Source organism: Chitinophaga qingshengii, from assembly GCF_014529935.1.
Lineage (GTDB): Bacteria > Bacteroidota > Bacteroidia > Chitinophagales > Chitinophagaceae > Chitinophaga > Chitinophaga qingshengii.
Window position 1 is genome coordinate 173,015 of record NZ_JACVFC010000001.1, and the last position, 57,671, is coordinate 230,685.

Consider the following 57,671-nt stretch of genomic DNA (forward strand, 5'->3'; position numbering starts at 1 on the left):
GGCAGGATCTTCACTTCCGCCAGGCCGGTAGCCAGGAAGCGGGAAGATTTGGTTTGGTCTTTATTGTTGACGATCAGTGCCACGGGGTTGTTACTGCCCCTGATGTTGCCGGCATAGTCTTCCGTGAAACTGCCATCGGGGCGTGTAACCGATACCGTTGGCAGGTAGTTCAGCATGTTATACAATACCGCATCCGGCACATTGTTTTGTGTGGTGGATGTATTGAATACGGAGAAATCCAGGCGGAGGCGATCATTAAACGCTCGTTGCCCTACGTTGGCGCGTATACTTAAACGGTCGAGCGAAGAGCCTTTGATGATACCGGGATTGTTGAGGTAATTGACGCTGAAGCCGTAGTTGGTGGCTTTGGAGCCACCCATCACAGACAAGTTGTGGTTCTGTGATACGCCGGTGCGTTGTACTTCTTTTTGCCAGTCGGTATTGACCAGTTGTTGTGTACCGGGAATCGTATCGTTGTTAGCCGGGGCCAGTACCTGTCCGTTGTCGGACAGGTATTTCCGGAGTTCGTCGCCGGTCAGTACTTCCAGGCGTTTGGCTACTGTTTCCACGCCTACATACGCGTTGTAGGCTATACGAAGCTGATCTGTTTTAGGGCGGCGGGTGGTAATCATGATCACCCCGTTGGCCGCCCTGGCGCCGTATATAGCGGTAGATGCACCATCCTTCAGTACGTCGATGGTCGCGATATCATCCGGGGCAACCAGGTCTATCGGAGCGCCGGGTACGCCGTCAATTACATAAAACGGTTCCTGCGCGCCGGAACGTAAGGTAGAGGGGCCTCTCAGTATCACCGTTGGATTTTGGTTAGGATTCCCGCTTTTAGTGACAGTCAGGCCGGGTACTTTACCCTGCAGCAGCATAGAAGGGCTGCTGATAACGCCCTGGGTAAACTCTCCTGCGCTCACCGAGGAGATAGCGCCCACCACATTTTTTTTGCTGGTTTTACCATAACCGGTGATGACTACATCGTTGAGTTGGCGCAGCTGGGGAGAGAGAGATACATGCAATGTGTGTTGTCCGCCGACGGCGACATCTTTGCTGTCGTATCCCAGGAACGCGATGTGCAGCGTAGCATTGGGACTACTTACCTCCAGTTTGTACAGACCGTCAACGTCCGTTACAATACCTGTTTTGGTACCTGCTTCAGACACGCTTACACCGGGAAGCGGTTGTTTTTTTTCGTCGGTGATTTTACCCTGAATGCTGAATTTTGCCTGGGCGTGTGCATCGTGTGACAGGAGGCCGATGCAGATGGCCATGCACGTAAAAGCAAAGAAAACCTTTACGTAAAAATTCAGCAGTTGGCTACTGAAATAAAATTTGTTCATAAACGAGCACTTTAAATTTAGCTATTGGTAAAAATGATGATTGAATAGCGGCATGTGTATGCCTCATGAAAGAAAAATTCAAATGACGTGCGTTTCAGTGATTGTTCGTGGAATCCTACATCCGTATGGCTTTTCAGTTGATAAAGATGTTTTAAAAACTATAATTATTTGCGATTGCCGGAAGGTTGATGCACATAAAGGTCCACTATGCGAGTGCGAACTGACCGCAGTGATTTTCATCATTGATAAGCAGGTTTGTGCTGTAAAACTAGAAAGCGGAAACAGGATTTAATAATGAAACATGTTACCAGATTATTAATAATTATGCGGAGAGAACATGGTCAACCTGGATGATCATCTATCTAAAAAAAATAAAACAAAAAAGGTGTACCCGATGGATACACCTTTTCTATTCAGCTAATTGATTTCGTGCTTAAGCCTTCTGCATCTGCATTCTGGCCTTAATCATTTCACTTACCCGGAATATCATCCAGACGCTGATCATGGTGAGTCCGGTCATCAGGTATCCTACCATGTCATAATGTTCCAGCGGGCTGTATTTATCTTTCTGCACGACAATCAACCCTGCAACCATTGCTGCAACACCACCTGCAATTTGTTGCAAGGAAGAATTGATGCTCATAAAGGCGCCTCTGTCTTCCATTTGCGGCACCGCGCTGACGAGCGCGTTGGCCGGAATAGAGCGGCCGAGGATACCTATCATCAGCAGTACGTTCCAGGCAACCACAACCCAGAGTGGTGTGATGCTCAGTCTCGTATAGATGAGCGCAATGGTGATCATCCACAGGCTGCCCATCGCAAACAGTCTGGCTTTATCGATGCGGTCTGCCAGTTTACCTACGAAGGGCAAGATAATCAGCGCCGTAATACCGGACACCATAAACAGCAAGGGCAGTTGTTCATTGGTGAGGCCCAGGTTATTGACAGCAAAGGCGCTACCGAAAGGCATCATCAGGAAGCCACCGATAGATACTAATGCCGTACAGGTATATCCCATTCTGTATTCCTTGTTAATAAAGGTTTTCAGCAGGTGAGCGAACGGCGATCTATCCTTTTGCATTTGCAGGTGTTTGTTAACAGGTTTCAATTTTACCTGTATCAATATCATTACCAGCATGGCAAAGCCGGCTACCAGCAGGAATGGCATCCACCATCCCCAGCGGTTCGCAAAGAAAAGACTGATAGGCACTCCCAGTACCTGGCTGGCGCCAAAGCCCATCATCAGGAAACCCATTACGCGGCCGCGGTGATGAATATCAAACAGGTCGGTGACGATAGCCATAGAAATAGAAGCGATCACGCCACCAAAAAGACCGGTAAAGATACGGGCCATCACCAGTAATGGATATGTATGTGCAAGGCCGCAGAAAATAGTACCGAGAATGAAACCGCTGTAAAAAAAAGTGAGCAGTTTTTTACGATCGAAACGATCGGCGAAGCCGGCAGTTAACAGTCCGGAAGCACCGGCACTGAAGGCATACGCAGAAACAGCCACCCCAAATTGTGCAGGGTGCAGGTTCATGGATTTCATGAGCAGGTCACCTAAAGGCGACATCACCATGAAATCGAGTATCACCGTAAACTGGGTGAGTGCCAATATGAGCACGACGATTTTTTGATACCCTGTAAAGGGCACCTTAGTGGTATCTTTTTGCATGTTAAAATAAGGACTGAGAGATTAAGGTTTTAAAGCTTTTACAACGATCTCAAATGTTTGCCGGAGTATCTCATCCGTTAGTACAAATGATTTCATACTGACGCTGCGGCCTTCCCGATTAAATCGTATCAGGCTGTACAAAGGGGCAAACGCCACCGACCACCAGGCCTCCACCGAAAGCGGGATAAGTTCCCCCCTTTTTATCGCGCCTTCCACAAACCGGGTCATGACGCTGTGAAACAGATCACCGATAACACTGCGTACCTTTCCGCCATAACTGGACATTTGTATTCTTTCCATGAAAGACAAAGACAACGGATTAGCCATCAGGTAGTGGGACCGGCACTGCCATTGCTGCCATAAACCGGTTTCAAAAGACTGGTCCGGATCAAAGTCTTTTAAAATAGCATTGCTCAACCGGGTACCTTCTTCAATGGCCACCTGGGTAATAAGGTCGTCTTTGTCTTTGAAGTAAATGTACAAAGTAGCCACTGATATACCACAGGCTTTCGCCAGACTGTTGACCGACAGGTTTTCGATACCATTGGCCACTATCATCTGCATCGTCATTTGTTTGACGAGTTCTATTTTTTCCGTGTTACGGGTCCGCATGATTTTTTCTACAAACGTTTGAGGACTCAAAAATAAGTGAATATTCGCTTACTTATGTTTCTTTGCAGATATTTTTTTTTATGGCTGGATAAAAAAGTGGTTGTCCATCAGGGCATTTTTAGCCACTGCAGGAGGTTTGAGATCATCCGGGACTTATAATTGGCCGTATCCCGGGGGTTAGCGGTGTTTTGAAAGAAGTGATTGACGGGGTATACTTTGTAGGTAAGGTTTTTCTTTCCGAGGCGCAGGAATTCCAGCGGCAGGTAGTCGAGGCTATAAACGGGGGAATTGGCATCATGCATACCAGCCACTACGAACAGGGGGATATTAAGCTGGGAGAACTGCTGCAGGGGTGGTTCTGCTCCATAACCGGCCCAACGCTGATACGTATTATTCTCCCACTCCTGCCGTGTATCCTGGGGATGCTGATAGATGTCTTCAAACAGGCGCAGCAGGGAATCGATCCGTTGCTGGGCAGCGGCATAGGAAATATGCCCTTTTACCGCTTCCAGGCGGGCGTCGTGGATAAAGTCGTACAGTTGATTCAGGCCGCTGCCGAAGATACTGGCGCAGTGGGTCACTTTCTTATTGAGCTGGGCTACTTTGGGCGCTACCTGTGCCCCTTCTGAATAGCCATATACCACTACCCGGGACTGGTCGACCGGAAACCGGGCACAAACCGCATCAATCACTTTTGAAGCCGCCTGCGCCCGCCATTGCAGGCCGTTTTTATGCCGGTAGATATAAGGCATAGGCAATAGCCTGTCCACATCATCCATCGTAACCGTATCCTTGTTCACTTGTATGGTATCGCAAAAGGGAACGCCGGGTTTGCTGATCAGTACCAGATGAAAGCGATCGGCCAGCGCCATCATATCCCGGTCAAACGTATTCATGACCTCCAGCCGGCGGGGTTCCTTCACCAGTAATGCCAATGGCCAATGCCCTGAACCGTCCAATAATACCAGCAATGGTTTTTTAGTTTGCAGACCTTCTGAGGAAACGTAATAACGGACATCCCCCAACGCTGCGTCGTGTAACGTGTAGGCGTTCAGGTGGTAATCCGCAGGGGTAACGGGTTGGGCATTTAAGCCGGTTGTTAGCCACAACAACAGCCAACAACCGATGCACCGTGATAAATGATACATCATACCCTTAAGATACGAAAAGTATCAACGCAACGCCACTACCGGATTAGCCCTTGCAGCCTTTATGGCCTGCAGGCAAACCGTCACAATGGTAATGAGAATAGCCAGTGAAGCGGTGGCGGCAAACATCCACCAGGCGATATTGATACGGTAGGCAAAATCCTGCAGCCAGCGGTCCATGATCCACCAGGCCAACGGCGACGCCACTACGATAGCGATGACCACCAGCTTCAGAAAATCACGGGATAGCAAGGTAACGATACCGGATACACTGGCGCCCATTACTTTACGGATACTGATCTCTTTGGTGCGCTGTTCAGCGGCGTAGGTTACCAGGCCAAATAATCCCAGGCAGGAAATCAGGATAGCAAAGCAGGTAAAGGAAATGAATATCTTACCCGTACGCTGGTCGGCAGCATACAGGCGGCTGAAATCATCGTCCAGGAAGGTATACAGGAAGGGTTGTCCTTCCATACCCGCCACACTATGGAATTGCCGTTCTATTTTATCCATCAGCGCAGGGATGTTGTCGGTATGAATACGGAAAGCCATCATATCACTACGTCTGGCCAGGCGCATCACAATAGGCGGTATTTTGGTACGGAGAGAACCGCTGTTGAAATCTTTTACGATACCGATTATCCGCAGTGGTCTGTTTCCTTCATAGTTGGCGTAGAGGAAACGGTTATCCAGGTCGGAGTAGCCGAGCAGCTTAGCCGCCGTTTCATTGATCAGCAGCGCAGCGCTGTCGGACGGCATGTCCGGCGAAAAGTTCCGGCCTTTGGCAATCTGCATACCCAGGGTATTTACATAATCAGCATCCACCTTGTATTCAAACAATCCCGTTACCTTCCCCGCACTGGCAGCCGCATCTTTGGAGAAGATACTGGTACTGAGGACAGTGGACACCGGCAATGCATCGGCCATCGTACCGGCCTGTACGCCCGGTAACTTCAGCACGCTTTCTTTAAAGGCATCGGCATGCACCCACAACGATGAGGTATTCTTCAACACCACTACCTGCTCCCGGCTATAGCCCAGTTTTTTGTTGCGGATATAATTCAACTGCGTATATATCACCAGCGTACCTACGATGAGTATTACTGCGGTGGAAAACTGAAACACCACCAGGCTGTTACGCAACCAACCTCCCCGGAAACCTGTAGCCAGTTTACCTTTTAGCACCTGCACCGGTTCAAACGAAGAAAGGAAAAACGCCGGGTAACTACCCGCCAGCAAGCCCACCACGAAGATGGTCAGCAGCACGCCGCCTATCAGCCATTTATTGAACAGCATCGCTCCGGTAATGGCTTTACCAGCTACCTGGTTCAGGTAGGGTAATAACAGCAACGCCAATACGATAGCGATAACAGACGCAATGAAGGTAGTGAGCATAGACTCCGTCAGGAACTGTGTAATCAGGTTGATACGCTGGGAGCCCATCACTTTTCGTACGCCTACTTCCCGCGAGCGGCCGGCAGAACGGGCTGTAGAGAGGTTCATAAAATTCACGCAGGCAATCAGCAAAATAAATACCGCCACTACCGCGAATATATATACGTACTGGATATTACCAGCCGGTTCCACTTCATTGGTGAAAGGCGAATACAGGTGTATTTTGGTGAGGGGTAATACATCATACCGGAAATGGCTGCCGCTGCGTTCCAGTTCCTCGATACTGCTTCCCACCATTGCTTTCAGCGGACCATCCATATAGTTTTTGGTCAGTGTTTTCAGATAACTGAGCAAGGTGGCCTCACTGATGCCGGGCCGTACCAGCAAATACGTATCGAAGTTATCGGCCATCCAGTGGTTATCACGGCTCTGTTCCATACCGGCCATGGATTTGATAAAATCAAAATGCATATGCGCCGCCGCCGGCATGTCTTTAATAACGCCGGTCACCATGTAATCCTCTGTATTGTCGATATGCAGTATCTGACCGATGGCATTATTGTTTCCAAAATATTTTTTAGCCATCTTTTCGGAGATGACCATCGTGTTGGGTTTGGTCAGTGCCGTTTTAGGATCACCGGCTATCATCGGCAGTGTAAAAACATCAAACAGGGTGGAGTCGGCAAAACCGGCATTACGTTCCAATAGTGTTTCGCTACCTTTTTTAACGAGAACGGAGCGGTCTCCGAAACCGCGCAACCGCACATAGTTTTCGATGCCCGGGAAGTCCTTCAGCATGGTGGCGCCCATTTGTGCAGGGGTGTACCTTTCGCGGAAGGCGTTGCCATTCACCTGGAAGTCGGCGTTCACGCGGTAGATACGATCGGCCTTTTCATTGAAACGGTCGTAGCTCAGCTCATCGATGACAAAAAGCGCTATCAGCAGGCAGGTAGCCAGGGCTATCGCCAGCCCGAAGATATTGATAGCCGAATACCCCTTACTTCTGATGAGGTTCCTCACTGCGATTTTGAAATAGTTCCTGAACATGGACTGGTTGGATGTTTGTCAGTTGCAGCAAAAAGACAATGCCATATTTTAATTAATTGAAAATCAGTTATTTATTTTACACACTTTAAGATAAATGTTCGTTTTCAAAACACCGCTTGTCCGTTTCCGGACAGGATATTATTAATGTTCCATAATACGGTTCTCACGGATATCTTTCAGATGTGTCATGATATGTTTGGGCAGCAGCGGGCTATCAAATGGCAGATCGATAGATACCTTTTCAAAGTCCCGGCGATGCGGTACCCGGTCGAATATTTCGTAGAGTGCGATGGGTTCTTCGGTGAAGCTTACGCAGGTGCTGATAAAGGACAGCTCATTGACCTGGAAACCGGGGCGTTTCATTTTATCTTCCACATCTTTCAGCCGGCCCACAAAATGGCGCTGACGGATAAAGGTGGTGCTGTTCATGATAATGAAGAGGTAGTTGGCATAAGAGGTGATTTTACCATAGTACATATGGTTGTCTCTCCCCGTGCGCTCTACCAGGTATTCATCGCCGGAGCGGTATATTTCCAGGGAAGAGCGCCAGATGCGGTCCACATCGTCCTGTTCCTGCATGGGGAGGTTTCGGTTATAACAATACCAGTTTCCCACGAGGTGTTCCAGCAGCTTGTGATTGACCGGCGCCATCGGGATATTGATCTTCAGTTCATGAAAAGGAAACCCTTCTGTGGCGGTATTGATAAAATCAATATAATTCGTGTATCCCAGTGCGTTAGCGATGGTATTTAAACGGGAGAAGTTAGGACTGCTGATGGCAGCCGCGGCAGTTCTGTTTTTCCAGGGTTTCAGTTTTTTGATTACCAGGTGCTCATAAAAATAATTATCCCCAAAGGCAGCCGCGACGACGGATTTTTTCTTTTTGCGTTGTTTGTCCAACAGGGTATTAAATTCAGTGGCAACGTGCGTCCATTCTATCTTGGAAACATCTTTCCATTCTTTCTTGCGGAGGAAATGCCAGGATATGTAATTCATCAGGCGTTCCAGGTTAACCAACTCTTCCTTAGTCATAATAATACGATTTTAAGACGATAAAAAGACGCTGTAAGATAAACAGAAGATTCGGGTATTATGAGAAAAAACGAATTTAACAGCAAATAAAAAACGAACATATGACAACCATGATGAAAAACACCACCCACATCCGCGAAGGCACCACCTTCAGACAGGACCCGCTCTGGTTACGGATAGTAGCCTTCCAGTTGGATGATCCTACCGCAGCGCTTCCCTTCTCCCGCAAACTGGCCCGGGAAAATAAATGGGATGCAACCTTTACCCAGCGGGCCATTGCAGAATACCGACGGTTTATTTACCTCTGCTGTATCTCACCCACCGGCGCTTCCCCCTCCACCGTGATAGATGAAGTATGGCATCTGCACCTGCTTTACACACAGAACTACTGGGAGGAATTTTGTGAAAAGGCATTGGGCCGGAAACTACACCACCACCCTTCCAAAGGCGGCCCTCCGGAAAAGGATAAACACGATGACTGGTTCCTGCAAACACTCCGCCTTTATAAAGCCGTTTTTGGCGAAAGTCCACCTACCGATATCTGGTACAACACACCCCGTCCTTTCCGAAAACGTTTACGCTCCTTCTTTTTTCCACGAACACTACCCTTCTTATTAGTCACCACCCTTCTACTAACAGGCTGTACACCCGGCGAGACGGTCTTCGGTATATTGGTGATCATCTTCCTGACGATGGTTTCCACCCGCAAAGGCGTCAGTGGTGAAAGCGACAGCAGCGGCAGTTCCTGCAGTAGCGGTTGTTCCAGCGGCAGTTCCTGCGGCAGCAGTTGCGGAAGTGGTTGTGGCGGCGGATGCGGAGGTTGTGGCAGCTGAATTATTTGATTATTCAGTTATTTGATTATTTAAAAAGTACCATTATGCGAGCGATATCCAAACCAACAGCGTACACCATTATAGCCGGCTGCGGCGCAGCCATACTGGCTTTTCTTTATGTAACCTATCATCGTTTTAATCCATTTTATTTGGCGGGCAGGGAGTTCCTGGTTTTTTACAGTGTGCTGATACTCGTTACCCTGGTTAATATCCGGCTACTACGGCAACAGTATCTCCGGCTGGCCAGTCAGGTCAACCTGTTCTGCCTGTTACTGGGCATCTCCCGGTTTATCCAGGGAGCCTACCATCACAAGCCTGTCGGCTATCTCACACTGTTGCTGATATTCCCCATCACCATGGCTTTCCGCCTCCGCGCTTCCGCTCAGAGATAACTCAGCCACCATTGCCGGTGCGTACCGCGATAGCGGTCGAACCACAGGCAAGGCCTGTATAATGCCGCCACTACTCCTACCCACACCAGATATACTCCCGGTAACGCATATCCGAAATCAGCCGGCCGGAACCAGAAAGGTACTTGTGCTATCTGCGCCGGATGGTATCCTGCCGCAAAAAAGGCGATGACCAGTACCGTATGTAACAGGTAAAAATGCAGCACGTAGTAAAAAAAGGGTACCCGGCCATACACAGATAAAACCTTACTCCATTTTTGTTGTATACGTTCAAAAGCGGCCAGCGCCAGCAGGGCGGGTCCCAGTGTCATACCTGCAAACTGCAGGGATGGCGGGTATTTGCTGGCATCCAGGAAGGATAATACATTAGACCAAAGATCCGGATAAATTTTGCGGGGAACCGGGTCGCCATACCAGTTTATCCAACGTAACACCACAAACAATGTGATCAACGCCATTCCCGTGACGATTAGCCGTCGTTTTCTTTTCTCTGCCGGGAAATCACGGGTAAACCACCGGCCCATACAATAGCCGGGCAGCATGATTCCTGTCCAGGGTAATACCACATAGAAAACGCCCACCAGGTGCGTCGCATTCAGCGGCACTACTGCTCCCCGCGCAGTTAAGAGCGCCAGCCACACCACCGAAGCCGGACCTTCCGCGGGAAATTTCATATAGTCCACCACGTTATGCCCGAAGAACAACAGCACCCCCACTACCAGCACAGCGTTCCAGGACCACCAACTCAACAGGCCCAGTATTACCATACTCCAGCCGATAGCCCAGATCACCTGCAGGATGATAAAATTGTAGAAGGGATTAAAGGTTAACCCAAGTGTAATCAGCGTTATTTCCACCACTACCAGCCATAACCCTCTTTTGATGAGGAACAGCGCCGCTTCCTGTTTTGTTCTCCGTTGTGCCGCCAGGAAAGCGGAAACACCGGAAAGGAAAACAAAAGTGGGCGCGCAGAAGTGAGTGATCCAGCGGGTAAAAAACAGTAACGTGGTAGTAGTCGCCGGATTCAGCGGATCTGCTGTAACGGCAGTGCGATGAAAAAAATCGCGGGTATGATCCAATGCCATAATCACCATCACCAGGCCGCGCAGCACATCAATGGAAGTTACCCTGTAAGGAGTGGACGAGTTCATGTGTGACAGTTTAAAAAGTAAAAGCCCGTTTGGCGGCGAGGCCAAACGGGCTAACATTATAACGGTGAATGATATACGTTATCTTTTTTCATATGCTGGTTGAGCTGGCGTCTTGTATCCTTTCGTTTGCATCAGCGACTTAATTTCAGTGATAGCGCGTTCCAGCTGCGGATCTATTCCCCGGGCCATATCTCCGAGGTTTTCATCCACTGCGATATCCGGATCTACCCCGTGGCCTTCCTGGAACCAGGTGCCGTTTGTACGGAACATCCGGAAGGTAGGCGCTGTTACCTCGCCGCCATCGATCAGGGAAGGCGTACCGGAGATACCGATAAGGCCGCCCCAGGTGCGGGTACCGATTAAGGTGCCCAGGCCTGCCTGACGGAAGAAGTCCGGGAAGGCATCACCGCCGGAACCGCTCCAACCGTTGATGAGCATTACCTTTGGTCCGAAGTTGCCCATCTGTGAGGAAGGCATTGGGAGACCGTCGCGGGTAGCCCAGTAAGCCCATGGTTTGCGGCTGAGCAGTTCTATGAAACGGTCAGGGATTTGCCCGCCGTTGTTAAAACGTTCATCGATGACCAGGGCTGCTTTATTCCATTGGGCGGTGAACTGGCGTACCAGCTCATCCTGTCCGTCCAAACCGGTGCTGGGTACAAAGATATAGCCCACCTGGTTATTTGTGGCCTCAGCGACATGTTTACGGTTACTTTCAATCCAGGCGAGGTGGCGCAGGCGGTATTCATTACCGATCGTTTTCACCACCGCTGTTTTGGCGCCATCAAAAGATGGGCGGGCATTGTAGGTGATTTCCACCGCTTTATTGGCCAGGCCCTGGAAAGCGTTGTAAGGCTCTGCTGCCGTCGTAAGCGGGATACCGTTCACCGCGAGGATATAGCTGCCTTCCGGAATATTCACACCTGGCTCATCAAGCGGAGCGCGGGCTTCAGCATCCCATTCAGCGCCACGGACAATATGTTTGATTTTATAGAACTTACCATCTGCTTCCCAGTCCACACCGAGGTAACCAACATTTATCTGTTTGGGTGTTTCCAGGTCGCCACCGGAAACATAAGCATGAGAGGAGTTTAGTTCACCAATCATCTCTCCTATCACGAAGTTCACTTCCTCCCTGGTGCGGGCGCCTTCCAGGATACGGCCGTATTTTTCCCTTACCTCATTCCAGTTAACCCCGTGCATATTAGGATCGTAGAAGAAGTCGCGTTCAATGCGCCAGGCGTCGGAGAACAGTTGTTTCCATTCCTGGGCAGGATCGAGCAGCATAGTCATTTCACTGAGCGGTAATTTTTTATCTGCTTTTTGATTGGCTGCCAGGTCGATGATCGCATAACGATCGCCGGTAACGAGGATTTTTTTACCATCTGCTGAAACCTGGTATTGACCGGCGCCTTTGATGATATCTTTTTCCTCGCGGTTTTCGAGGTCGAAGTATTTCAGTGTGGAGGGGCCTTCCGCTGCGCCGGTGTTAGGAGCGTTGTTGTACAGCACTTTACCTTTCACGGCCATCAGGCGCGAATAGTTGCCTGGTTCTACCGGCAATTCGTATAGCCGTGCCTCCATGTTGTCCAGGTCGATCTTCACTTCGTTGCTGGTCTTAGGCTCCGTGTCTTTTTTCTTGTCATCTTTTTTGGGAGATGATTGCGCACTATCCTTACTGACAGTTACTTCGTCGTTTTGTGTAGATGTAACCGGTGGCACATCTTTACGCAGGCTGATCGCCGCCACTTTGGTAGTGTTGGTATAGATGAAGCTATTATCGAGGTCGCTGTAGATAGGTTTAAAGCTTCTGTTGGTCAGCAGGTACAGGTATTTACCTTCCGGATCAAATACCGGGTCGTTATTTTCGTAGTAATCGCTGGTGATCTGGTGACGCTGGCTATTGGGTACATTGTAGAGGAACGCAGCGTTGTGGTAGTTCTCACAGTCACGGGCATACGCCAGCCAGCGGCTATCGGACGACCAGCTGCATTTCCATACCCGCAGGTTGCCTTCTGAATACCGGGTAGCTTTGTCTACATTGGTAGCTTTGCCGGTAGCAACGTCGATGATATGAATACGTGTATTCTGATCGATGCAGGCTATTTTTTTATTATCGGGCGACCAGTAAACATGATAACGGAAGCCGGGGCCGAGATGGGTCACCTGTTTAGCGCTTTCCTCTTTACCGTTTTCAGCGACCCACAGTTCGTAGTCACCGGATTTGTCGCTCCACCAGGCAATGTATTTACCATTGGGAGACCAGGCAGCGTCTCTTTCAGCGGCGCCGCTGGTGCGGGTGAGGTCTTTCACATACCCGTTTTCAGCCGGCAGGGAAAATACGTCCCCACGGGCACCGATGAGCGCACGTTTACCATCCGGGCTGATATCTGCATAAAGGATATCCTTATCCGCCTTGATCATGCGCGGTTTCAGGGTAGCCACATCAGTAGTGATATTAATCTTTACCTCTTTTGATTGCTGCGATTCGAGGGAGAGCGTGTACAGTTTACCGCCGGCTTCGTAGACAATATCTGTTGGTCCCATGGCAGGCGTGTGTACATCGTAATCAGTATAATGCGTTACCTGCTCAAAGGTTTTGCTGTCTGTCTTATAGCGCCAGAGGTTCATTCTTTTTTCCGCTCCGCGGTCGGACAGCAGGTAGATATAGTTATTGTACCACATTGGGAATTCGTCTCCTGCTTCACTTTTAGCGGAGATATTTTCCGACTGGCGGGTATCAAAATGATAGATATGAATATCCGCTTTCATACCGCCGCGATAACGTTTCCAGGTACGGGCGCTTTGGCTGCGGGTAGTGACAGCGATGCTTTTCCCATCAGGGGAATAGCTGCCGAATTCAGCGTAGGCCAGCGGCAGTTTGGTAGCAGGACCGCCAGCTTCGGGTATAGTATAAAATTGACTGAAGCGGTCTTTGGTACTTTCTCTTTTAGAGGAGAACAGGACCTGTTTGCCGTCCTGTGTCCAGTCAATGACAACATCGGCGCCGCCATGTTGGGTAAGGCGGAAGGGTACCCCACCGGTTACCGGCATCACATATACATCCATGTTACCATCGTAGTTACCGGTAAAAGCCAGTTTACTACCATCCGGCGAAAAGCGCGGGAACATCTCCATACCTGCCGGGGAGGTGATTTTAACTGCCGTACCACCATCTTTGGGTACCAGCCAGATGTCGTTGGCATAACTGAAAGCAATCTGTGTGCGGGAAACGTCCGGATACCGGAACAAACTGGCACTTACCTGGGCCTGCGTTTGGGCGCCCAACAGGCAAGCCAATGCCAGCAAAGCATTTTTCTTCATAAGCGGTTGATTGTTAGAGGGTCTTCTCCAGAGGTTATATTTTCCGGATAAACGAATGTAGGAAAAAGGAAACATTTTATATTTAGATTTATTATATCTTGATACGATTTTTTTAACTATTCGTACCTATGAAACTTTTCTTCAAAGTAGCACTGTCACTGAAGCGTTTCGGCTTCATTATCCGCCTTATTGGCATCGTTATCGGCTTTAGTATATTAAGTACTACCATCCGTGACCTGAAGTTCTCCCTGCTGGTGTCCAAAGCCCCTGTCCTGAGTATTGCACAGCTCTCCAAAATGAAGGTGGAAGACATTCCGCTGTATTTCAAAGTGGACAAGGTTACCTTGCTGAGCGACAATTTTGTAGGCCAGTACAAAACGCGGAAACACAGTACTGAGAAAACCCTGAAAGGCATTTACTTCCCCGTGTATGATGTGCAGGCACTGTCTGCTGACACGGCTGCCAAACCTGCTTGTCAGCTGATCGTACACGACGAAAAAGTCGACGAAAAAAAGCTGCAAAGCGGCGATTATTTTGGCGGTGATACTTTCTCCGTAGAAGGCCGTTTTGGAGGCTCCTACATCGACAGCGACACCCGCAGGCTACTGGAGCGGGAAGGGCATCCATTGGCCGACAACTGCATCCTGATCGAAAAAGGAGATCAGCCACTCAGCACTGCTATGGCCATTATGCTGACTTTGATCTTCGGCACCGGCACCTTATTGCTTTTGGCCAGCCTGCTTCCTGCCAGCAATCTTCAGCGGAAGAGTGGAATAGCAGTAGTCGCAGAACCAGAAACGGTCATTTATCATCAGCACTAAATCCGTTGTCACATACCAAAGACAACAATGCCGCAGAGAGGTTGCTTTCTCTGCGGCATTTTTTTTAAATCTTTTTTAGTCCCGGATATCTATTTCCAGTCCGGCATTCCAATGTTTGGCTTCCGGCATGTAATAGAGATATACATTGTTAGCCCTGCCTTTATAGGTACCTGGTATTTCTGCCTTCAGGTCCAGGTTAACTATTTTTAATTCACCCGGACCCGCGTCTATCCAATATAATACCAGGTAGTTGTCAAATACTTCATAGTGCGCGATCTTTCCGGTCTCTATCAGTTCCTTCAGCTGCCATGGCTGTGCCGATAAACCAGCGGGGATGCCTATTTTTGCGACCGACATAGGCAAGCCTTTGTCCGTTTCATTTTTTACCTGTATGTTCATTCTGACAGTCTCTCCTACCTTTGCCTGTGAAGTCCCCAGTGTGGTCTGTAGTTTTAATACAGCCGCGGGGTTGTTATCCGGTTGCAGGGTGTAATAATTGAGTTCCAGATCGTAGGGCGTCATCGTAGAAGCCATATCCGTGGTGGTGACTGCAAAAGTATTAGCTCCTTCCTTTAACAAGGCAGGATCCAGTATGCCGGGACTAACCTGTGATTCGTTTATCTTAAAGATAGTTTTACCACTCATCTTTAATGCACTGGTCATTTGGGAATAGGCTGTCAGCAGTTCCAGGCATAACAGCGTAGATTGTGTGGCGCCGAAGCCATAAGAACTCCGTTGTTTCAGGATATCCGGTATCAGGCGGCTCAGTGTTACTACATTTTTATCATTTTTAGCCAGGGCCAGGCCATACCAGGCCATTGTTTCCAGGTTTAGCGATATACCGGTAGCGCCGACCACACTGCTAACGCCCAGTGTACCCGCTTCGTACCCTTGTTTTAACATTGTAATCAACTGTTCATAGTCATTCTGCCGCTGGCTGTAGTATGCTGCATTCGCCATTACCGCCAATTGCCAGGCACTGTTGCTTTTCAGCGCCGTTTTCAGGGCAGCTTCATATTCCGGTACTATTTCTTTTCCCATGCCAGCTTTCGTTAACGCATATACGATGTAGGTGTTGGCCACCTCATAAGGTACCGCACGGAACTGATAACTGTTGCTGGCTTCCAGCAGGAAACCGCCTTTACCATCCCGGCGTTTCAACAGGAATTTTTTGGTACGTTCTATCATGCCCTCATCTACCTTAATAAACTCTTTCATATCTGTAAACTCCATCAGGCCATAGGCTGTCAGTACTTCCTGTGGTGGTGTACGGCCAAACCATTCAAAGCCATCCGCCGCGGTTTCATAGCTTTTCAGGAGTTTGTAACCTGTCTTTAGGTAGTTCATAGCTTTATCCCTCACAAGAGGGCTGATTTTTCCCGTTTGTTGCAGGTATTTCAGGATAAATATATTGGGGTAGGTAGTAGAAGATGTTTGTTCAAAACAACCGTGCGGCTCCCGCAACATGCCGGTGATCACCTCCAGGGCCAGGTCTTCCAGCTCTGCGTATATGCTCAACTTAGCATTCATACTGCCAGGTATCGCGCCTTTAACAGCAAAGTTCCAAAGCTGCGGTGCTGAAGCCGACAACAAAACGTTGACCGGAAACCCTTTCTGCGTCATGGTTACCGGCATAACAATACGCTCCCTGCCCGTTGGAGCGTCCAGGGAAAAAACAATTGTACCGTTTAGGGGAGCCGTTGCTTCCACCGGGAAAAGCACCCGTTGGCTGCCGTTAGCGGCGATTGTTACAATAGTATCCGTGGCAGCGGCTTTCAGGCCGGCAGGCAATATCATGCTGACCATTGCCTTTACCGCATCTTTCCTGTTGTTGGTAATGACTACGGGCAGCAGTGCTTTATCACCGGTAGTGAGATAGGGAGGAATTTTAACATCAAGGCTGAGCGGCGTCTGCGACACGTAGGTGGTTTCATCGCGGCCCACCTGCCCGTTGTAACCGATGCCTTCCGTGATAGCGCGGAAGGACGTGATTGCATCGGAGTTATAAAAAGACAGCGTCGCCTTACCATTTTTATCCGTTTGTACTACAGGATTCCAGTAGATGGTTTCCCTGAAATCAGTTCTTTCAGCGGCATTACGGGAAGTATACAATGGTGCATAAAAGTGGCGCGAAGTAGTCAGTTGTTCCCCTTCCACGGTGACTGTCTCGTAGGGCAGCGACCAGCTCCGGGATAGATTGACCGACTTATAATACTGCTGGAAGCCTGTACCGGAGATAACGATGACACCGTTAGCGGCCCTTGAGCCATACAACGCTGTAGCGGCTGCATCCCTGAGCACTGTAACAGATTGAATGGAACCAACGTTTTCTGCAATGTCGGCGGCAGTGACAGGTATACCGTTATAGATGTACAATGGCTCGTTATTTCCAGCCACCGTCGTCATTCCTCTTATCGAAACCTGATCAATGCCCCCCGGCGCGGCAGGAACGACACGAAGGCCCGCTACCTGGCCATTCAGTGCAGCGCTGAGAGACGTCAGCACCTCCCTGCGCACCACTGTAACAGAAGAGGCGGTGGTCATACGCTGGGAGGAATAAGTACCATATCCTACTACCACTACCTCATCCAGTTTTTTATCCCCCTTACCTATATCAGGCAGCTTGTCATTAACAGGCGTTGATACCGGCGCTGGTGCAGGTTTTTCTATCACCGGCTCCTCTCCTTCCACTATCTTTTCCGGAATCGGTTTACCCAGGATCGGGGCGCTGCTCTCATTTGCCATACCATTTTCGAGAATCCGTAAAGTTTCCTTCTGCCCTTTGTGAGGCCGTAGTACAGGAGCAGCAAACAGGCAGTATTTATCCGGGGGGAGTCCTGCTACAGTAAAACGGCCGTCGGTACCGGTTTGCACCACCCGGACGGGCGCCGACATAGCATATTGCCGGAACACATAAATGGTGGATGGCACCGGCTTTTCCCGCTCATCGGTTACGACACCCCTTAGCCGGTGTGACTGTACAGGGCCGTACAACAATTTATTTTCCTTTGTTACCGCATCTTCATAATCAAAATACCGGTAGCCGTTGGTGAGCATCACCAGGTCCAGTACAGCCGGTGCGGCAGGCTCGTCTTTCTTAAAATAAAAATTCGGCTCCTCGACCTTACCGTGCAACTCCGAGCTAAGCAACAACCATGACAGGATGTTATCCTGCCTGTCATCTGCAAGTATCCATTTTTTATCATCTACCACGGCCAGCGAGAGGTTAGCGGGTACAGGAGCACCGGTTTCGTTCGTGGTTGCAATGTGCAGTTTCACTTTTTCCCGGCGCTCATATACTTCTTTATCCGGGGTGACTTTCACTTGCAGCAGCTTAGGCCCTCCCAGAAAGGCTATTCTTTCCGCCAAAGGCGTCTTGTTTAACTGCGATACTGTAAATACAGCAATACCTGCGGGAAAATCAGCTGTATTGACAGCAGCCGTTTGTTCTTCCGCCTGCAAGGCGATCGTTTGTTTAAAATAGGTAACGGCATGTGTTTTACCTTCCAAAGTCACCGTTGATGGCTGCGATGTTTTCAGCGTAATCAGCAGCAGGCTGTCTTTTCGGACCAGGTTCATTACCACACCGTTTTTTGCCGCTACCGGGAACGCATACTCGTTTCGGGTACCCGAAGGCGACAATAAACGGGCAACATAACGATGTCCTTGTTTGGGTGTAAAGCGGAAAACGCCCATCCCAAAACGCAGACTTTCAAAATCTGCCACCTGTTTACCTTTGTCATCCAATACTACACCTTTCACATCTGCTGGTTTACCGTATTCATTGAGTGCCTTAAAAGCTATGTTGGTCGTTATCCCTTCCACCAGTGCGCCTCCTTCCGGCATAAACTGCAGATCAATTTTATGCAGTGTGATGGGAATGCTGCGGGAAATAGCTTCCTTATTCGATTTATAGTCAACGCTCACATTTAGCAGCGCATCGTTGATACGCAGCGCATCCGGTAACCGGAAAACAATACGGGCTTTGCCGGCGGTATCCGTTTTGATGGTTCCCGTGAGGTGTTCCTCCCCGCCAATCGTAACGCTGTACCGCGCCATAAAATGCTGAATGGGCAACTGTTCCAGATTTTTCATACTGTATTCCGCCACCACTTCATCTCCGGGACCGTAGCCTTTCCGGGGAAAGTCCAGTTTCATGAGTACCCGTGGAGAAATTACCTTTAACAGGGTTATTTCCCTGGTAAACTGCGTACGGGGTTTTTCATTGAGCATCCATACAGTATATGCCCGTAGCCGGTAGATGCCGCCCGGCGCCTCTGTGGCGAAGCGGAAGCTGCCTTCCGCGTATCCGTCGGTGATTTCGTATGTTTGTTTTTGCAGTACACTGCCTGCCGGGGAGATAACCTCCACGAATACACGTTTACTTACCAATGCCGGCTGCTGGTCCTGCGCATTCACCACGTAGATCTTGTAAAAAAGGTCTTCTCCTGGTGTAAAAAATACATGATTGGTATGCAGGTATACTTTTTCTTTGGTAACGGGATAGTCGAGCTGTTACGCACTTATAGTCAATGTGCACAGGAGCAGCCATAACAGGGAGGCAATTTTTACCGGATACTTCATAGGTCAAAACTTAATAAGAACATTACAACCAAAGGTTTTTACGGCAGGCAGGTTGAAGAAATCCAGCCCGGTGCTGTTAGGATAATCAAACAGCAGCTGTGCGGGATCTCCGCCTTTATAGGGCGTCCAGAGTAAGAGGTTATTGACATATCCTGCTACGGTCAGTTCCCTGACAAACTGTGAAAAGTTCCATCGATAGGACAGTTGTACGGTATTAAGACGCAGATAGTCGGCCTGTTGCACATAGTCTTCTGCCACCCCGCCGGGGCCATATCTCACCCAACGGTTTTCTTCCATTGGGCGTCCCGGGTCGTAGAATGCTACAGGTTTGGTATTCGGGCGGCCGTCTTCCGTTACGCCATTGAAAACATAGCCAGTGATGTTCCGGTCATTGCCGGAGACCTGAGAACGGCCATAATAGTCCAGCATGGCCTGGGTGCCGTTCCATTTCCGTCCTCCTTTTTTCCACTCCAATGCCGCATCCAGCTGCCACTTCCGCCAGAACAACCGGCTGTTATGCTTCAATATAAAATCGGGATTAGGGTTGCCAATAATACCTTTAGCAGCAGCCATCGGAAAACCATCGGGTCCGATAACCAGCCGGCCTGCAGCATCCCTGCGCCAGGTACTACCCACGATGACACCAAAGGGTTCGCCTTTTACCAAGGCTATATTGACATCCCTGAATCCGGCGATTGGCGTATAGTCGCCACCGTTAACAATATCCGTAACTTTGTTCCGGTAGCCGTTCAGGGAGATACTTCCGGCATAGTCCAGCATGTCGTAATTCCAATAACGCTGTACCAGACGTAGCGTTAATTCATAGCCAGTGGTACGATGATCCGCCAGGCCAGCCAATTTCCATTCATTCCCGATATATGCCGGGAACTGGTCTCCCAGTATTTTTTTGCCGTAAACGGCTCCTTCCATTGACAGGCGCCGATAGCTTATTTCCAGTCCGGTACTCCATTCACGGGAACGGACGGCTCTTTCCTGGTCATATCCGGCAACTTCCGTCGTCGCGAAATATGAACGGACATCATTAGCATTATATCGCGTCAGTTGCAGGTAGGCCAACGATTTGTCCAATGGTAATTCGCGGGCCGTCTGGTTCCATCTGGAGAAAACACGGGTCTTAAATCCGGAGTAGCCTTCATGCACTATGGAGGCGCCGGCAGAAGGGAGCCAATATTCCCGTTTCCTGGCAGTATTGGACAAATAAGCACGATTACCCACTTCCACGCTGGCTTTTGTCTTGTAAGACAACTGAAAATAGAATGGCGCCTCCAACATGAATTCGTTGGCTGTACGCCGATATTGGTAGCGGAGGTCTGATGGCGTATAGCCAATAACGTTATCTATCGCAGAAAAGATATGCCGTGCAGTGATTTCCGTATAGATTTCATTGTTACCGATCTTGCAGGTAAGATAGGTATTGAGTATATGTTGTTGCAGGCGGGTGTCCCTGTCCGCCCGGAATCCTTCCGGTGGTATGCCGGACATACCCGGAGGATAAGTCTCAGTGGCATATTGCCGGCCGGTCACACCGGCATAGTCTGAGCCCGCAGTTAATTTTTTACTTTTATAATTCACAGTGACGCTATACCCGTGGTTATATTCCGTGTAGTGGTTGCCGTTATATTTCAGCAATGTCAGCGGGTTATCTGCTTCCCTTCCATAAGCTTTGCCGCTGTAGGCATTATCGAAGGAAGCCGGTGTGAGCAATGACTGTTGCCATGCCCTGTTTAGGAAACCGTTCCTGTTATTGGTCGTAGCGTGGTTATCCCGGTATTGATATCCCAGGTTGACGTTAAATTTATTCAACTGCATACCCGCACTGGTCATCAACTTATTGGTGTGGTCATTATTGTAACGTACCACCATACCGGCATCGCTGTGCTCAAGGTCCAGTTTGAGCGTAACCCACTCCTTGTATTGCTTATTGATAGCTCCTCTCAGTGCCAATCCTGTTCTCCAGTTCACCGCAGGCCTGAAAATGCTGTTCTCATAAGCAACTGCCGGTGTACCGTTAGCGGCGCCGGCGGGCGTCAGTTTACCTTGTCCGTCATACGGGTAGGCAGTGCCATCGAATACCAGTGTGCGCAGGGCCGGGCCATAGCTGAACATTTCACCGGTTTCAGCTCCTCTCCATTGCAGGCCTCCGTTTACGGAACGCCCCTGGACATATTCCTGTTGTAACCCCGGGATGCGATAGACTGATTTAACTTCTATTATATTTCCGAACGAACCGGAGAACCGCAGCCTGTATTTGGGGATATAAACCAGTTTAACCGTGCCTTTGCTGACCTTCAGGTCCACCGGCCGCTTAAACGGTGAAAATTGCCCGCTTTCACCGGAACGAAGGAATTTGCCGGACTGCAGCCGGGTACTATCCTTCCAGAGCGGTGTTGATTGACGTAGCAAAGCCCTGTAATCTTCCGACACGATGGGTTCTACAGTACGCCAGTCCTGTTCCTGCGCGTGCAGGAAAGCGGGAATTAACAGCAACAGTAAACAGTATTTCACGGTAAGGTATTTAGCTGACTAAATATACCGTATATCCGTTTACAGCGTAGTGCCGTTAGCGTTATTTTTCATTCAATTTATCTAGTATATAGTTAGTTGACGGAGGTGATGTTCCAGGTGGGTCACATAATCGCGGATCACAAAATCCAGCGTTACCGGTTCGGTACCGCCGGCATAGCAGGTACGTTGTAACAGCGCTTCCGGGATATGCCCGGCGATGCCCAGCAGCAGGCGGTTATAAGCCAGCCAGCTGTCTATCAGCTGACGGCCGGATTGTTGCTGATGATAGCTATAGTGGTTCCATTCATTTTGCTGGTAACCGATACGCGGTGTTTCTTCAAACTGTACCCGTACAAAACGCTGATGATTGTTGGCAGCACTGTCTATCAGGTGTCCGAGGATTTCTTTTTTGCTCCATTTGGCGGGAAGCGGTTTAAAAGAAAATTCTTCTTCCGGAATGTTATTTAAAAGAGCGGGGATGGTATCACAGAGATACTCCCAACGTTGAAGGCTATCCGCTATCATACAGGTGTTTTTTAGAGGTCCATAAATTCCCAGGCGCTTTGATAGGCATTTTTTGCTTCCGCATAAGCGATAAATCCGGCATAAAAAGGTAATTGTGATAAAGTGGCGCTATCGCCTACCACAACGAGTTTTTTCCTTGCCCTGGTCATCGCCACATTCATGCGGCGGATATCGGAGAGGAAGCCGATGTTGTTATCGGCGTTGCTGCGGGTCATGCTGATGTACACGATATCCCTTTCCTGACCCTGGAAGCTATCGATCGTGTTCACCGAAATACGGGCCAGGTGTGGCTGTAGTTCTGTTGCGTGTTGCAGCTGTTCCTGCAGCAGGTATACCTGTTGTTTATAGGGCGAGATGATCGCTATCTCAGGGAAAGCATCGCTTTCCGGCTGCTCTTTGAGCGCAGCCACCAGTTGCAGCAGGTGCCGGAACAGGAAAGAGGCCTCTTCAGGATTGGTAGTACTGGTGCCTTCCGTTTTTTCATCGAAACCGCAGCCGGCAGTATCGATAAACGCCAATGGTATGTCCGTTGCAAACAACTGCCGTCGGGCGACGGTATGGTGCGCTTTTAATTTGTCCTGATAAAAAACCGAGGAGGAATAACCCATGATCATTTCGTGCATGCGGTACTGTTCTTCCAGCAGTACAACCGCTTCCGGATGCAGGGCCACACATTTTTCGAGCAAGGTGTTGCTTAGTCCTTCACGCGCCGCCCCTGTGGATTTGATGGTAGGCGGCAACTGGCAATGATCACCCGCCAGGATTACTTTTTCCGCTTTGAGGATGGGTATCCAGCAGGCAGGTTCCAGCGCCTGGCCGGCTTCATCTATCACCACTGTTTTGTATCGTACGTTTCTGACCGTATAATGGTTGGCGCCCACCAATGTAGCCGTTACCACCTGGGCTTTGGCGATGAGGTCATCGGTGATATATTGTTCGGTTTTATCTACCTCTTTCATGATTTTATGTGCTTCATCAAAGAGGGCTTTACGCTGTTCCCTTTCGGCCTTACCGAAGTTGCGTTTGTATTTATGCGCCAGGTTTTTGTATTCGCTGGCTTGTTTTTTCAGTCGTTTTATTTCTTTCATGCTGGCGTGGCCGGACATTTTACTGTCGAGTGTCAGTGACGTGAGTCTTTCAGACACCCTTGCCGGGTTGCCTACGCGCAGTACATTGAGACCTTCATCCGCCAGTTTTTCGCTGAGCAGGTCTACCGCCGTATTGCTGGGCGCCACCACCAGTATTTTCTGCCGGTCTTTTTGCACCAGCGCTTTAATGGCCTGTACCAGCGTCGTGGTTTTACCGGTGCCCGGAGGACCGTGTACAATCGCCAGCTCGTTGGCCGATAAGATTTTGTTGACCGCTTCCTGCTGTACGGTGTTGAGTCCGGGTACCGTTACCGGCGGCATTTCCGTATCGAAGGAGGGCTTTTTTTCGCCGATGAGGATTTTGGCAAGATGGCCTTCCGGTTTTTCAACCAGTGCAGCCGCTTGTTTTAAGGCTTGTTGCATCTCATCATAGCTGTTATCGTCGAACAGCAAGTCGATGCCCAGTTTGCCGTTGTCGGCCCATTCCGGGAGTTCATCTGTCCGTAACGTCAGTTTCAGGCGGTTGCCCCCCTGGAAGGTAACGGTTCCCTCTACCCTGTCCTGTTGCGGATCATGATTGGAGAACAGTACCGCTGATACACCAAAGCGCAACTGATGCGCTATATCCTGGTGGGTAGTACGTTCCACTTCCACGGTAAGATAGTCTCCCCGGCTCATTTCAGAGCCTCTGATGGCTACCGGGTACCAGGTGAGGCCGTTGGCCCTCCGCTCCGCTGCTGACGAACTGGCCGTCAGCCGGAGATAAGATTGTCTGTCTTCTTCCCGCTCCTGTGACAGTAGCTGAAGAAGACTATTAAAATAAGCTGTGATGGCCATGATTATTGCTGATTACGCTGATGAGGGATACTGAACCTTCGCCTGCCAGGTAATCTTATCTTTATAAAAATTAATTTTATTATCTATGTATAATATCTTAATTAACAGATTTACTCCAAAAGACATTATCAAGGACGCAAGTTAACAAATGTCCTCTTCATTCATCTCACAAAAGCATCATATTCAAGCGCACAACACCGATCTCCGCCAATCGGCGAAATCTGCGGTAATCATGGCTATTACGGTTATGAGCTGTATAATGTCAGGTAGGTCCGGTCAAACCGGGCTGCTTTCATGTCTTTCTGAGACATAAAGAATTGAATACAGCCGGCATCCCACCAGCAGAAGCCGACCTGGTTGTCGGAGTCTACCTGGAACAGCAGGGTGATATCGTTGATGGTATCATCCACCGCCTGTTCATCTCCCTTAAAATGCTCCAGCAACGTTTTACGGGCGTTGGCGGGTGAATAATCATATTCCTTGCCTGTAACCAGGTATACAGCAGCTTCGATCGCATGGTCCGCATGTTGGCCGTCGGCGTAACCACCGATACGGCCAATACCATCCGTGAGATGATTACATAGATCTTCCAGGCCATCCATTTCGTCGTCTGAGAGGAGGTTGTAATCTGCGTAGGTGTAGTTGGGCGGCATGATACTGGCGGCAGCCTGCAGCTGGTACCCTTTGAAACGGCCTCCCTCTTCGAGGGTGGTAGTGCCTGGCGGCGGGGTGCGTTGCAGTCCTGTTTTATCCGCGATGTATATCACCCTGTGCGCTATATTGCGCGCCTGATCCATATCTCCCATAAAGTAATACAGCATGCCGGCGGCGGGTAACAACCGGCGGGCGTCCTGCGTATGGAGTTCGTCCAGGTTGAACTGGGCGATAAATGTCATCGGCACACCATCGTCCGTCATCGGCCAGGGAAAGCCTTGTGGCAGGTCCGGATCACCGGCTATGCGGGAATTACCGGTCTGACTGTAATTTTCCTTTTCACCTAATATTAGGTTGATAATGGGGCGGGCTGCGGAAACCAGGTAGTCTTCCACCTCCGTCAGTTCGCACTGCCGGATTAACTCCTTATACTTATCGATTGTCAAGGTTACAATATTTACATGGATAACAAAATAGCGACATAGTGGCAAACAGCGCCGGAAAGCACCAGCAGATGCCATACGGCATGGGTATATTTGTACTTGTCCCAAATATAGAAAATAACGCCGACGGTATACAAACCGCCGCCCACGCATAACATCACTATCACCGATAGCGGCAGGTCGGTGAAAAAACGTTTGCCGCCAACTACCAGCATCCAGCCCATGACAAGGTAGATGAGCGTAGAGATGATATCAAAACGGCCGGTGAAAAAGACCTTAAAAACAATACCGATAGCAGTAAGCCCCCATAATACCGATAGCAGGGAAATTCCGAAAGCATTGTTCATATACACCAGTAAAAACGGCGTGTAGGTACCGGCAATGAGAAAATAGATACTAATATGATCGAAGATGAGGAAGACTTTTTTGACGGCCGACTCCTGGGAGATATGATAAATCGTTGAACAGGTGAAAAGTAAAATAAAACAAAAACTATAGATGCCTGCCCCTACAATACCCGGCGTGTTACCGTGTGTAGCGGCGATGCTTGTTAATACCGGAAGGCCACTGATGCCGAATACAATACCGATGGCGTGTATTAATCCGTTTACGATTTCCTGCTTTCTTGTGTAGCCTGTTGGTGAAGCTGTCAGTCCCATGAGTCAAAAACATTTACTGCTGTAAATGTAGGACAAACCATGACTGCTGCGTGATAGAGATTCTCTATAGGATTATCTTTTTTTCAAAAATATACCGGTCATTTCACCATCCGTAATATTCAATGCATCACCGGTACGCGGGTTATAGAATTTACAGGTGAAACGTACTTTTATTTTTATACCGTAAAAAGGATAATTGCCATCCCAAACGTCTGTACTGACAATAGAGAAAGTAGCATCCGGCTGACCGGCCGTACTGCCGTTGAGGGTTTCCCATTCCACGCCATTTTCATCTGTCCAGTTGAGCTGCACCCCATCCGTGAACTGTCCGTTTTTCAAAACAAGGTAGTTGTAGTTACCCGGTTTAAAAAAGTTTTTAAAGTCCGCATCTGTCATGGCATCAAAACCACGCAGGATACCCATCGTGAGCTGCAGGCTTGTTTTGCCTTTCGGCAGCGTTGCGCCGGGCCATACCACTCCTGTCGTCATAAACACATCGCTGGTACCAAGAATACCGGTCGTTGGCAGGAAACCGTTATCTTCCGTTACTTCCTGGACATATTGTTTTCCATTGACCGTCATGCGGTAGTAAAAATCTGCCGTAGGCGCCTGTACATCGCCATTGATGACAACGATTACACTGCAGGAAGACCCGTTGGTTTGTAAGGGGAAGAAAAAAGCGCCGTCTTTTTCCGGTGAACCGGTGCCCGTGAGGGTGATCGTTTGTTTACCTACTGTGGTGAAAGTACCGGAGGCAGTGTACGACATCCCGTTTACCATGCCGGTAGACATCGTCCAGAAGCCGGGTGTGGTCACTTGCACAGATACTTGTATTTTTGCATCACTGCCGAGTGGTGTACCGACTTTATAGGTGCCTTCTACTTTCGCATCGGAGCAGCTGCTGTTTTGCTTTACCAGTGTAAAAACAGCCTGGCCCTGTTGAGGCGTAGCGGGTGTATTTACCGGGTCAGGACTTTCCCTGGAATACTCTTTGGAGCATCCCACCAGGGAAACAATCAGCAATAGCGCGAAGCAGTAGCATATAGGAAAACGTAGATTCATGATCGTTGTGTTAGCACAAATATAAATTAATAAGAATATCTTTAATCATCCGATTTATTTTTAACCCAGGGAAGATGGAAAGAGATTTTACACAAGCGGAATGGGATAGCTGTATCAAAGTACTACAGGTCTTATCAAGAGATCCGGACCAGTCGCCGGACAATATGACATTAAAAGGGCTGGTGACCAAGTTGTACCGGCGAGCCAAAAAAGAGAACAAAGCCACCGTAGCCGAGGCTAAGGTGGCCGCCATTATACCACCGGAAGTGAGGATGACCTTGCACCGGTTACAGCGGATATCAAAACAACAGGATATCCTGAAACAGTACGACAAAAAAGAGATACTTTCCCAGACACAGCTTTACCGGAAATATGAATTACCGGAATCGGCTCTGCAAGCCGGTAAAACAGAAGGATTGATGCTGACGACGGAACAGCGTTGTTATACCTGTCAGTCGCCCTACCGGGAAGTTCATTTCTTCTATCATATGCTGTGCCCTTCCTGCGCAGCATTAAACTACAGCAAACGGCTGCAGCGTGCCGATCTTCGTGGGCGCGTAGCCGTGATTACCGGGGGCCGTATTAAAATAGGGTACCTTACCGCGCTGCGCATGCTGCGCGACGGCGCCAAAGTTTGGGTGACCACCCGTTTTGCCAAAGACTGCGCCCTTCGTTTCAGTGAAGAAAAGGATTTCAGCGAGTGGAGCCACCGGCTGAAGATCGCAGCCCTGGACCTGCGTAACCTGGGGCAGGTGAACCAGCTGATTGAACAGCTGTATGCCGAAGAGTCACACCTGGACATCCTGATACATAACGCTGCGCAGACCGTCAAACGTCCCACTGCTTTTTACCAGCATCTTTTTGCGCGGGAGGAAAGCCCCGTGGAAACTTTGCCCGAAGCAGTACGGTCCTGCCTGGCCCCTGCCCCGCCATTCCGTTACCTCGGTGATGCCTGGGAGCAGCAGTTGTTGCCGGCCGAAGTACACCAGTGTTTCCCCGCAGGGCAATATGACAAAGACCGGCAGCAGATAGACCTGCGGGCCAGCAACAGCTGGACCCTCCGCCTGGACCAGGTGCCACCCGGCGAGATGCTGGAAACACAGCTGGTGAATGTGACAGCGCCGTTTATGTTTAACAGTAAGCTAAAAGCCCTGATGAAAAAATCCCCGTTTCCGAGACGGTTTATCATCAACGTATCGGCCATGGAAGGGCAGTTCAACCGCGGCTCCAAAACACCGTACCACCCTCATACCAATATGGCCAAAGCCGCGCTGAACATGATGACGCGCACCTCCGCACAGGACTATGCCGTGGACGGCATCTTCATGAACAGTGTGGATACCGGCTGGATCACCCAGGAAAATCCGCATCCCAAAAAGGAACGGATATACGAAGAAGACGGGTTTGTGCCACCGCTGGATGAAACTGATGGTATGGCCCGTATATACGATCCCGTCGTATCCGGTCTTGGCAACCCGGAGATACCGTTGTTCGGGCATTTTCTGAAAGATTACCTGCCATATGCCTGGTAAAATTATTGTTGATCATCACCTGTAAAAGATATTTATATGCAGCCTAATAGTGTCGTATGCCCCGTAGATCATGTAAAAGAAACGTTCCCCTTTCAGCGGAGTGAGCTGGACCCCGTGTTGCAATACCTGCAAGACAACCAGCCCTTGCCTGTTACCAACCTGGTGTTTCCCGTAGGCACCGTTACTACCGACGGGCGGCTGGACATGTGCAAACAACAGCTGGGCATAGAAGGCGTACAACTGGTCACCGCCGCCTTACAGCAGAACACACAGATCAAACATATCCTGATGGGGACCAATGCCTTTGGTAATCCCGGCGCCCAGGCCATTGCAGACCTGGTGGCCGTTAACAATACTATTGAGACCGTGTACCTGGGTTGTAATTATATAGAGCAGGCCGGCGCCCAGGCTATTTGCGAAGCGCTGAGCGACAACCAGTCCGTAAAAAGTATGTGGTTTAAAAGGAACCCTATTGGCGGTGACAGTATGCATCATATCGTACAGCTGTTGCAACAGAACCCGCACCTGCGTACCCTGGACCTGGTCAACACCTGCGCCGGCGAAGGTTTCCTCACGTTATTGGAATACCTGAAAAACAATACCACCATAGAGCGGCTGTACCTGAGCGGCAACTACCTGACTGCCGATATGATGTTGCCTGTCAGCGATATGCTGGCGGCCAACAAACACCTCAAGGCATTGTTCCTGAGTGTGAACAATATTGGAGATAAAGGCGTGGCCAACCTGATGCCAGGCCTGAAACAGAATACCACGCTGGAGCAGCTCAGCTTGTCCAGCTGCGGTATTGAAGCCGAAGGCATGCAGTTGCTGCATAGTTTACTGAGCACCCGGCCCTACCTGAAATGGGTAGATTTGGGCTATGCGCCTTCCACTAAAGCGTTGGGGGCAAAAGGCAATATACCACAGCATCTTTCCGCGATGAAAGATTTTCCTTCAGTGCCGGAGAATTTTGCGCATCCTGATAGTAAAGCGATAAAAAGCGTGTATCGGTAGTAGTTATTTTTATAGGAAAAGGGACCCTACTTTTCAGCAGATCCCTTTTCAATTCCGTATATTCATTACAGTGATAATCAGTAAAAAGTGCAATTAGGCCGGTGAGATTCGAACTCACGTTTATCAATTGCAGATTGAGCGTCCTTCCACTAGACCACGGCTAATTGCGTGGTGAAGATATAAAATTTTTCAAAATATTCGTTGGCGTTATAGCAGAAAAAAGTGGAGGAGCAGGGCTCGAACCTACATCTCCGGTTTGTGCTGACCGGTATTTTTCCATTTTAAAATATCCCCCTGGATTGAGAACGCAAGATACTTAAAAATCAGCTTAGTTTTTCTGCTGATGGTATCCTTTATCTCCGTATGGTTGCAGTTCCTCAAAGCATAATCTGTAAAGCGTTTGTACTTCCTTTTTATAGTCTACCGCCGGGTCTTGTGTGTCTTTCAGTTCCTCGACAATTTCGTAGGCGAAGCCTTTTTCACCGAGCTGGTTCCAGTCTTCCTGCAATGCCGTATTGGGGTGGGTGTTGGATTGTAACTGCAGCCGAACGGAGTTCCAGGCCCTATCCAGGTCCATGCTGTGGTGTACCCATATACGGTTATTTTGTGTGTTCCGTACCTGGAATATACCCATGCGGAAAGACATTTGCCGGTATGTTTCTTTCAGTTCTTTTTTTGATTTCATGCGTTCATATCTTTTAGCTGGCCGTCAATAAAGGTGGTGGCGGCTTTCAGGAAAGCCGGGTAACCAGCAGGCATTTGCCGGTTGATGTATAATAACAACAATCCGGAGAGGCCATACAGCAGTGCCGCCTTTTTGTTGGCAGCCATAGCGGTGCTGACGGTTTTACCGGTGATGAGGTATTTCCATTCTTCCTCACAAAGTTTATCCAGGAACCCGGTGATTAAAGGAGCCGTAGCCGGTTGTTTATTCAGGTCGGAGAGTTTTTCCACATAAAACAATTCAAAGATGCCGGGGTATTGTACAAAATACTCCAGGTAGGCCAGCAGGATAGCCCGTAGTTTTTTCTCTCCCCTGGCGGCTTTGGCGCTGCGGGCCGTTACATGTTCCGTACATTCCGTCTGGAAGTCCTGTACACAGAGAAATACCAGGTCTTTCGCATCTTTAAAGTAGTTATATAAGGTAGCAAAAGAATAGCCTGCCTTTTCCGCGATGTTGCGAACGCTCACACTTTTTAAGCCTTCACTTTTCAGGATCTCTTTGGTAGCTTCGATAAAGTAGCCCCTGATCCGTTGTTCCTGCAAAGCTTTGTTCTTCATAATAAACCATTCACCTTTTACAATACCGCAAATATACTGAACACTGTTCAAATTTTGAAACATTATTCCATAAAATATATACAACAGGCTCTGGCAGGCGCTGCAAGGGGTATGCAGCAGCATGGTTTGCACGCAGAATATCGTTACATTTGTTACAGGCGATCGCACCCCAACGGCCCGACACCTCAGAAAAATCATTTTGCGGGAACAAATACTTCCCCTGGCCTGTTAAGATATAGAGCCATGAACAACGAAAATACAAGAGGCATAGTCACCCGGCTGTTATCTGCAGCGGGCATTACGGTAAATGGAAACAATCCGTGGGATATCCATGTGTACAATGAAGATTTTTATGCCCGGGTGCTGCATAACGGCTCCCTCGGACTGGGCGAATCCTATATGGAAGGTTATTGGGACTGCCGCCAGCTGGACGATTTCTTTTATAAAATACTACGGTCCAACCTCGACAAAAGCGTTCGTAAAAGTCTGCGACTGAAACTGGAAATCCTGATGGCGCGTGTATTCAACTTCCAGAAGCCGGCCCGCGCCACGCGTAACGGCCAGCAGCACTATGATGCGGGCAACGACCTGTTTCAGCACATGCTGGATAAAAGGCTGGTGTATACCTGCGCCTTCTGGGACGGCGCCGCTACGCTGGATGAAGCACAGGAACATAAGCTGGACCTGTCCTGCCGCAAATTACAGCTGAAGCCTGGCATGCACGTGCTGGACATCGGCTGCGGATGGGGGAGTTTCGCCAAATACGCCGCTGAAAACTATGGCGTGACGGTTACCGGCATAACTATCTCCAAAGAGCAGGTATCCCTGGGGCAGCAGCTCTGCGCCGGTTTGCCGGTGACGATCCGCCTGCAGGATTATCGCCAGCTCAACGAAAAATTCGATGCCATTGTTTCACTGGGCATGTTTGAACATGTAGGACCGCATAACTACCACGAGTATATGAAAGTAGCGGCCCGTTGCCTGAAAGACAACGGCCTGTTCCTGCTGCATACCATCGGCGGCAACGAGCAACATGCCTTTACCGATCAATGGCTCAACAAATATATTTTCCCCGGTGCGGTGATCCCTACCATCCGGCAGATTGGTCAGGCACTGGAAGGTATTTTTGTAATGGAACACTGGGAGAACTTCAGCGTGAACTATGATAAAACGCTGATGGCCTGGTATGATAATGTAGCCGCTAACTGGGATAAGCTGAAAAATCGTTACGACCAGACATTTTTCCGCATGTGGAAGTACTACCTGCTGTCCTGCGCCGCTTCTTTCCGGGCGCGGCACAGCCAGTTATGGCAGATCGTATTATCCAAAGCCGGTATACCCGGTGGTTACCACTTTGCCGCTAACCAGGAAAGCGGTAACCTCACCCTGGCAACCGGTACTTTTAAGCCTTAACACCCGAAGTTACTCTCAGGCTCCACTGGAAATACAGCTTATCTTCTATCACATGGCGCCCTACCCTGCCAGCTACCTCCGAGCGGATAATCTCCTGTACAGATACGGGAATATTCTTCAAGGCATTTACCACATCGGCGCTCACCATAGTGACGTATCGCCAGTGATCTTCCACCGAATCAAACTGTACAATGCCCGTCAGCAGCTCCTCCTCCACCTGCTGGAACTGCGCCGTATCGAACCAGTCAGCCATCACACCAGGCTGCATACAATGAAACATGCCCGGCACATGCTGATTGTACAATTTCCGCCGTGTCACCGCCGCAATAGTATCCAGCACAAGACTGATCCACAGATTATCTTCCAGCAGCGCCCAGGCTGATACTGCCAGCCGGCCGCCTGGTTTCAATACCCGGTTGATTTCTTTTAGTCCTGCTGTGATATTACTGAAAAACATTACGCCATTCCTGCAAACTACAGCGTCGAACGTCTCGTCATCAAAGGGCATATTGGCCGCATCACAGCATACCGTATCAAAATTGACAATACCTTTTTCCCGTGCGTTTTCCCTGGCAATTTCCACCATACGTGGCGATATATCCGTTCCCGTTACACGGGCTTTCGGATATAGCTGCGCGATAGATAGCCCGGGCTCTCCTGTACCGGTACCAACATCCAATATTTGTAAGGAATCCTTCAATTGAAGATGTTTCAGCAGCGTTGTTGTAACCGGCCTCAAGAATAGATGGATAACCGTTTCCCAATGTTTGCGGTCATCTGACCGCCGATCCCAGTAATCGCCGGGTTGCAAAGCATTTTCCATGGTGGGTGGAATTTTAGGTTCATGAATAAGTAACAAATAAAATATTGTACCGCGAACGACACAACCAATGTTAAAAGTAGCCTTTACCCATGCAGAAACGCTTCAGTTTCAAACTGCTATACAAGTTCCGCCGCACCGTTTAGTTTTACACTTTCATCTATGTACGCTCAAAATAACCACGCTATGTTTGTATTCCGACTCTTAATCCGCGCTTCGCTTTTGTACAGTAGCCTTTTACTGCTACATGCCTGTAAAAAAATAGAAGACCCCGCCAACAAGCAGCAAACACTTTTTTTTATTGATTACCGGCACCTGGCCGGGGGCAGCGACGGCATTGCCGTTATGGAACTAGACCCGGAATCGCCGGACTTCGGGAAAATCCTGCACAAAACCGAACTAGGCAAAGGAGTATTACCTCATCACCTGTATTTCAACCGTGATGAAAAACGGTTGTTCACCACCGCATTAGGTGGCAGTTATCTTTATGAACTAAAAATGGAATGGAACCACGAAGGATACCCGGTCATCTACCAGGTGAATCCGGTAAATACCGGTGGCAATACGGTAGGCGAAGATATTTTCTTTACCCGCAACGGCCAGTACTGGGTAACCTTCATGGGTGGTAAAGGTGGTATCCGTGATGGCAGCGTAGGCGTTTTTAACGCACAAAACAATCAGCTGATCAAAACCATTTCCGCTTCGGTGGATGAACACCCCGACAAGTTTATTATGTACCCACATGGTATCTCCATGTATGAGGATAAGGGCCTGGCAATGGTCACCTCTACAATCCATCCCGACCTGACGAGTGGCCTTGGGAACACCTGTACGCTGATAGACATCCATACTTTTGACATCATTAAAACTTATCGCGTGGCGGACAGCGCAAAAGACTTATCCAGCCCGGTAGAAGTTTTGCTGCTGCGCAACGAATATCCCCCTTATGCCCTGGCCAATACGATGATCGGCGGCGATATATGGATGGCGCCCTATAATGCCGAAGCCCATCAGTACGGAGAATTTAAACGTATACTAAAAGGCGCCACCAAAGGGCTCGGCTGGGCGCTGGAGTTTTATATTGCAGATGATAAATTATTGTATGTGAGTTTCGGTCAACCAGGAAAAATTCTGGTATTCGATCTCAACTTCCTGCCGGAGCTGCGGCAGGTGCGGACATTGCCTGCCGACAAGGGCGCACACCATATGGCCTTTTTCAAGACAAAATCAGGGCGTTCGGTGGTGGCCGTACAAAATAATTTGCTGAACCTGCCTGATCTCAATGCCGGTACTATCGATGTAGTAGACATCAATACCGGTGAAAAGCTGGGCACGGTAGACATGCGGAATAAATACCAGCTGTTGCCCGAATCCATTGAAGGCACACTGGGTAAAGCACATTATATGCACCATTGATGAGGTGGAGCATACTGACCATTTGGCTGATGGTCTCACTTCAACGGTTATACGCACAACCAGCGCCTGTGCTTCCTGCCGACAGCCTGTTGCCCCGCATTGCGCGCAACCATCTGCTGCTACAGGCTTATACCATGAGAGCACAGGCCTGCCGGTTGTATGCCGGCACGGCCCTGGCCTGGGAGCCGCCGGTGGCCGGCGCCGGCGTTTTTATGATTCCCTGGTCGGCGCGGTTGGTGTACAATGATATTGCGCTGGGCAGCTGGTTGTTCCAGGCCGGGCAGACCATCCCCCATCCGGCACTGCAACGCGCCCGTTACCGTCACCTTGCCTTTCAGGCCGATATGGTATTGACAGCCAGGGCTGTGGTATTACAACAGTTGCATGTCAGGGCACGGTTGCTATACATTCGCTGGGCAATTGCCCTGCAAAAGATCCGGGTGTGGCGGAGGCAGGAAGCGACGTTGTCTTTTATTCACTAGATAGTACTGGCGCGGCTGCCATACCGGCAGTCGCAGATGAGTGACGCGAGTACTGCAGCAGCGCAGATAACGGAAACGCATCATCGCATCATGGTAGCTGAAGCGCTGGCAGCCAGTATGGAAGTACAGCTGCGCAGCATGCTGTACCTCCCGGACCACTTCAGTGCCGACAGCAGCTATGCGCCGGTGTTTACGCCATGCGCCATTGATACCGTTATGCTGGCTACCGTCAATCGCCAAATATATCAGCTGGAAGAAGCAATACAATGGCAATACCTGGGAAAGGAAGTGCTCCGGAAAGAACGCAAACCGGGCATTCATATTGGTTTTTACCAGTTCCTTCCCTTGTCGCCGCTGGTACCCAACAGCTTTAACGCCATGGCCGGCATCCGGATACCCTTGTCACCAGGCTACTATCGTCGCCGGGAGCGAGCCATAGCGGCTAATATCACAGCCCTGGTACAACAACGGAATACCATGCTGGTACAGACACAGGCCTGGTTAACAACACAGGAAACGGATATACGGGTAACACAGGAACGCATATACGGTATCACCGGTAAAATACTACCGGCCCTGGAACAGGTACTGGATGCCAATATTGAGCGGTACCGGGAAAACAGGCTGGAACTGATCCCCGTACTGCGTTCCCTGGAAGCGGTAACAACGATGGAGGCACAGCTGCAGGACTACCGGCAGCAGCTATACGAAATGATTATAGCATATGATGGGAAGTTATACCGTTGATGGTTTCTCTGCCGCCACCAGCAAAAAGATAGGGCGACGGGTTTCATCCTTCATTTCCGGATATTTCTCCAGTACAGCCGGGGCGGGTTTGGGTTCCTCCACCCGGGTGATGCGGAATCCGGCATCCAGCAGGCCGTTGAGCAGCGTAGCTATCGTACGGTGATACTTTACCACGTCGTTATCCAGAAAACGGGTTATGCGCCGGGCTTCGTCCTGGTAGTGGTCTACCGGCCAATGCAACCGGTCGCCCGCAGCATTATGGTACCAATCCTGTGTAGCCATGGCCGTAAACACCGGGTGTTCCGTAGAAAATACGAAGTGGCCGCCAGCAGACAGGCAGTTGTATATTTTACGGCATATGAGGTCGTAACGTTCTATGTAATGCAGTGCCAGTGAGCTGATCACCAGATCGAAGGAGCCGGGCGGGAAATCAATGTCTTCCATCGCTTCGCGGAGATAGGTGATACCCGGGCCGTTATTGCGCAGGCGGGCCTGTTCCAGCATTTTCTCCGACAGGTCCATCCCTACCACGCTGGCCGCCTGTTGTTCCATGACATAGCGGCAATGCCAGCCGTATCCGCAGCCCAGATCGAGCACCCGCTTGCTTTCCAGCGGTGGTAACAAATGGCGGAACACTTCCCACTCCCCTGCTGCATTCAGTCCTTCTACGGAGCGGGGCATCCGGCTGTAGTTTTCAAAGAAGCCGGGATCGTCGTATTTATTTTCCTTCATAGAGTTTTACAGGTTGTCCCAGGGAACAGCATCGTAGGCCCGTTGCAGTATGCCTGACAGCGTATCATGACTGTTATCAAACACATGCTCGTTTATCTGTGCGATCATCCCCTGGTGATGGATGGAATTAGTATAAAACGCGTTTTTATATTCGTATAGCTGTGATAGTGATATGTTCCGGTGGATAACCGATACCCCGTTATTCCAGAGGCTTTCAGACAACAGCCGGATCATAATACCGGGCAATGCCGGAGAAGCCGGCAGCACAATGGTTTGGCCGTCGTAAAAACCGATATTCCAGATGGCGCCTTCCGAGATGTGCTGATGTTCGTTGGTATACAGCACATCATCGAAACCTTCGTCCACCGCTTTACGCCGGTAGGCCAGGATACCAGACATAATGCCACTGTATTTTATTTCCGGCAGCAGTCTTTTAAAGCGGGCCGACTTCACTTTCAACGGCCGGGCAGTTGGTTCTGCCGGTGGTGTTTTGGTGATCAGCACCTGCAGGTCCTCTTCCCGGATAACCGGCTGCTGGAAAGCGGTGGTAAAGATATTTAACCGCAGCGAGCAGGATTCATCTGCCTGCACCATGCGGTGCAGGTAGCCTGTAATTTGTTGTTCGGGAAGATGACAGCCGAATAGCCGGTCGCTGCTTTGGGCCAGTCTTTCCAGGTGCAGACGCAGTCCTTTTACTTGTCGCCGTCGCACCTGCATAGCCGTAAAATGGCCATACTGCAGCGCCATCATTGCCGGCATATCCGCCGTGGTCAATGATCTGCCATTTAATTCCTGTACAAACAAATTTTGCATCCTTAAAGCTACTTAAACTTTGGCAAATGCGCTGAAACGTCCGGTGTTTGTGTTTTCAAAAAGATTTTGATACTTTAGCGCCGAAACCAGCCAAACCAACTTGTGAGACAGGGAGATATACTTTAACTGATGAAGGGCCGTCAATATAATGAGAGGGAGATCGTAGCCCGCATAGCCAAAGGTGATGAATCCGCGTTTGCCGTCTTCTTCCGTCATCATTACCAGAAAATTTATGAAGTAGGATTAATGCTCACGCAAACGGAATCCGTTGCGGAAGAGCTGGTGCAGGATGTTTTCCTGAAGGTATGGAAACAACAGGCACAGCTACCCGATATTCTCGATATCCCGTCCTGGTTGTTTATCATTGTCCGTAACGACGCCTACAAAGCATTGCGGCGCAGCACCCGGTTGAAAGTAATCCTGGACACCGTTGAATGGCCGTTGCCTGTCTCCAATGAAACCGACGAACAGATTATTTACCGCAATTACCACGAGCTGGTGAACAAAGCCGTGGGCCAGTTGCCCATGCGGCAACAGATGGCCTGGCGTTTGAGCCGGGAAGAGGGCCTGAAGCGGGAAGAAATAGCCGAGCGGATGCAGATCCGGCCGGATACCGTAAAAGAACACCTGTCGCTGGCCATTAAAAACATCCGTCATTTTCTCGAATCCCACGATGCTTTCCTGATTGGCGCAGAGATCATCTTTATCTGGAGCCTGCAATCCCTCAATTAAAAAATATTTTTTTGAAGACACCCCCCACCCGTTCCCTTAGCGGGATCTTTATGATAACGGGAACGTACCACCTTCTATTTACGCCCGTTTACAGCTAATATGAACCAAAATCGACTGGAATATTTATTTAACAGGTATGCTGCCGGCCAGATCACTCCCGAAGAACTCCGGGAATTTGATACCCTGGTGCAGCAACCGGAAAACGAATCAGCTTTTAAATCATTTATAGACCAGCTGCTCCGTACCACCAGCGGAACAGCCGCCATGCCGGAGGAAGCCATACAGGCAACCTTACAGCATATTACCGGGAAACCGGCCTCTTCGTCCGTCGTTCGTTACCTGCGGCGCAGCTGGTGGGCTGCCGCTGCAGGCTTCTTGCTGCTGGGCAGCAGCATTTACCTGATTACCCGGCCACGCCATGAGGCGATGAGACCACTGGCAGACAAGGCACCCGGCAGCAGCAAAGCCGTGCTTACCCTGGCAGATGGCAGTACCATCGCCCTTGACAGCAGCGGCCAGCAGGTGATCAGTCAGCAGCAGACCGCTATCCGTCAATCCGGCGGACAGCTGCAATACACCGTACAAGCGCCCGGCGCCGGTAATGGTTATAATACGCTGACCACCCCACGGGGCGGGCAGTTCCGGGTAATACTGCCCGATGGAACCGCCGTATGGCTGAATACCGCTTCCGCCCTGCGTTATCCTACCGCCTTTACCGGCGCCGACAGGACCGTAGAGTTACAGGGAGAAGCTTATTTTGAAGTAGCCGCCAACGCCACACAGCCTTTCAGGGTAAGAACGGCCGCCCAGGAGATCCAGGTATTGGGTACCAGTTTCAACATCAACGCCTATACAAATGAAGGATATACCGTTACCACACTGGTTACCGGCAGGGTGAAAGTGAACGCACCCGGAAAAGATGCCGGCATCGTACTGGAACCCGGACAACAAGCCATCGCAGCCCACAACGGCAGCCAGCAACTTAGCTTCGCACGCGCTATAGCGCCCGATGTGATAGCCTGGAAGAACGGGTTGTTCCTGTTCGACAATGCCGACCTGGAAACCGTGATGCGTTGCCTGGAGCGTTGGTACGATGTTGAAGTTAAATATGAAGCGAAGCCCGATATACACTACACCGGGCAAATCGCCAGAAACGAGCCGTTGTCCAAAGTAGTGCACATGCTCGAACAAACCGGCCAGGCCCGTTTCAGGCTTGTCAGGGCCGGACAGGGACATCAGGCAAAAGATATGATCATCATACTGGAATAAAAAACGGCAGGGAGGGCCACACCATGATATTAAATTAATACCAACCGCGACTTAAAAACAGCCACCATTAAAAAACCGGAAACGTTGGCGCGTTCCCGGTACATGCAGGATCTTCCATGCCTGACGCCGGCTCGTATTCCTTGGCCAGGCAGGATCATGATTTTTACAAACCATCATCGTAAAATCCAAACGACACGAAGATATGAGAGAAAGTTTATTCTCCCAAGGGGGTTTATTGCCCCGTTGTATACCAATACCAACAACCAAAATTCCGGCAGATCCCACCACCAGCTTGTCTGTCCGGAGCCGATTAAAAAAAGTATTATTAATCATGAAACTTACAGGAATGTTGTTGCTCGCGCTTTGCCTGCAAGTAAGCGCCCGGGTTTATTCCCAAAAGGTGACGTTAACGGAGCGAAATGCTTCCGTACAGCAACTATTCAGTACCATTCGCCAACAAACCGGTTACCTGTTTCTGTACAGTAACGAAACGCTGAAGAACACACACACCGTTTCCGCACAGTTGACAGACGTACCACTGAAAGAAGCGCTGGACCATATCACCAGTAACCAGCCTATTACCTACAGCATTGAAGAAAACAATACGATCCTTATCAAACCCAAACCGGTAGCAGCAGCCTCCGCTCCCGTTGTACAGTATCTCAGCGGTACCGTAAAAGACAGCAAGGGGTTGCCGCTTATCGGTGTAACAGTGAAGGTGAAAGGCACCGCCCATGGCGCCATCACCAATGAACTGGGCGTTTGGCAGTTACAGGCAGCAGACAATGCCGCTGTACTCGTCTTTTCCTTTATCGGCTACAGTAATCATGAAGAGCCCATCAATGGCAGAACTTCTATCAATGTAGTCCTCAGACAGGAAGACAAAAATATGAGTGAAGTAGTGGTAACCGGCTATCAGAAGATAGAACGCCGCACCCTCACATCTTCCATCACCTCCCTCAAAACCGAAAACCTGAAAACCATCAACCAGCCGAATATCGACAAGCTGTTGCAAGGCCAGGTGCCCGGTATGGTGGTAATGAGCACTTCCGGCGCTCCCGGCGCAGTACCCCAGATCCGTATCCGTGGTACATCCACCCTGAGCGGTAACACCCAACCACTGTGGGTAGTAGACGGTATCATCCTCGATGATCCTATCAGCGCTTCAGTAGACGATATCATGACCAACCGTAACCTCATCGCTTCCGGTATTGGTGGTATCAACGTAGAAGACATTGAGTCCATCAACGTACTGAAAGACGCTGCCGCTACCGCTATCTATGGCACCAAAGCCGCCAACGGGGTGATTGTGCTGACCTCCAAAAAAGGTACCTCCGGCAAAACCCGTATTAACTTCAGCAGCTTTGCTACGGTGGGTATGCGGCCTAAGATAGAAGATGCCTATATGATGAATTCCAAGGAAAGAATCGGGGTGAACCTGGAAATGGTAAGACGCGGCGTACTCACCGCCACTTCTCCCCGTTCCGGTGATTATGGCACTGCTACCGACTTTGAGCGGGCACTGGTAGATGTACACGATCATAAAATCAGCTGGTCTGAGTTTGAGCAGAAAGTGAACCAGCTGGAACAAGTGAATACCGACTGGTTCCAATACCTCTTCCGCAATTCCTTTACCCATCGCCAGAACCTGAACATCTCCGGTGGTAATGAAAAAACTACTTTCTATCTCTCCGGCAGCTACATGGATGAGCAAGCCACCGCGCTGAAAACAGGGATGAAAACCTATACCGGCTCACTGAAAGTATATACCAAACTGCATCCTACCTTACGTTTAGGCGGTATGCTCGACGTTAACCGCCGTGACAACGAAAGTTTCTTCGCCACCGATTCCCGCGAGAACCCTTTCGAATGGTCTATCTACACCACCCGCGCACAGAACGCATATGATCCCAATGGCCAGTACAGCTACCTGTATTACAACGGTATCAAATACAACTTCATGGAAAACCGCAACGCCGGCTGGCGCAACTCCCAGAACTTCGGTATCCGCGGTACCGTAGACCTGGAGTGGAAACCGATCAATTCACTGATCTTCGGTAGCCTTTTCTCCTTTGCCAATCAGAATACCACTGACGAGGACATCGCTACAGAAAACAGTTATTTTGTGCGCGGCAGACAGCGGGACTACATCAGTGTTATCGACTACAAGACAGTACAGTTATGGAAAGAGGGCGGTTACCGCAAAGGCAGGAACAATAACAACAAATCCCTCACCTTCCGTAACCAGGTGTCTTATATGCCCGTGCTGAATGCCAACCATCGTTTTGATGTAATGGCCGGCCAGGAAATACGCACCTCTAAATATGAAGATGAAACCACCGAAATATACGGTTATGTACACGATCGTGGCCGTCAGCAAATGTTACAGTTAGGCGTATTGCAACAACAAGGCAAACCTTACTGGTCAGAAAACCTGAACCAGACAGCTGCTGTCTCCTACTTCGGCACTACCGGTTATACCTTCAAAAACCGTTACACCGTTAGCTTCAACGCCCGTACAGACGGTTCCAACCGTTTCGGTCTGCGTACCAACCAGCTGTTCCAGCCACTGTGGGCTGTAGGCGCCAACTACCAGATGAAAGAAGAAAATTTCCTCGCCAACAAAGACTGGTTGAGCTACCTCACCATCCGCGCATCCTATGGCAGCCAGGGTAACGTAGCTTCCCAGGCGTATTCTGACCTGGTAGCTACTATCGGCAAACCGGATCTGGCCAATACCGATAACTACCTCGTGATTAACGCACCGAAGAACCCTAATCTGAAATGGGAGAAAAACTATACCACCAACCTCGCGTTGGAATTAGGTCTGTGGAAACGCCGTGTGATGATCACCGCAGAATGGTATAACAAAAAAGGGGTGGACTTACTCGGCAGCAAACGGGTATCCCAGGTATCCGGTTTCAGCACGCTGCAGGTAAACTGGGCTTCCATGAAAAATACAGGTATGGAAGCATCTGTCAGCACCATCAACATCGACACAAAAGATTTCCGCTGGACAACCAATATCAATGCCGGTTACAACAAAAATGAAGTGCTGGATGTGTATTCCCTTCCTACTGTTGACGGTATGACCAATGCACAACGTTACGATTTTGCTGCATCTGCCGTGGTAGGTAAACCGATCAACGGTTTATGGTCTTACCGCTATGCCGGTTTGAACAAAGACGGTCGTGCTACTTTTTATACCACCAAACCAGGTGAAACCGTATCCAACGGTATGCGTAACATCGACGGCCTGGTATACTCCGGTACCACCATGCCGCTTGTACAGGGAGGTTTCACCAATACCTTCACGTACAAGAAGTTTACGCTGTCTGCCTTATTCATCGGTAGTTTCGGTAATGTGATCCGCCTGCGTAACCCGAGCAACAGCATGATGTTCTACTATCCGGAGCCAACACAGAACCTCTCCGCAGAATGGGTGAACCGCTGGCAGCAACCAGGCGACGAGGCGAAAACCAACATTCCCAGACTGGAATCAGAATCCACCATTCCGGGCCTGACGGATGTATCGCCCTACAACGCCACTATGTACAATAACAGTGATCTGAGAACTGTAAAAGGAGACTTTGTGCGCCTGCAAAACCTGTCACTCAGCTACGACCTGTTCAACCCACGCCTGCGTAAGGCTGGTATTCAGAACATGCGTTTCATGTTACAAGGCAACAACCTGCATGTGTGGAAGAATAGCGAATTGAAAGGCCAGGACCCGGAGGCAACCGGCTCTGTGATGAGATATAGCAATACCAACAGTGCAAACGTCTCCTTCGGTAATACTTACCTGCCGCTGCCCCGCTCCTATTCTTTCTCCTTTTCCTTACAGTTTTAAAACAGTGCTATCATGAAATTTATATACCTGACGCCTCTGCTATTGTTTTCACTGGTTTTTACCAGCTGCAACAAGATGCTGGACATAAAACCGGTTAACAGGATGATGCCGGTGAGTATTTCAGATTACGAATCCGTTTTACTGGGCGGATATCCGCGCGTAGACTATTTTATGAAGACGGAGTTGATGACCGACAACATCTACGCCAACATGAATATCATCGCCAACGTCCAGAAAGATCTGGACCTGTGGTTTACCTGGAACCCTTCCAAACAGTCGGATGGTGTAGAAACAGATCCTTATTGGGGTCAGCTCTATACTTCCATTTATTACGCCAACAGCGTATTGGATAATTTTAACGAGCGGCAACCGGCCAGTGGTGAAAAAAACCAGTTCGAAACCGTAAAGGGAGAAGCATATGCCCTGCGGGCCTGGTGTTATTTCTACCTGGTGAATTATTATGCGGAACCTTACAGCGCCGCTACCGTTAAGGCGAATGGCGTTCCCATGCCATTGAGTGCAAAGGATGTTCATCAAAACACCCAAAACAACGTACGGGAGCCACTGGAAAAAGTATATGCCCAGATACTATCCGACCTCGATCAGGCATCTTCCTTCCTGTCCGGTAAAAAGTCGATCAACAAGTTCCGGTTTGACGCCACTGCAGTGAAGGCGTTACAAGCCCGTGTGTATCTTTTCATGGGTGACTATGAAAAGGCGATTACCGCCGCCACGGATGTTATTGTCAACAAACCCTTGTCTGACATGAACAACATGCAGGCACGCATTGATGAAAAAACAGACTTCTATGCCTTTTCCGGCAACGTCGGTTTTATAGATGGTGGTGATTACAAAAACGAAGTCCTGTTTTTCACCGGTGGCACCGCCAATACCAACATGTACTATCATAGTAACTATATGTTCAGGCCATCTGTAGAGCTACTGGCATTGTGTAACCGTCCTACCGGTGGCAGGGATTACCGCCGGTATATTTTTTCCACTTTTTACGACCTTACCACCCCTGCAGGTAAACAGAACGGACCAACGCTTTATAACATGTACGCCAAACAGGAAAACCCCTGTTATTATATTGGTTTGAAACTGGGTGAAACCTATGTCATCCGTGCAGAAGCCTATGCCCGGTTAAAACAGAAAGACAAAGCCATTGCCGATCTCAATACCCTGTTAACCACCCGTATCAGGAAAGGTGAGTTTGTACCATTGGTGGCGAGCGATTTCACCGATGCCACCGCACTGAACAGGGTATTAGAAGAACGCCGTATAGAAACCTCTTTCGAGGGTGGCTTACGCTGGATGGACCTGAGAAGAAATGGTAAACCGGCGCTTTCCCACGTCTATAAAAACGGGCAGGTGTATGAGCTCAAACAAAATGACAACCGTTACCTGTTGCAGATACCGCAGTCTGAAATCATCAACAGCCCCAATATGCCATTAAATCCATAATTATCAAAACAAAAGCGCACATGAAACCAATATATATTTCCCTGCTTGCTTTGGCCGCCTGCTGCATGGGCTGTTCCAAAGAAGCCCAACCGGAAATGACACCGGATCTGGGTATAGGAAAACAATTTTCGCCACCGGCTGATAGTCCTGCTGAGATAAAGGATATGTATAACCGCTATGGTTTGTGGGTACGCATGGATTTTAAGGACTGGAAAGAAGTGACCAACGGGGTACTCGCCACCGATCCCAACAACCGTTGGGGCGCCACCAAAATAGATGATGCTTCCCGTCCCGCTATCACCATGTATTCTCAGGCATTGCTTTCGAACGTATCGGAGAAGTTCGCCAAAAAGTTTTTCCCACTCGAATTTTTCTTTGTGAAGACCTATGGAGGCAGCTTTTGGATGGATGACCTTAAAATACTGGGGCGTAGCCGGCTGATTATCACCTGGCCCAATCAGATGTTTGGCGCTTTGCCTGTTACCGATCCGGCTAACCATTACTATCAGGATTCTGTGCTCACCCGGCATATCTGGTATAGTATCGGTTTCATGGCAGCAGCCAGGTTCGACGCCCCACCGACCGAATTTGTACTGGCTGGTAAAGCCTATGATGGCGGTGAAGCGAGGGATAAGGTGTTTCAGCAATTCCCCAATGACCGGGATGCCCGCGAGAAAATTTTTGATCAAATGGCGCTCAACGGTGGCTTTATTACCGCCGGTGGCACTATTTCCTTTGACAATGATTTTGCCGAATGGATACAAGTACTGGCTACTGAATCATATGCCAATATCAAAGCCCAATATCTCGATAACAGCGCCGCCCGCACCCGTAAATACGAAGTACTGGTGCGTTTCCTCAAGACTTATGACTGGGATATTCAGGCCAGTGGCGAGCATTATCGTGACCGCTTAGATCATCCATAATACATCAGATAAACCAACGACGACATGAGAACAATTAGTTTAACAGCCGCCTGCCTGCTGCCTGTCCTGGCTTTTGCCCAGGAAGCGCAGTACACCATTAATGGCAGCATAGGCAAAGGCAATCAGTACGAAAAAGCGTACCTGTACAGCAGTAACAGCAAAGGCAGGATCATCGATTCTGTGGCCATCCATAACGGTACATTCACCTTCACCGGTAAAACAGATATTGCCTCCAGGGCGTTCCTGTTCACCGGCAATACCCTGGCTGGTTCCTACACCGCCAACCGACTGGTATTTTACCTGGAGAAAGGTAATATCCGCGTTCAGAGCGCTGATTCTATCATCAACGCCACCGTTAAAGGCGGCGCCGCCAATACCGTATACCAGCAGTATAAAGCCGCTTCCGCCGATGTGAATACACGTTCCGAAGCGCTGAACAAAAAATACTATGGTACCCCGGCAGCAGAAAGGCAGCAGGAAGCGTTCAAACAGGAATACCAGGCCGAAAACAAAGCCATTTCCGCCGCACAGCAGAAAGTACTGACCAGCTTCATCAAAGGTCATGCGAACACGTCTGTCAGCCTCGACGCCCTCACCGAATGGGCCGGTTACGATCCGGACCCGGCAGTAGCAGAGCCGGTATTTAAACTGTTGTCACCTGCCATTCGAAAAAGCAAAGCCGGTCAACAGTTTGCCGGTCAGCTCGAAAGCCAGCGTAAAACCGCTATCGGTGTATTAGCACCGGAGTTTACCCAGAACGATACCCTGGGTAATCCCGTATCCCTGAAAGACTTCCGTGGTAAGTATGTGCTGGTTGACTTCTGGGCCAGCTGGTGCGGACCTTGTCGCCAGGAAAACCCTAACGTGGTAGCGGCTTTCCATAAATTCAAGGATAAGAACTTCACCATACTGGGCGTATCCCTGGACAATGAAAACGGCAAGTCATTCTGGATGCAGGCCATCCACGACGACAAACTGGCCTGGACACAGGTATCCGACCTGAAAGGATGGAAAAACGAAGCCGCCAAAATGTACGGTGTGCAAGGGATTCCGGCCAACTTCCTGATTGGCCCTGATGGTAAGATTGTCGCCAAAAATCTTCGTGCCGAGGCCCTGGAGAAAAAACTGGCCTCTCTGTTACAGTAATATTACAGCAGCCGTTTCCTTTGGGAGACGGCTGTTTTTTTAAACGACTTCGTATAGCCCAACGGGTTACTTTATCCTACCCCTAAATATCGTACATTCATAGTACATCAAATCCGTTGTTTATGCCAGGTTTCGACTTTGAGCATGTGAGCAACCAGGTACCCGTACTGGAGAACTATAATACGTTCACCACCCATCCCCTGCTGCAAAACAGCCTGCAAGTCTATGGCGGCGGCCAGTTCACCCCGCTTGCCACCGCACTGGGCCAGCTGATGGGCAGTCGCGCTTTCCTGGAAGCGGGCATCCTTGCCAATACCTGCCTGCCGGTACTGCATACCCACGACCGCTTCGGTAACCGGCTGGACACCGTAAGCTATCACCCCGCCTATCACCAGATGATGAGCGCCGCCATTGAGCACCAGGTGCACTCCATCGCCTGGACCGCCGAAAAAGACGGTTACCTGGTCCATAGCGTACTCTCCTATCTCAAACAGCAGATCGATGAAGGCAGCAGTTGCCCGCTGACCATGACCTTCGCCGTTGTGCCCTCCCTGCAACTGGCGCCTGATATTGCCCGGGAGTGGCTGCCCCTGGTGCTGTCCAATACCTACGACGAAAGGCATATCCCTTACTACGAAAAAAAGGGCGTCACCTTCGGTATGGCTATGACAGAGCCCCAGGGAGGCAGCGATGTACGTGCCAATATCACCCAGGCACATCCGGCAGGTAACGGCGTTTATCATATCACCGGCCGCAAATGGTTCTGCAGCGCCCCCATGAGCGATGCCTTCCTCGTACTCGCCCAGGCCCCTAAAGGCCTCAGCTGTTTCCTGATGCCGCGTTTTACACCTGACGGCGCCCCTAACAAACTCCGGTTCCAACGGCTGAAAGATAAACTGGGCAACCGTTCCAATGCCTCCGGAGAGGTGGAGTTCCATGGAGCCTGGGCACAGCTGATCGGCGAAGAAGGCCGGGGTATCGCCAATATTATGGAGATGGTACGGCATACCCGCCTGGACTGCGCCGTCGGCTCCGCCGCTACCTTGCAACGCGCCCTCGCTGAAGCGATTCATCATTGCCGGCACCGGCACACTTTCGGGCAGTCGCTGATGCGGCATCCGCTGATGCAAAACGTGCTCACCGATCTGGCCCTGGAATCCGCCGCAGCCACCACCCTGGCTATGCGCCTTGCCAAAGGCTTCGACGACGCCCGCACCGATGCCACCGCCCTGCATTTCACCCGCATCGCCACCGCTGTCGGCAAGTTCTGGAATACCAAACGCGCCGTACTCGCCATGGGTGAAATACTGGAATGCCTTGGCGGCAACGGATACGTAGAGACCTCTATCCTGCCGCGGCTTTACCGCGATGTGCCTGTCAACGCAATATGGGAAGGCTCGGGGAATATCCAGTCGCTGGATGTGCTTCGTGCCATGCATAAAGAACCTGCCAGTATGGAAGCGCTGATGCAGTATTTCCTTGCCGGGAAAGGGCTGCATCCGTTGCTCAATAAACATGTGGAGGGTTTACGGCAGCTGCTTTCCTCACCGGCAGATCTTGAACGCAAAGCGCGTCTGATTGTAGAGAAAATGGCGCTGGCTATGCAGGCGATAGAACTGATACAAACGGCCTCGCCTGCCGTGGCAGAGTTGTTTTGCCGGGCGAGACTGGGTGTGGATAGAAGTTTGACCTGGGGTGGATTATCGGAGATGCAGGGCTGGGAAGACGTAGTGGCCGCGGTGTATAGCGGCGATTGATATTTTTTCCTTAAATTGACCGCCTTGAAACCTGCTGAACAAACATATCATGATTACAGATTGCCCGTTCCACCGGAATTCGAGACGGTGTTTTCTCATTTCTATTTTGCAGCAAACAATTCCGCCAGTCCGGTAAGCAAAACATTGCTGCCGTCCTTTCAAACGATTATGGTATTCAATTTCGGGGCTAAAGCCCGGTTGATTTCAAGACAAAAGACCGAAATTGAAGTAGATAAATGTATTGTCCTTGGCCCCATAAAGTCTGTGTTTGATTATGTACTTCCTTCCGGAGCGCAGATTTTAGTCGCCAATTTCAAAGATGATGCATTTTATCGCTTTTTTGGCAAAGCCTCTCTTTCAGACCATCTACCCATTCATCCGGATGAAGCCATGGAAGAAAACTGCTTCACTTATTTATGGCATCAATTAAACGGTATCACCGGTGTGCCAGACAAAATAGATCGTATCCTCGATTTTTGCAGACCTTACTTAAAATTACAGGACAGCACCGCCGCCATGCTGGCTAACTTTAAAGACGATACCCTCAACCCAATCAAATCTGTTGCCGAAGAAACCGGACAGACAGAGAGGAACCTTCAATTGATACACAAAAAATATTTTGGATATAGTGCGAAAGAGATCAGCCGCTACCAGCGTTTTATAAAAGCTATCGGACTCATTCAACAGACCCTTTTATCAATAAACAAGGTCGACTGGTTTGACATTATAGCCGAATGCGGGTATTATGACCAGAGCCAGCTGATCCACGACTTTAAACACTTCATCCACCTCTCTCCTAAAAACTTTGTGAAGTTCCAGCAGGATATTTGTCAGCCTTCCGCAGAATAGCCCTTTTCGTTTTCTTACAATTTTCCCGCTGGCCGTCATGCTACTTTTGTTTTGTTCTATTACTTAAAAACAAAACAAATGAAACATCTTATTATTTACGCCCATCCTAATACGGAAAGTTTAAACAGCCTGTTTCGGAAAACCGTTGAAAATACGCTCTTACAACAAAACCACGAGGTGATCGTCAGGGATTTATACCAGCTTCATTTCGACCCGGTGTTATCCCTTGAAGATATGGCAGGACAACGCGCCGGCATCGTTAGTGAAGACGTTTTAAGAGAGCAGGAACACATTGCCTGGGCAGAAGTCATCACTTTTATTTACCCCATATGGTGGACCGGCATGCCCGCTATCATGAAAGGTTATATTGACCGGGTATTCAGTTACGGATTTGCGTACCGGTACGATCAGGGTGTACAAAAGGGACTACTCACCGGCAAATCGGCTTATATTATTAATTCGCATGGGAAATCAAAGGCGGAATATCAGTCAATAGGAATGGATGATGCGTTGAAACTAACCTCAGACAAAGGGATTTATACCTACTGCGGGTTTGATATTAAACGGCATTTTTTCTTTGACCGGGCGGATAAGGCGGCGGTGGAGGTGATTGAGGCGTGGAAGGCTGAAATTATTGATGCTTATGCGGTGAGTGAGGCGGTTGTTTCATAAGAGGTGCAGCAGGTGTGTGTTGTTGCATACCTGCTGTGCTATACATTGTGTAACTGATTGTTGGTGAAGTAAGAAATATTGGTACTTTTTGTTGCGGTATTTCAATTCGTTATCGTACGATTAAAAACAACATCAGTGTTATGACTGTCACCGGGCAAACAAAATTTCTATTCCTTCAAGTTCAATTAAAACAAGGAGGCAATTATCTCAAACGCGGATTGTAAAATTCTGCTATTTCAATTCTGCCACGTGCGATTAAAACATGAATTGTTGAAATTTTTCTATAATCATGGAATGTTTCAATTCCACCAAGTGCGATTAAAACTCGGGTATGTTTAAATCCGTATAAGGTATAATCTTCATTTCAATTCCACCAGGTGCGATTAAAACCTTGCAGCGCATTGGAAAGGGTAACATATTCAGCTCTATTTCAATTCCACCGGGTGCGATTAAAACCCTTGAAAATCAGTAATATCCTCTCCTACCAGTAAGCGTTTCAAAAGTTCATCGACCCATTTTCCGCCAAGAAAAGTCGTCGACCTCCAATTGTAAGATTTTACCCGGAGATCGACGACTTATTAAAATAAATTCACTATAATCTCATCCAACAACCACTCAATCATACTCATAAGCAGACATCAACTGCACCAATTTAGCCTCTGCTTTTTCCAGCGCATCTACGCTACCTATAGCACCAGGGACGTAACTCCCTGCAATAGGAGTTACAAAAAAATCTGCTTTGGCGTTTAAATCGATCACCGGTGTCGCCTGTGGCCTTTCCGAATCCTCCCGGAGATCGCCACGAATAGCGTAAGTAATTTGATTGGCGTTATCGCTGATGACCAGGGCAACAATACCCATCGGATCAAAGGTGCGTGCTTGGTTGGTAGAAATTCGCCAGTTGACGATAGCTTTGGCCAAAGCGGGAATAATCTCCTCCCGCTTTTCTTTAGGGCAAATAAGACAACTACCGAATGCGTTTTTACCTTCCTTCCAACCTTGTTCCCGAAGTTTGGCTTCTATTTCAGGATACAATTCCGGTTCAAATTTATTTGTTGACACACAGAACAAAGTCCGAAGATCTATCGCCATGTCATATACGAAAAGACCGGAAGCCCTTGTCTGGTCTTGAATGAAAGCCCTGTTCGGTAAGGTACGGGCTTTAGAAGTCAGCCATTCCTTCAATTCTTCTTCCGTCAGTTCCGGTCCCCTTTCCTTACCGGCCGTCCAGTGTACTTTTACCTTGTGACTACCGGTATGGGTGGTACGGTCAAAAGAAATATTCTCCGTAGGATTGGCAATCCCTCCCAACAGTGGGTGTAATGGGCGCATGGCAGAAATAGACATAGGGCTACGGCGTTTTACAGCCATGATATTCGCTCCGGCTTTCATATAGCCTCCCAATAGCTGGTCTGCGTATGTTGGATCACAGGGAGAATGTGGTTCCTTTTGATTGGCTTTGTTCTCCTTTTTGTCAACCTCCCAGTTAAAGATGATAGCTGCGAATGGCATATTAAGCCCTTCCAGGATAGACCGTTTAATCTGCTGTCCGCTGGAATAAGCCATACGCCTGCCAAACTGAGGATCAAAATAAAATTTTTGTCCGTCATTAACAGCAAAAACAGTGTGGGACACATGTCTGAGTCCCCTAAGGTAAATGAATGGTGTATGCATATGAATTTAGCTTTTAGCGGTCCTGTATGAATATTGAAAACGGATAAGGGTCAGGAACAAGGGGAAATGATCCACCGGCATGATAAGCGTTTCTTCTACAATATTGTAAAAATCATCTGCCTCGGTTGGTACTTCATCCAACATTGCTTTCAGGTTATCGATAAATTGTTTGCGGGTTTTAGACTCCCGGATTTCCTTGCTGAGCTGGTCTCTGATACTTCGGCCTTTTTTATCACTTTTAGCAAATTCTTTCAGTGCAATTGCCACTTTATCAGCGAGGTTCAATAGTTCAATTTTATTCAGCATAGCCATTAACCATATTTTAAAGATTTGAAAATGTTGAGCAGCATCTTTGGAGTAGACAAAATCCTTTCCACGGCCAAAGGGTTTGGGCATATATTCCCGGAGTTCTTTAGGCTCCAGGGCTTTCAGACCAACAGTTCCCATTTTGCTGGCCGCTTTGAAATCATAGTACGTCGCCAGTGTTGTGATGTGGTTTTCCTTCAGTCCTCCGGGATCATCTTGTAGAAAGATTTTTCTCCGCCATTCAAACAGTCTCTTTACTTCCGAAACCATGAGGCTAACAAAGCCCAAAGTGGTATTCGTTTGAGAGAGATTATAACCATATACAATGATAGACTCCAATCGATGAAACTTTCGGGCCAGCGCAAAAGTCACCTCCGCCCAGGATTCGGTACGAATCGCCAGTTTGCCCATGATCTTCTCTGCTCTAATCCAATCGTAGTCGTCACAATCCGGGTTTTCTAACCGTTGGCTTACCCAGTTTCCATTCCATGTCTCAATTTGTTTATCTTTCAATCCTGGTGTCTGCTCCAGATATTTCTTGTATTTCTTCCAGCCTTTATATAAAAATAAGAGTAGTTCCTCATTGTCGATCAGCATTACATATCCACCACTTACTCCAATACCCAAGGCAGCACCAATCCACGAGGCATAAACATCTTCCCTGTTAATGATGCCGCCGATGCTGGTCAGCTGCCCGGAGGTAGTTGCATCCGTACCCAATGCCGGGCCACCCACATAGTTGCCCATATAGACTTTATTCTCATTAATAGACTCCTTTAGCGTTTCCAGCTGTGCCGCTGATTTGCTTTTATACGTTGCAACAGCTGCCTTAGCCGGAGCATAGTGAAACGGGGAATTGGCAACGTGCATCAGGTGTCCTTCATCCGTGAAAAAACAGGGAAAAAATTTATCGAGAAAAAAGGTTTCTGCCGTATAACTTTTCGCTTTCTGCCGATTGTAATAGGCGATAAATTTCCTGCCGATATAACTTGTATACATAACTATTCCTTTTTTTCATCTTTTAACATTAAGCCAAGTTCCTCATATGAAATCCTGGTTTGTTTCACCATAAATGGTTCTGAGCCAACCTCCACCAACTGCGGCAATTTATTAGTCTTTATGGTGCTCCATTTAATAGGTATTTCCATCTTGCGCCGCTGCTCCCAGTTAGCTTTTTCATACCGGGATCTATCTTCTTCCAGGATACAGGTAAAGCTATCCGGCTTCATGGCTTCCAGTAAAACAGGATGACGCACATCTGTCAACTCTTTAATCACATATCGGCCATCCCGGTAAATCAGGTGCCTATCTATTTCCCGTTTGTTTAGGATTGGATATAGTAAATCCAGTTTACCCTGTAAATCACGTTCCAACAATGGGTCTCCATTATCAGGGAGCAAAGCATATGTTTTCTCCAATATCTCTTTTTCATATGGCCACGGCGAATTGGTAGGCGCCAGCACGTAAATTGGCTTAAGTGTCCCTATATCCTCTATTGTCCGCCAACGGTGTATTCGCCCCATCCGTTGAATCAACGCATCCAATGGGGCGCATTCAGTAATCATCATATCGAAACTGATATCCAGGCTCACTTCTACCACCTGCGTGGCAATGACAATACAAGGTGTTTCCTTTTTGCTATTCATCGCTATCAGCAGTTGCTCTGCCTTTTGCCTAAGCTCTCCATCAAACCGACCATGGACTAATAAGACTGTGATATGCGGAAACATCCCCTGGCACATCAAATATGCATCTTGTGCAGCACCAACAGTATTAAAGACCAGTAATACCTTTTCCTTCCCACAAATCGCTGATTGTATCAGTGAAGGAACCATTGCATCATCTGCTAACTTATAGATACGATGGCGATTATAGTCATCCAGTACTTTCTTAGAAGCCTTCACCTCATACACTTTTTCCGGTCCGCCCAATATCTCCAGCAAGGCATCATAAAGGCAACCTGGCATCGTTGCTGTACCAAAATGGATACGGCAATGCTGTCTCACCAGGGTCTTCACAATTTCTAATACCATAGCCAGGGTAATCCCTGCATAGGTGTGAATTTCATCAAGAATGACATCACATCCTTCCAGATCCAGCAAGGCACATTCAAATCCCGAAGCCCCCAACACGATGCCGGCAAGTTGATGCGGCGTCATAACTTTAACTGACGCGCCTATCAGAAATGGCGCGAGTCTTTCTTCTTTATCACCTATCAACTCAGAAGACCCGTGCTGGATTTCTATATTATTGTTTGGCAGTAGTGTTTTGAGCCGTTCCCACATGGCATTAACAGAGGCCTGGTAGGGCAGCATATAGAAAATCCTGCCGTTGCAACGCCGGATCAAAAACTCCGTTTTACCACTACCGGTAGGAAAAGACACGAGGGTGTGTTGCCGCTTGTCACGGGTAGGATAAGAAGACAGAGGGTATAACTTGTTTTTCCTACGCTTAGGCAGAGTCGATAGGTCTGGCATTTCAAATAACCTGGACAGTCGTTCCTCCGTCTGGAAAGTATATGCTGATGCAAAGTGATCTGCTGCCTTCAGCAATCCCCGCCAGGACGACCATCCATTGGGTCTTTTGCTACAATAGTTCACAACATAACGCAGTGCGTCTTCTGCCTCCGTCCGGGAAATAACCGGACAATCATATCCAAAATACTCAAGTATATTTCTGCCATGTACACTCCAGGTGTCCCAATCCTCCAGATGCTGGGCTATCCAATGCGGGTCAACATTATCCAAGTCCTGGACTCCTTGCTTCCGGGGATCATGTTTAACCGAGCGATGATGCGCCACCACCATCTCAATCAGGGTATTCCATTCCTCTTTAGGAAATGCAGGTAGAAAAGCCAATGATGATAGTTCGTGACGATGGGTGTAGCCCCAACGGAACTCTTCAGCCAGAGAAGGTGTTGTTGGTCGGGTCAGTGCACGTCGAAAATGGGGATGTGCTTTACCCAGGTCGTGTAGGATACCTCCCTTTCGCGCCAGGTCGCTACAGAATTTCCGGTACAAGAGCTTCCCCATGATGCCGATGGCCGCTGCAACATGCTCCAGATGCTGATATAACGGAACCTTTCCATAACGTTTGCTCTTGGCCCATATTTCCTTCCATTCTTCGGAATCAGTCCTCATTACGTATAGGGTTTCCAGTGACTGCCAAACGTCCGTACATGGCGGCATTTTCAACAAACCGATTATAGCCTACTTTAAACCCGGTATGCTCATCAGCCGGCATGAGCTCGAAGCCTGCAATAACATTGAATGCCTGTTCATCTTTTTCTGCTATAAACTCCGGAAATAACAGGTCCTCATTGCGACACAGGCAGATGGACTGCTGGAATGCCTTTTCAGCATAGGATAAATTAGAAAAGGCGAGATATAAATTGGGCATTAGCAACACCCCCCTTTTCAATGTACTTCGGTTATCTTTATAGATACCCTTTTCCTTTTGATATTTAAATCCACCTTTCGACCAGGTTCTTTCCTGTTGAACATCTATCCCACAATAGTTTAACCGGTGTCTTAGTATCACGTTTCCCCCTTCCTGTAATTCCGGAAAGAACTTTTTTTGCATTCCTGCTATAATAGACGGTGTCAGAAACTGCTGACTAAATGTTTCACTGTCTCTTACTGCCGTCCAGGGCTTTATGTACCCGAAAGGGCCGCTATATTTTACTACGTAATATTCCATATCCGTTTCTATTTCAGTGCACCAAAACCAATACCAGTACAGTTTCCTATGCCCACCTCCCAGGCAAACGCCACCTGTTCCGGCGTACCCTCTACAATGACCGGGCACATGTTCGCCTTGTTGTTAATAGTTTTATAGGTAATCATTTTTGATCGGGCTTTGGGATAAGCTGTATTGAAGGAAACTGTCACACCTTCATCTGAAAGGCCCGCTAAACGGAGCTTACGCTTCAATACTGTGGTCATTTGTTCTCCTGCTTCGGGATCGTCGAATAACAGATGTTTTTCCATTCTATAATCCAGGAATTTCTTTACGAACACCGGACTGGCCGGGTAGAACTCTTGTCTGCTCCGGAACTCCGGCGTTTCCATAATGGCTATACCGGTTACGGATATCCCGAAACAGATGACCGGGTCCTTCTGAATGCCTGCTACAATTCTTTTCACCAATGCTATATCATATGCAGTAATGAAGAAATAGGAATCGTTTCGGGTCTTCAACCCAGTCGATACGATGTCTACGTTTTGAAACCAGGAGAAGCTGTGCAGGCTTATCTTTCCATGAACTTCGTTATCTGCGCCAATCCACTTGTGAAGCGCGGCAGTTAGAAATACTTGATGTTGGTTGAAATAGATAATTTCTTTGCTTTCGTTAACATAAATAATTAAGCGCATAGAGAATGTTATTCTGCTATTATTTAATCTCTTTAAAAAGGGAATGGAGTCAACAATCCTAGTTTGGGTTTAGGTACACAAACGGGAACAATTGTTATTCTCTTTTATTTGAGAATAAAAGAGCTTCTCCAAAAAATACGGTTGATAAAATAATTTTAATAATGCTACAGCATAAATCTGTATGGTGTTATCTTTATTAAAATGCCTTTCATCATCATTAAAACGCGTTGGAGTTTAAAAAGTACTATATCGCTTTAAACTTTTTTCCAATCACCATCAAACATATGTCATACAAGGATCTACAACAGCTCATCTCAAAATTAATAGCTGTTATGAAATCGAATGCACTTGATTTTCCTGAGTGGAATGGTTAGCTATTTTATGTGAGGGGCAGGAAGGGATAACAATTCAAATTTCAGTTCTTAACAGTACAATTAGAACACGGACGGCTGTAGGGGTTGATATATGATCGGCGCATTTCAATTCTTCAAGGTGCGATTAAGACTATGTGCTGCGACCCTTTTAGCGCGGCGGCGAATTATTTCAATTCTCCCATAGTACGATTAAAACGCAGTGTGAAAAACTTTGTTGCGATCCGGCGCGCAGAATTTCAATCCTCCCATAGTACGATTAAAACTGCTCAGAAGCAATACGGAAAAACGGTGGCAGACGTATTTCAATCCTCCCATAGTACGATTAAAACCCTTACTTCTCAAAAACACACCTCAAAACCCATAAGCATATCCAACACATTCCGCTTTATTTTTTGCCACAGACAGTCGTCGATCCCCAATTATACGATTTTCCGCGGTGACCGACGACTTATTAAAATTATTTCTCACCTCGTCTTATAACACCCATATGCCTCTTCCAAATCTGACAAATCGCACTCCAGCGCCTTACGGTCCCAGTGACTGGTATTCGCCGCGGCCTCATAAGTAGACTTCAAAAAGGCCATCAGTATTCCTTCCGGATTGGCTGATGCCTGCACCGCGTCATAGGGCAACATAAACTCACCCATTTCCTGGCTATAGAAAGCCTCCGCCGGCTGTACCGGTTGGGCAGCAAATTCCGGCGCAGCCGGATACGCATAAGCATAAAAAGCGGCGTGCGGGAACTGATCATTCCCCGGCCAGAAGCCACAGGAACTCACCTCTTTGGAATAGGCTTCCTGCATTACGATCGCAGGCATATTGGGGATTGCTCCCTGGTGTGCCGGTGCATCGCG

At 48.8% G+C, this 57,671-nt stretch carries 44 protein-coding genes and 2 tRNA genes (2 of these 46 running past the window's edge); 18 read left to right on the top strand and 28 right to left on the bottom strand.

What is annotated here, in order from left to right; genetic code table 11:
- The 6 genes from ICL07_RS00625 to ICL07_RS00650 form a co-directional block, all read right to left on the bottom strand.
- Positions 1–1,349, bottom strand: partial view of a SusC/RagA family TonB-linked outer membrane protein gene (locus ICL07_RS00625; RefSeq protein WP_188086018.1) — the beginning only. It extends 1,663 nt beyond the left edge of the window; 1,349 of the gene's 3,012 nt are visible here — the first part of the coding sequence; its start codon is at positions 1,347–1,349; its stop codon lies off the left edge, out of view.
- A 433-nt stretch (positions 1,350–1,782) separates the two neighbouring features.
- Positions 1,783–3,027: an MFS transporter gene (locus ICL07_RS00630; protein WP_188086019.1), complete on the bottom strand. Its 1,245-nt coding sequence runs from the start codon at positions 3,025–3,027 to the stop codon at positions 1,783–1,785.
- Positions 3,028–3,048: 21 nt separating this feature from the next.
- Positions 3,049–3,639: a TetR/AcrR family transcriptional regulator gene (locus ICL07_RS00635; protein WP_188086020.1), complete on the bottom strand. Its 591-nt coding sequence runs from the start codon at positions 3,637–3,639 to the stop codon at positions 3,049–3,051.
- A gap of 107 nt (positions 3,640–3,746) precedes the next feature.
- Positions 3,747–4,790 carry an alpha/beta hydrolase family protein gene (locus tag ICL07_RS00640; protein WP_188086021.1) on the bottom strand — a complete coding sequence of 348 codons (1,044 nt, stop codon included), beginning with the start codon at positions 4,788–4,790 and terminating at the stop codon, positions 3,747–3,749.
- 21 nt (positions 4,791–4,811) lie between these two features.
- Entirely contained in the window at positions 4,812–7,229 is a 2,418-nt protein-coding gene (locus ICL07_RS00645; protein ID WP_188086022.1) for an ABC transporter permease, read from the bottom strand.
- Positions 7,230–7,370: 141 nt separating this feature from the next.
- Entirely contained in the window at positions 7,371–8,261 is an 891-nt protein-coding gene (locus ICL07_RS00650; protein ID WP_188086023.1) for a hypothetical protein, read from the bottom strand.
- Between the two features lie 101 nt (positions 8,262–8,362).
- Between ICL07_RS00650 and ICL07_RS00655 the strand changes: the two genes are divergently transcribed.
- Positions 8,363–9,094, top strand: a complete 732-nt coding sequence (locus tag ICL07_RS00655; protein WP_223151714.1) for a glycine-rich domain-containing protein — start codon at positions 8,363–8,365, stop codon at positions 9,092–9,094.
- 44 nt (positions 9,095–9,138) lie between these two features.
- Positions 9,139–9,486: a hypothetical protein gene (locus ICL07_RS00660; protein ID WP_188086024.1), complete on the top strand. Its 348-nt coding sequence runs from the start codon at positions 9,139–9,141 to the stop codon at positions 9,484–9,486.
- Here ICL07_RS00660 and ICL07_RS00665 read toward each other — a convergent pair.
- Both ICL07_RS00665 and ICL07_RS00670 read right to left on the bottom strand, forming a co-directional pair.
- Positions 9,477–10,655 carry an acetyltransferase domain-containing protein gene (locus tag ICL07_RS00665; protein WP_188086025.1) on the bottom strand — a complete coding sequence of 393 codons (1,179 nt, stop codon included), beginning with the start codon at positions 10,653–10,655 and terminating at the stop codon, positions 9,477–9,479. The two genes, ICL07_RS00660 and ICL07_RS00665, sit on opposite strands and share 10 nt — an antisense overlap.
- A gap of 78 nt (positions 10,656–10,733) precedes the next feature.
- Positions 10,734–13,976 (bottom strand): S41 family peptidase, encoded by a 3,243-nt coding sequence (locus ICL07_RS00670; RefSeq protein WP_188086026.1) that lies wholly within the window; start codon positions 13,974–13,976, stop codon positions 10,734–10,736.
- A gap of 128 nt (positions 13,977–14,104) precedes the next feature.
- Between ICL07_RS00670 and ICL07_RS00675 the strand changes: the two genes are divergently transcribed.
- Positions 14,105–14,797 (top strand): hypothetical protein, encoded by a 693-nt coding sequence (locus tag ICL07_RS00675; RefSeq protein WP_188086027.1) that lies wholly within the window; start codon positions 14,105–14,107, stop codon positions 14,795–14,797.
- Positions 14,798–14,872: 75 nt separating this feature from the next.
- Here the strand turns inward: ICL07_RS00675 and ICL07_RS32670 are convergent, their stop codons facing one another.
- The 7 genes from ICL07_RS32670 to ICL07_RS00710 all read right to left on the bottom strand — a co-directional run bounded on the left by ICL07_RS32670 (position 14,873) and on the right by ICL07_RS00710 (position 27,175).
- A complete protein-coding gene (locus ICL07_RS32670) occupies positions 14,873–19,219 on the bottom strand; it encodes a TonB-dependent receptor plug domain-containing protein (RefSeq protein WP_188086028.1) in 4,347 nt (1,448 codons plus the stop codon).
- Between the two features lie 165 nt (positions 19,220–19,384).
- Positions 19,385–21,907, bottom strand: coding sequence for a SusC/RagA family TonB-linked outer membrane protein (locus tag ICL07_RS00685; RefSeq protein ID WP_188086029.1), 2,523 nt, complete (start codon positions 21,905–21,907; stop codon positions 19,385–19,387).
- Between the two features lie 81 nt (positions 21,908–21,988).
- Positions 21,989–22,432 carry a DinB family protein gene (locus ICL07_RS00690; protein ID WP_188086030.1) on the bottom strand — a complete coding sequence of 148 codons (444 nt, stop codon included), beginning with the start codon at positions 22,430–22,432 and terminating at the stop codon, positions 21,989–21,991.
- Between the two features lie 11 nt (positions 22,433–22,443).
- On the bottom strand, positions 22,444–24,357 hold the full coding sequence (locus ICL07_RS00695; protein WP_188086031.1) for an AAA domain-containing protein: 1,914 nt from the start codon (positions 24,355–24,357) through the stop codon (positions 22,444–22,446).
- A 245-nt stretch (positions 24,358–24,602) separates the two neighbouring features.
- Positions 24,603–25,457 (bottom strand): YwqG family protein, encoded by an 855-nt coding sequence (locus ICL07_RS00700; RefSeq protein ID WP_188086032.1) that lies wholly within the window; start codon positions 25,455–25,457, stop codon positions 24,603–24,605.
- Positions 25,458–25,468: 11 nt separating this feature from the next.
- On the bottom strand, positions 25,469–26,113 hold the full coding sequence (trhA, locus tag ICL07_RS00705) for a PAQR family membrane homeostasis protein TrhA (RefSeq protein ID WP_188086033.1): 645 nt from the start codon (positions 26,111–26,113) through the stop codon (positions 25,469–25,471).
- A gap of 72 nt (positions 26,114–26,185) precedes the next feature.
- The gene (locus ICL07_RS00710; RefSeq protein WP_188086034.1) at positions 26,186–27,175 is read right to left on the bottom strand and encodes an immunoglobulin domain-containing protein; all 990 of its coding nucleotides are present in this window, start codon (positions 27,173–27,175) and stop codon (positions 26,186–26,188) included.
- Positions 27,176–27,249: 74 nt separating this feature from the next.
- Here ICL07_RS00710 and ICL07_RS00715 point away from each other — a divergent pair, with 74 nt between their 5' ends.
- Together ICL07_RS00715 and ICL07_RS00720 are read left to right on the top strand one after the other, a co-directional pair.
- Entirely contained in the window at positions 27,250–28,707 is a 1,458-nt protein-coding gene (locus ICL07_RS00715) for an SDR family NAD(P)-dependent oxidoreductase (RefSeq protein ID WP_223151715.1), read from the top strand.
- A gap of 36 nt (positions 28,708–28,743) precedes the next feature.
- On the top strand, positions 28,744–29,721 hold the full coding sequence (locus ICL07_RS00720) for a leucine-rich repeat domain-containing protein (RefSeq protein ID WP_188086035.1): 978 nt from the start codon (positions 28,744–28,746) through the stop codon (positions 29,719–29,721).
- A gap of 92 nt (positions 29,722–29,813) precedes the next feature.
- On the opposite strand, the gene ICL07_RS00725 is transcribed toward ICL07_RS00720, so the two are convergent.
- The 4 genes from ICL07_RS00725 to ICL07_RS00740 form a co-directional block, all read right to left on the bottom strand.
- Positions 29,814–29,885 (bottom strand) — tRNA-Ala (locus ICL07_RS00725).
- Between the two features lie 59 nt (positions 29,886–29,944).
- Positions 29,945–30,016, bottom strand: a tRNA-Cys gene (locus ICL07_RS00730).
- A gap of 33 nt (positions 30,017–30,049) precedes the next feature.
- Positions 30,050–30,406, bottom strand: a complete 357-nt coding sequence (locus ICL07_RS00735) for a GIY-YIG nuclease family protein (RefSeq protein WP_188086036.1) — start codon at positions 30,404–30,406, stop codon at positions 30,050–30,052.
- Positions 30,403–31,002 carry a TetR/AcrR family transcriptional regulator gene (locus tag ICL07_RS00740; protein ID WP_188086037.1) on the bottom strand — a complete coding sequence of 200 codons (600 nt, stop codon included), beginning with the start codon at positions 31,000–31,002 and terminating at the stop codon, positions 30,403–30,405. Before ICL07_RS00740 ends, ICL07_RS00735 begins: the two co-directional genes overlap by 4 nt.
- A 243-nt stretch (positions 31,003–31,245) precedes the next feature.
- On the opposite strand from ICL07_RS00740, the gene cfa reads away from it, so the two are divergent.
- A complete protein-coding gene (cfa, locus tag ICL07_RS00745) occupies positions 31,246–32,415 on the top strand; it encodes a cyclopropane fatty acyl phospholipid synthase (RefSeq protein ID WP_188086038.1) in 1,170 nt (389 codons plus the stop codon).
- Here the strand turns inward: cfa and ICL07_RS00750 are convergent.
- The gene (locus ICL07_RS00750) at positions 32,405–33,238 is read right to left on the bottom strand and encodes a class I SAM-dependent methyltransferase (protein ID WP_188086039.1); all 834 of its coding nucleotides are present in this window, start codon (positions 33,236–33,238) and stop codon (positions 32,405–32,407) included. The two genes, cfa and ICL07_RS00750, sit on opposite strands and share 11 nt — an antisense overlap.
- 183 nt (positions 33,239–33,421) lie before the next feature.
- On the opposite strand from ICL07_RS00750, the gene ICL07_RS00755 reads away from it, so the two are divergent.
- The 3 genes from ICL07_RS00755 to ICL07_RS00765 are packed head-to-tail and all read left to right on the top strand — an operon-like array spanning position 33,422 to position 35,880.
- Complete coding sequence (locus tag ICL07_RS00755) at positions 33,422–34,651, top strand: YncE family protein (protein ID WP_188086040.1); 1,230 nt, start codon at positions 33,422–33,424, stop codon at positions 34,649–34,651.
- Positions 34,651–35,133, top strand: a complete 483-nt coding sequence (locus ICL07_RS00760) for a hypothetical protein (protein ID WP_188086041.1) — start codon at positions 34,651–34,653, stop codon at positions 35,131–35,133. Before ICL07_RS00755 ends, ICL07_RS00760 begins: the two co-directional genes overlap by 1 nt.
- A gap of 36 nt (positions 35,134–35,169) precedes the next feature.
- A complete protein-coding gene (locus ICL07_RS00765; protein WP_188086042.1) occupies positions 35,170–35,880 on the top strand; it encodes a TolC family protein in 711 nt (236 codons plus the stop codon).
- Here the strand turns inward: ICL07_RS00765 and ICL07_RS00770 are convergent.
- Both ICL07_RS00770 and ICL07_RS00775 read right to left on the bottom strand, forming a co-directional pair.
- A complete protein-coding gene (locus ICL07_RS00770) occupies positions 35,869–36,612 on the bottom strand; it encodes a class I SAM-dependent methyltransferase (RefSeq protein WP_188086043.1) in 744 nt (247 codons plus the stop codon). The genes ICL07_RS00765 and ICL07_RS00770 overlap by 12 nt on opposite strands.
- A 6-nt stretch (positions 36,613–36,618) precedes the next feature.
- Positions 36,619–37,425: an aminotransferase class IV gene (locus ICL07_RS00775; protein ID WP_188086044.1), complete on the bottom strand. Its 807-nt coding sequence runs from the start codon at positions 37,423–37,425 to the stop codon at positions 36,619–36,621.
- Positions 37,426–37,554: 129 nt separating this feature from the next.
- Here ICL07_RS00775 and ICL07_RS00780 point away from each other — a divergent pair, with 129 nt between their 5' ends.
- From ICL07_RS00780 to ICL07_RS00820, 9 genes are all read left to right on the top strand, one after another.
- Positions 37,555–38,157 carry an RNA polymerase sigma factor gene (locus ICL07_RS00780; protein ID WP_188086045.1) on the top strand — a complete coding sequence of 201 codons (603 nt, stop codon included), beginning with the start codon at positions 37,555–37,557 and terminating at the stop codon, positions 38,155–38,157.
- A gap of 99 nt (positions 38,158–38,256) precedes the next feature.
- Positions 38,257–39,426, top strand: a complete 1,170-nt coding sequence (locus tag ICL07_RS00785; protein WP_188086046.1) for a FecR family protein — start codon at positions 38,257–38,259, stop codon at positions 39,424–39,426.
- Between the two features lie 331 nt (positions 39,427–39,757).
- Entirely contained in the window at positions 39,758–43,276 is a 3,519-nt protein-coding gene (locus ICL07_RS00790; protein WP_188086047.1) for a SusC/RagA family TonB-linked outer membrane protein, read from the top strand.
- A gap of 12 nt (positions 43,277–43,288) precedes the next feature.
- Complete coding sequence (locus ICL07_RS00795) at positions 43,289–44,740, top strand: RagB/SusD family nutrient uptake outer membrane protein (protein ID WP_188086048.1); 1,452 nt, start codon at positions 43,289–43,291, stop codon at positions 44,738–44,740.
- Positions 44,741–44,760: 20 nt separating this feature from the next.
- Entirely contained in the window at positions 44,761–45,666 is a 906-nt protein-coding gene (locus ICL07_RS00800; protein WP_188086049.1) for a hypothetical protein, read from the top strand.
- Between the two features lie 24 nt (positions 45,667–45,690).
- Positions 45,691–46,812, top strand: coding sequence for a TlpA disulfide reductase family protein (locus ICL07_RS00805; protein WP_188086050.1), 1,122 nt, complete (start codon positions 45,691–45,693; stop codon positions 46,810–46,812).
- 122 nt (positions 46,813–46,934) lie between these two features.
- Entirely contained in the window at positions 46,935–48,569 is a 1,635-nt protein-coding gene (locus tag ICL07_RS00810; RefSeq protein WP_188086051.1) for an acyl-CoA dehydrogenase family protein, read from the top strand.
- A 24-nt stretch (positions 48,570–48,593) separates the two neighbouring features.
- On the top strand, positions 48,594–49,418 hold the full coding sequence (locus tag ICL07_RS00815) for a helix-turn-helix domain-containing protein (RefSeq protein WP_188086052.1): 825 nt from the start codon (positions 48,594–48,596) through the stop codon (positions 49,416–49,418).
- A gap of 78 nt (positions 49,419–49,496) precedes the next feature.
- Positions 49,497–50,090, top strand: coding sequence for an NAD(P)H-dependent oxidoreductase (locus ICL07_RS00820; RefSeq protein WP_188086053.1), 594 nt, complete (start codon positions 49,497–49,499; stop codon positions 50,088–50,090).
- A 615-nt stretch (positions 50,091–50,705) separates the two neighbouring features.
- On the opposite strand, the gene ICL07_RS00825 is transcribed toward ICL07_RS00820, so the two are convergent.
- The 6 genes from ICL07_RS00825 to ICL07_RS00850 all read right to left on the bottom strand — a co-directional run.
- The gene (locus ICL07_RS00825; protein ID WP_188086054.1) at positions 50,706–51,764 is read right to left on the bottom strand and encodes a CRISPR-associated protein Cas7; all 1,059 of its coding nucleotides are present in this window, start codon (positions 51,762–51,764) and stop codon (positions 50,706–50,708) included.
- Between the two features lie 6 nt (positions 51,765–51,770).
- On the bottom strand, positions 51,771–53,069 hold the full coding sequence (locus tag ICL07_RS00830) for a zinc-binding metallopeptidase family protein (protein WP_188086055.1): 1,299 nt from the start codon (positions 53,067–53,069) through the stop codon (positions 51,771–51,773).
- 2 nt (positions 53,070–53,071) lie between these two features.
- Positions 53,072–55,210, bottom strand: a complete 2,139-nt coding sequence (gene cas3 / locus ICL07_RS00835; RefSeq protein ID WP_188086056.1) for a CRISPR-associated helicase Cas3' — start codon at positions 55,208–55,210, stop codon at positions 53,072–53,074.
- Complete coding sequence (locus tag ICL07_RS00840; protein WP_188086057.1) at positions 55,200–55,769, bottom strand: hypothetical protein; 570 nt, start codon at positions 55,767–55,769, stop codon at positions 55,200–55,202. The genes cas3 and ICL07_RS00840 overlap by 11 nt, the downstream gene beginning before the upstream one ends.
- Before the next feature lie 8 nt (positions 55,770–55,777).
- Positions 55,778–56,443 carry a CRISPR-associated endoribonuclease Cas6 gene (gene cas6 / locus ICL07_RS00845; protein ID WP_188086058.1) on the bottom strand — a complete coding sequence of 222 codons (666 nt, stop codon included), beginning with the start codon at positions 56,441–56,443 and terminating at the stop codon, positions 55,778–55,780.
- Positions 56,444–57,281: 838 nt separating this feature from the next.
- Positions 57,282–57,671, bottom strand: the 3' end of a protein-coding gene (locus tag ICL07_RS00850) for a DUF5996 family protein (protein WP_188086059.1). The gene runs 576 nt beyond the window's last position; the window shows 390 of its 966 coding nt (coding positions 577–966); its start codon lies off the right edge, out of view; its stop codon occupies positions 57,282–57,284.

What these genes read in the sequence shown, in the direction of transcription:
- ICL07_RS00740 (WP_188086037.1), bottom strand. Translation starts at nt 31,002, where the DNA reads ATGAAGAACAAAGCTTTGCAGGAACAACGGATCAGGGGCTACTTTATC.
- ICL07_RS00780 (WP_188086045.1), top strand. Translation starts at nt 37,555, where the DNA reads ATGAAGGGCCGTCAATATAATGAGAGGGAGATCGTAGCCCGCATAGCC.
- ICL07_RS00805 (WP_188086050.1), top strand. Translation starts at nt 45,691, where the DNA reads ATGAGAACAATTAGTTTAACAGCCGCCTGCCTGCTGCCTGTCCTGGCT.
- ICL07_RS00715 (WP_223151715.1), top strand. Translation starts at nt 27,250, where the DNA reads ATGGAAAGAGATTTTACACAAGCGGAATGGGATAGCTGTATCAAAGTA.
- ICL07_RS00775 (WP_188086044.1), bottom strand. Translation starts at nt 37,425, where the DNA reads ATGCAAAATTTGTTTGTACAGGAATTAAATGGCAGATCATTGACCACG.
- cas3 (WP_188086056.1), bottom strand. Translation starts at nt 55,210, where the DNA reads ATGAGGACTGATTCCGAAGAATGGAAGGAAATATGGGCCAAGAGCAAA.
- ICL07_RS00810 (WP_188086051.1), top strand. Translation starts at nt 46,935, where the DNA reads ATGCCAGGTTTCGACTTTGAGCATGTGAGCAACCAGGTACCCGTACTG.
- ICL07_RS00785 (WP_188086046.1), top strand. Translation starts at nt 38,257, where the DNA reads ATGAACCAAAATCGACTGGAATATTTATTTAACAGGTATGCTGCCGGC.
- cas6 (WP_188086058.1), bottom strand. Translation starts at nt 56,443, where the DNA reads ATGCGCTTAATTATTTATGTTAACGAAAGCAAAGAAATTATCTATTTC.
- ICL07_RS00650 (WP_188086023.1), bottom strand. Translation starts at nt 8,261, where the DNA reads ATGACTAAGGAAGAGTTGGTTAACCTGGAACGCCTGATGAATTACATA.
- ICL07_RS00655 (WP_223151714.1), top strand. Translation starts at nt 8,363, where the DNA reads ATGACAACCATGATGAAAAACACCACCCACATCCGCGAAGGCACCACC.
- ICL07_RS00755 (WP_188086040.1), top strand. Translation starts at nt 33,422, where the DNA reads ATGTTTGTATTCCGACTCTTAATCCGCGCTTCGCTTTTGTACAGTAGC.
- ICL07_RS00760 (WP_188086041.1), top strand. Translation starts at nt 34,651, where the DNA reads ATGAGGTGGAGCATACTGACCATTTGGCTGATGGTCTCACTTCAACGG.
- ICL07_RS00675 (WP_188086027.1), top strand. Translation starts at nt 14,105, where the DNA reads ATGAAACTTTTCTTCAAAGTAGCACTGTCACTGAAGCGTTTCGGCTTC.
- ICL07_RS00660 (WP_188086024.1), top strand. Translation starts at nt 9,139, where the DNA reads ATGCGAGCGATATCCAAACCAACAGCGTACACCATTATAGCCGGCTGC.
- ICL07_RS00830 (WP_188086055.1), bottom strand. Translation starts at nt 53,069, where the DNA reads ATGTATACAAGTTATATCGGCAGGAAATTTATCGCCTATTACAATCGG.
- ICL07_RS00630 (WP_188086019.1), bottom strand. Translation starts at nt 3,027, where the DNA reads ATGCAAAAAGATACCACTAAGGTGCCCTTTACAGGGTATCAAAAAATC.
- ICL07_RS00640 (WP_188086021.1), bottom strand. Translation starts at nt 4,790, where the DNA reads ATGATGTATCATTTATCACGGTGCATCGGTTGTTGGCTGTTGTTGTGG.
- ICL07_RS00795 (WP_188086048.1), top strand. Translation starts at nt 43,289, where the DNA reads ATGAAATTTATATACCTGACGCCTCTGCTATTGTTTTCACTGGTTTTT.
- cfa (WP_188086038.1), top strand. Translation starts at nt 31,246, where the DNA reads ATGAACAACGAAAATACAAGAGGCATAGTCACCCGGCTGTTATCTGCA.
- ICL07_RS00750 (WP_188086039.1), bottom strand. Translation starts at nt 33,238, where the DNA reads ATGGAAAATGCTTTGCAACCCGGCGATTACTGGGATCGGCGGTCAGAT.
- ICL07_RS00710 (WP_188086034.1), bottom strand. Translation starts at nt 27,175, where the DNA reads ATGAATCTACGTTTTCCTATATGCTACTGCTTCGCGCTATTGCTGATT.
- ICL07_RS00645 (WP_188086022.1), bottom strand. Translation starts at nt 7,229, where the DNA reads ATGTTCAGGAACTATTTCAAAATCGCAGTGAGGAACCTCATCAGAAGT.
- ICL07_RS00695 (WP_188086031.1), bottom strand. Translation starts at nt 24,357, where the DNA reads ATGGCCATCACAGCTTATTTTAATAGTCTTCTTCAGCTACTGTCACAG.
- trhA (WP_188086033.1), bottom strand. Translation starts at nt 26,113, where the DNA reads ATGGGACTGACAGCTTCACCAACAGGCTACACAAGAAAGCAGGAAATC.
- ICL07_RS00825 (WP_188086054.1), bottom strand. Translation starts at nt 51,764, where the DNA reads ATGCATACACCATTCATTTACCTTAGGGGACTCAGACATGTGTCCCAC.
- ICL07_RS00690 (WP_188086030.1), bottom strand. Translation starts at nt 22,432, where the DNA reads ATGATAGCGGATAGCCTTCAACGTTGGGAGTATCTCTGTGATACCATC.
- ICL07_RS00790 (WP_188086047.1), top strand. Translation starts at nt 39,758, where the DNA reads ATGAAACTTACAGGAATGTTGTTGCTCGCGCTTTGCCTGCAAGTAAGC.
- ICL07_RS00735 (WP_188086036.1), bottom strand. Translation starts at nt 30,406, where the DNA reads ATGAAATCAAAAAAAGAACTGAAAGAAACATACCGGCAAATGTCTTTC.
- ICL07_RS00635 (WP_188086020.1), bottom strand. Translation starts at nt 3,639, where the DNA reads ATGCGGACCCGTAACACGGAAAAAATAGAACTCGTCAAACAAATGACG.
- ICL07_RS00800 (WP_188086049.1), top strand. Translation starts at nt 44,761, where the DNA reads ATGAAACCAATATATATTTCCCTGCTTGCTTTGGCCGCCTGCTGCATG.
- ICL07_RS00670 (WP_188086026.1), bottom strand. Translation starts at nt 13,976, where the DNA reads ATGAAGAAAAATGCTTTGCTGGCATTGGCTTGCCTGTTGGGCGCCCAA.
- ICL07_RS00770 (WP_188086043.1), bottom strand. Translation starts at nt 36,612, where the DNA reads ATGAAGGAAAATAAATACGACGATCCCGGCTTCTTTGAAAACTACAGC.
- ICL07_RS00840 (WP_188086057.1), bottom strand. Translation starts at nt 55,769, where the DNA reads ATGGAATATTACGTAGTAAAATATAGCGGCCCTTTCGGGTACATAAAG.
- ICL07_RS00765 (WP_188086042.1), top strand. Translation starts at nt 35,170, where the DNA reads ATGAGTGACGCGAGTACTGCAGCAGCGCAGATAACGGAAACGCATCAT.
- ICL07_RS00820 (WP_188086053.1), top strand. Translation starts at nt 49,497, where the DNA reads ATGAAACATCTTATTATTTACGCCCATCCTAATACGGAAAGTTTAAAC.
- ICL07_RS00720 (WP_188086035.1), top strand. Translation starts at nt 28,744, where the DNA reads ATGCAGCCTAATAGTGTCGTATGCCCCGTAGATCATGTAAAAGAAACG.
- ICL07_RS00665 (WP_188086025.1), bottom strand. Translation starts at nt 10,655, where the DNA reads ATGAACTCGTCCACTCCTTACAGGGTAACTTCCATTGATGTGCTGCGC.